39 protein-coding genes are annotated in these 40,612 nt (G+C 67.0%); 18 read left to right on the top strand and 21 right to left on the bottom strand.

Going from position 1 to position 40,612, the window contains the following annotated elements; genetic code table 11:
* Window positions 1–413: 413 nt before the first annotated feature.
* Window positions 414–1,985, bottom strand: coding sequence for a methyl-accepting chemotaxis protein (locus ACYP5B_RS09945; RefSeq protein WP_459569464.1), 1,572 nt, complete (start codon window positions 1,983–1,985; stop codon window positions 414–416).
* A 283-nt stretch (window positions 1,986–2,268) separates the two neighbouring features.
* Here ACYP5B_RS09945 and ACYP5B_RS09950 point away from each other — a divergent pair, with 283 nt between their 5' ends.
* The 10 genes from ACYP5B_RS09950 to ACYP5B_RS09995 all read left to right on the top strand — a co-directional run bounded on the left by ACYP5B_RS09950 (window position 2,269) and on the right by ACYP5B_RS09995 (window position 14,300).
* Window positions 2,269–3,231, top strand: a complete 963-nt coding sequence (locus ACYP5B_RS09950) for an aldo/keto reductase (protein WP_459569466.1) — start codon at window positions 2,269–2,271, stop codon at window positions 3,229–3,231.
* A gap of 27 nt (window positions 3,232–3,258) precedes the next feature.
* On the top strand, window positions 3,259–4,020 hold the full coding sequence (locus ACYP5B_RS09955; RefSeq protein ID WP_459569467.1) for a haloacid dehalogenase type II: 762 nt from the start codon (window positions 3,259–3,261) through the stop codon (window positions 4,018–4,020).
* Between the two features lie 240 nt (window positions 4,021–4,260).
* Window positions 4,261–6,285 carry a sigma-54-dependent Fis family transcriptional regulator gene (locus tag ACYP5B_RS09960; protein WP_459569468.1) on the top strand — a complete coding sequence of 675 codons (2,025 nt, stop codon included), beginning with the start codon at window positions 4,261–4,263 and terminating at the stop codon, window positions 6,283–6,285.
* Between the two features lie 260 nt (window positions 6,286–6,545).
* Window positions 6,546–7,664, top strand: a complete 1,119-nt coding sequence (locus tag ACYP5B_RS09965; RefSeq protein ID WP_459569469.1) for an ATP-NAD kinase family protein — start codon at window positions 6,546–6,548, stop codon at window positions 7,662–7,664.
* Between the two features lie 11 nt (window positions 7,665–7,675).
* On the top strand, window positions 7,676–8,680 hold the full coding sequence (locus ACYP5B_RS09970; RefSeq protein ID WP_400093781.1) for a thiamine pyrophosphate-dependent dehydrogenase E1 component subunit alpha: 1,005 nt from the start codon (window positions 7,676–7,678) through the stop codon (window positions 8,678–8,680).
* Window positions 8,681–8,759: 79 nt separating this feature from the next.
* The gene (locus ACYP5B_RS09975) at window positions 8,760–9,776 is read left to right on the top strand and encodes an alpha-ketoacid dehydrogenase subunit beta (RefSeq protein WP_459569470.1); all 1,017 of its coding nucleotides are present in this window, start codon (window positions 8,760–8,762) and stop codon (window positions 9,774–9,776) included.
* A complete protein-coding gene (locus ACYP5B_RS09980; protein ID WP_459569471.1) occupies window positions 9,776–10,888 on the top strand; it encodes an acetoin dehydrogenase dihydrolipoyllysine-residue acetyltransferase subunit in 1,113 nt (370 codons plus the stop codon). The genes ACYP5B_RS09975 and ACYP5B_RS09980 overlap by 1 nt, the downstream gene beginning before the upstream one ends.
* 156 nt (window positions 10,889–11,044) lie before the next feature.
* A complete protein-coding gene (locus ACYP5B_RS09985) occupies window positions 11,045–11,821 on the top strand; it encodes an SDR family NAD(P)-dependent oxidoreductase (RefSeq protein WP_459569472.1) in 777 nt (258 codons plus the stop codon).
* A 65-nt stretch (window positions 11,822–11,886) separates the two neighbouring features.
* Window positions 11,887–12,642 (top strand): lipoyl protein ligase domain-containing protein, encoded by a 756-nt coding sequence (locus ACYP5B_RS09990; protein WP_459569473.1) that lies wholly within the window; start codon window positions 11,887–11,889, stop codon window positions 12,640–12,642.
* A gap of 500 nt (window positions 12,643–13,142) precedes the next feature.
* On the top strand, window positions 13,143–14,300 hold the full coding sequence (locus ACYP5B_RS09995) for a CaiB/BaiF CoA transferase family protein (RefSeq protein WP_459569474.1): 1,158 nt from the start codon (window positions 13,143–13,145) through the stop codon (window positions 14,298–14,300).
* 107 nt (window positions 14,301–14,407) lie between these two features.
* Here the strand turns inward: ACYP5B_RS09995 and ACYP5B_RS10000 are convergent, their stop codons facing one another.
* From ACYP5B_RS10000 to ACYP5B_RS10060, 13 genes are all read right to left on the bottom strand, one after another.
* Window positions 14,408–15,244, bottom strand: coding sequence for a shikimate dehydrogenase family protein (locus tag ACYP5B_RS10000; RefSeq protein WP_459569475.1), 837 nt, complete (start codon window positions 15,242–15,244; stop codon window positions 14,408–14,410).
* Window positions 15,245–15,315: 71 nt separating this feature from the next.
* Entirely contained in the window at window positions 15,316–16,764 is a 1,449-nt protein-coding gene (gene gabD, locus ACYP5B_RS10005; RefSeq protein WP_318235693.1) for an NADP-dependent succinate-semialdehyde dehydrogenase, read from the bottom strand.
* Between the two features lie 113 nt (window positions 16,765–16,877).
* A complete protein-coding gene (locus ACYP5B_RS10010; RefSeq protein ID WP_459569476.1) occupies window positions 16,878–17,618 on the bottom strand; it encodes an SDR family NAD(P)-dependent oxidoreductase in 741 nt (246 codons plus the stop codon).
* Between the two features lie 17 nt (window positions 17,619–17,635).
* A complete protein-coding gene (gene lpdA, locus ACYP5B_RS10015; protein ID WP_459569477.1) occupies window positions 17,636–19,036 on the bottom strand; it encodes a dihydrolipoyl dehydrogenase in 1,401 nt (466 codons plus the stop codon).
* A 10-nt stretch (window positions 19,037–19,046) separates the two neighbouring features.
* Window positions 19,047–20,285: a pyruvate dehydrogenase complex dihydrolipoamide acetyltransferase gene (locus ACYP5B_RS10020; protein WP_459569478.1), complete on the bottom strand. Its 1,239-nt coding sequence runs from the start codon at window positions 20,283–20,285 to the stop codon at window positions 19,047–19,049.
* A gap of 1 nt (window position 20,286) precedes the next feature.
* A complete protein-coding gene (locus ACYP5B_RS10025) occupies window positions 20,287–20,772 on the bottom strand; it encodes a VOC family protein (RefSeq protein WP_400093795.1) in 486 nt (161 codons plus the stop codon).
* 48 nt (window positions 20,773–20,820) lie between these two features.
* Window positions 20,821–23,010, bottom strand: a complete 2,190-nt coding sequence (locus ACYP5B_RS10030) for an alpha-ketoacid dehydrogenase subunit alpha/beta (RefSeq protein WP_459569479.1) — start codon at window positions 23,008–23,010, stop codon at window positions 20,821–20,823.
* A 47-nt stretch (window positions 23,011–23,057) separates the two neighbouring features.
* The gene (locus ACYP5B_RS10035; RefSeq protein WP_459569480.1) at window positions 23,058–23,882 is read right to left on the bottom strand and encodes an SDR family NAD(P)-dependent oxidoreductase; all 825 of its coding nucleotides are present in this window, start codon (window positions 23,880–23,882) and stop codon (window positions 23,058–23,060) included.
* Window positions 23,879–24,598, bottom strand: coding sequence for an ABC transporter ATP-binding protein (locus tag ACYP5B_RS10040; protein ID WP_400093823.1), 720 nt, complete (start codon window positions 24,596–24,598; stop codon window positions 23,879–23,881). Before ACYP5B_RS10040 ends, ACYP5B_RS10035 begins: the two co-directional genes overlap by 4 nt.
* Before the next feature lie 11 nt (window positions 24,599–24,609).
* Window positions 24,610–25,368: an ABC transporter ATP-binding protein gene (locus ACYP5B_RS10045; RefSeq protein ID WP_400093799.1), complete on the bottom strand. Its 759-nt coding sequence runs from the start codon at window positions 25,366–25,368 to the stop codon at window positions 24,610–24,612.
* Window positions 25,365–26,663: a branched-chain amino acid ABC transporter permease gene (locus tag ACYP5B_RS10050; RefSeq protein WP_459569481.1), complete on the bottom strand. Its 1,299-nt coding sequence runs from the start codon at window positions 26,661–26,663 to the stop codon at window positions 25,365–25,367. The genes ACYP5B_RS10045 and ACYP5B_RS10050 overlap by 4 nt, the downstream gene beginning before the upstream one ends.
* A gap of 2 nt (window positions 26,664–26,665) precedes the next feature.
* Entirely contained in the window at window positions 26,666–27,607 is a 942-nt protein-coding gene (locus ACYP5B_RS10055) for a branched-chain amino acid ABC transporter permease (RefSeq protein WP_459569482.1), read from the bottom strand.
* Between the two features lie 127 nt (window positions 27,608–27,734).
* Window positions 27,735–28,982 (bottom strand): branched-chain amino acid ABC transporter substrate-binding protein, encoded by a 1,248-nt coding sequence (locus ACYP5B_RS10060; protein WP_459569483.1) that lies wholly within the window; start codon window positions 28,980–28,982, stop codon window positions 27,735–27,737.
* Between the two features lie 426 nt (window positions 28,983–29,408).
* On the opposite strand from ACYP5B_RS10060, the gene ACYP5B_RS10065 reads away from it, so the two are divergent.
* The gene (locus ACYP5B_RS10065) at window positions 29,409–30,113 is read left to right on the top strand and encodes a FadR/GntR family transcriptional regulator (RefSeq protein WP_318235716.1); all 705 of its coding nucleotides are present in this window, start codon (window positions 29,409–29,411) and stop codon (window positions 30,111–30,113) included.
* Window positions 30,114–30,185: 72 nt separating this feature from the next.
* On the opposite strand, the gene ACYP5B_RS10070 is transcribed toward ACYP5B_RS10065, so the two are convergent.
* On the bottom strand, window positions 30,186–30,761 hold the full coding sequence (locus tag ACYP5B_RS10070; protein ID WP_459569484.1) for a hypothetical protein: 576 nt from the start codon (window positions 30,759–30,761) through the stop codon (window positions 30,186–30,188).
* 114 nt (window positions 30,762–30,875) lie between these two features.
* On the bottom strand, window positions 30,876–31,772 hold the full coding sequence (locus tag ACYP5B_RS10075) for a LysR family transcriptional regulator (RefSeq protein ID WP_459569485.1): 897 nt from the start codon (window positions 31,770–31,772) through the stop codon (window positions 30,876–30,878).
* A gap of 117 nt (window positions 31,773–31,889) precedes the next feature.
* Here ACYP5B_RS10075 and ACYP5B_RS10080 point away from each other — a divergent pair, with 117 nt between their 5' ends.
* The 6 genes from ACYP5B_RS10080 (at window position 31,890) to ACYP5B_RS10105 (ending at window position 35,982) form a co-directional block, all read left to right on the top strand.
* Window positions 31,890–33,011 carry a muconate/chloromuconate family cycloisomerase gene (locus tag ACYP5B_RS10080; RefSeq protein WP_318235706.1) on the top strand — a complete coding sequence of 374 codons (1,122 nt, stop codon included), beginning with the start codon at window positions 31,890–31,892 and terminating at the stop codon, window positions 33,009–33,011.
* Between the two features lie 48 nt (window positions 33,012–33,059).
* Window positions 33,060–33,338 (top strand): muconolactone Delta-isomerase, encoded by a 279-nt coding sequence (gene catC, locus ACYP5B_RS10085; protein WP_318235707.1) that lies wholly within the window; start codon window positions 33,060–33,062, stop codon window positions 33,336–33,338.
* Between the two features lie 105 nt (window positions 33,339–33,443).
* The gene (locus ACYP5B_RS10090; protein ID WP_318235708.1) at window positions 33,444–34,427 is read left to right on the top strand and encodes a tripartite tricarboxylate transporter substrate binding protein; all 984 of its coding nucleotides are present in this window, start codon (window positions 33,444–33,446) and stop codon (window positions 34,425–34,427) included.
* A 7-nt stretch (window positions 34,428–34,434) separates the two neighbouring features.
* Entirely contained in the window at window positions 34,435–35,235 is an 801-nt protein-coding gene (pcaD, locus tag ACYP5B_RS10095; protein ID WP_459569486.1) for a 3-oxoadipate enol-lactonase, read from the top strand.
* 107 nt (window positions 35,236–35,342) lie between these two features.
* Window positions 35,343–35,579, top strand: coding sequence for a FitA-like ribbon-helix-helix domain-containing protein (locus ACYP5B_RS10100; RefSeq protein ID WP_459569487.1), 237 nt, complete (start codon window positions 35,343–35,345; stop codon window positions 35,577–35,579).
* Window positions 35,566–35,982 carry a PIN domain-containing protein gene (locus ACYP5B_RS10105; RefSeq protein ID WP_459569488.1) on the top strand — a complete coding sequence of 139 codons (417 nt, stop codon included), beginning with the start codon at window positions 35,566–35,568 and terminating at the stop codon, window positions 35,980–35,982. The genes ACYP5B_RS10100 and ACYP5B_RS10105 overlap by 14 nt, the downstream gene beginning before the upstream one ends.
* Before the next feature lie 45 nt (window positions 35,983–36,027).
* Here ACYP5B_RS10105 and ACYP5B_RS10110 read toward each other — a convergent pair whose 3' ends face one another.
* The 4 genes from ACYP5B_RS10110 to ACYP5B_RS10125 all read right to left on the bottom strand — a co-directional run bounded on the left by ACYP5B_RS10110 (window position 36,028) and on the right by ACYP5B_RS10125 (window position 39,289).
* Complete coding sequence (locus ACYP5B_RS10110; RefSeq protein ID WP_459569489.1) at window positions 36,028–36,867, bottom strand: DUF3047 domain-containing protein; 840 nt, start codon at window positions 36,865–36,867, stop codon at window positions 36,028–36,030.
* A gap of 78 nt (window positions 36,868–36,945) precedes the next feature.
* Window positions 36,946–37,521, bottom strand: a complete 576-nt coding sequence (locus ACYP5B_RS10115; RefSeq protein ID WP_459569490.1) for a hypothetical protein — start codon at window positions 37,519–37,521, stop codon at window positions 36,946–36,948.
* A 70-nt stretch (window positions 37,522–37,591) separates the two neighbouring features.
* The gene (locus ACYP5B_RS10120) at window positions 37,592–38,497 is read right to left on the bottom strand and encodes an SDR family oxidoreductase (RefSeq protein ID WP_459569491.1); all 906 of its coding nucleotides are present in this window, start codon (window positions 38,495–38,497) and stop codon (window positions 37,592–37,594) included.
* Between the two features lie 48 nt (window positions 38,498–38,545).
* On the bottom strand, window positions 38,546–39,289 hold the full coding sequence (locus ACYP5B_RS10125; RefSeq protein WP_459569492.1) for an SDR family oxidoreductase: 744 nt from the start codon (window positions 39,287–39,289) through the stop codon (window positions 38,546–38,548).
* Between the two features lie 157 nt (window positions 39,290–39,446).
* Here ACYP5B_RS10125 and ACYP5B_RS10130 point away from each other — a divergent pair, with 157 nt between their 5' ends.
* Window positions 39,447–40,370, top strand: a complete 924-nt coding sequence (locus ACYP5B_RS10130) for a LysR family transcriptional regulator (protein WP_400093816.1) — start codon at window positions 39,447–39,449, stop codon at window positions 40,368–40,370.
* Between the two features lie 14 nt (window positions 40,371–40,384).
* Here ACYP5B_RS10130 and ACYP5B_RS10135 read toward each other — a convergent pair whose 3' ends face one another.
* Window positions 40,385–40,567 (bottom strand): hypothetical protein, encoded by a 183-nt coding sequence (locus tag ACYP5B_RS10135; RefSeq protein WP_400093817.1) that lies wholly within the window; start codon window positions 40,565–40,567, stop codon window positions 40,385–40,387.
* Window positions 40,568–40,612: the final 45 nt, after the last annotated feature.

Consider the following 40,612-nt stretch of genomic DNA (forward strand, 5'->3'; position numbering starts at 1 on the left):
TTCGCGCTTGGGCGATTTCCGCCTGGGCGGCGGAAATCACGGCTACCACAATTGGTTGATCTTGCCGCCGGTTTGCTCCCCTCTCCCACTTGTGGGAGAGGGGCCGGGGGAGAGGGCGGGCGCTTGTTATGCCGTCGTGCTGGAATGCACCGGGCTTCGCTTCAAGTTGCTCCTAGCCACCCCCTCTCCACTCAGGGAGTGACAGCCGTCGTCATGGCGCGCGGCTTTGGCCCGTTCGGCGGCTACGGCGAATGCATCAAGTCTGTCAGCTTGCTGACAAAGCCGGATCTGCGTTGTCGTGCTCCCCTCTCCCGCGTGCGGGAGAGGGGCTGGGGGAGTGACTGCCGTCGTCATGGCCAACGGCTTTGGCCCATCCCTGTCAGCTTCGTTCGGCGCTTGGAAGTCGCTCTACCTTAAGCAGCCAGCCGGAACGACGCCACCGAACGCATCATCGATTGCGCCTGCTCGGCCAGTGCTTCGGCCGCGGCGGCGGCCTGTTCCACCAGCGCCGCGTTCTGCTGGGTCACCGTGTCCATCTGGTTGACCGCCTGGCCAACCTGCTCGATGCCGGCGCTCTGTTCGTTCGATGCCGCGCTGATTTCGCCCATGATGTCGGTCACGCGCTTGACCGCGCCAACAATGTCCTGCATGGTCTGGCCGGCCTTGGCGACCAGCGCGGAGCCGTTGTCCACCTGGGCCACCGAGTTGTTGATCAGGCCCTTGATCTCCTTGGCGGCGGTGGCCGAGCGCTGGGCCAGGCTGCGCACCTCGCCCGCCACCACGGCAAAGCCGCGGCCTTGTTCGCCGGCGCGCGCTGCTTCCACGGCGGCATTCAGCGCCAGGATATTGGTCTGGAAGGCGATGCCTTCGATCACGCCGATGATGTCGACGATCTGGCGCGAGGCGCCGTTGATCTCGCCCATGGTGGTCACCACCTGGTTGACCACCTGCCCGCCGCGATGCGCGATATCGGAGGCGTTGACCGCCAGGGAGCTGGCCTGGCGCGCATTGTCCGCGTTCTGGCGCACGATGCCCGTCAGCTCTTCCATGCTCGATGCGGTCTGCTCCAGCGCCGAGGCCTGTTCCTCGGTGCGCTGCGACAGGTCGGAATTGCCCGCGGAAATCTGCTGCGTGGCCGAGGCGATCGAATCCGCCGCGCCGCGGATCTCGCCGAGCGTGCCGGACAGGCGCTGCTGCATGCGCTGCATGGCCGCCAGCAGGCTGTGCTCGTCTCCAGCGCGGATGCGTACCGGCACCGTGAAGTCGCCGTCGGCGATGCGAGTGACCACCTCGGTGGCGTAGGCCGGCTCGCCGCCCAGGCTCTTGCGCACGGTGCGCATGATGGCCAGCATGAACGCCGATACCAGCGCGCCGATCAGCAAGGTGCTGATGGCCGCGGAGATCAGGTTGTCGCGGAAGCTGCTTTCGATGTCCTTGAGGAACACGCCGGTGGCCACGTGCCAGTCCCAGGCCGGCAAGTAGCGCACGTAAGTCAGCTTGAGCGCGGGCGTTTCGGTGCCCGGGATGCGGCCGCGATAGGTGGTGAAGCTGTCGTCGGGGCTGGCGCCGGCGCGCGCGCCCGCCTTGCCGGCATCGACGATGCTCTGGTACACCAGCTTGCCGTCGGGGTCCTTGAAGTCGCCCACGACCTTGCCTTCCATCTGCGGCAGCCCCGGGTTGAGCACCACTTGCGGCTTGGAGTTGAGCAGGAACAGGTAGCCCTTGTCGCCGAAGCGCATCTCGCGCAGCGCATCCTTGGCTGCGACCTGCGCGTCCTCAGTGCTCATGGTGCCCTTGGCGGCGCGGTCCACATAGAGCTTGACGATGCCTTCGGCGGTCGCCACCAGCGACTGCAGGCTCGCGCGGCGCTCGGCCATCATGGTGGCACGGGTGTCCACGGCGCTCCAGGTGCCCAGCGCGAGCAGGGCCAGCCACATTGCCACCAGCGCGGCCCAGAGTTTGGCGTTCAACGAAATTCGATTCATGATCATGCTTACCGGGAACGGGCAGCCGTTCGCGCCGGCGGCGCGGCATCGGCCTGACCTTGGTGTTGACAGACAGGCACAGGCGAGACGATTCCGCTCGCTGCGCATAGCCTGGCCACAGCCGGTTAACGACCCACCACCGTTGGGACTTGAATGAGTGGGGATGAAGTGACCTAAGGTAAACCCAACCCTGGATCGGCAAGGTTTCCGATCTCTGCCTACAATGTGCTTTAAGCCGCGCCTGGATGACGGGCGGCTCGACGCAACCCGCGGAGCAAAACGCATGACCTCAAGCATCACCACGCGCAAACTGGGCAGGTCCGGGCTGGAAGTCTCGCCCGTGGCATTTGGCGGCAACGTGTTCGGCTGGAGTGCCGACGAGTCTACCTCTTTCACGCTGCTCGATGCCTTTGTCGGCGCCGGGCTCAACTTCATCGATACGGCCGACGTGTACTCGCGCTGGGTGCCGGGCAACCAGGGCGGCGAGTCCGAGGCCATCCTCGGCAAGTGGTTCAAGCGCAGCGGCAAGCGTGCCGAGGTGGTGCTGGCCACCAAGGTGGGCATGGACATGGGCGAGGGTCGCAAGGGCTTGTCGCGCGCCTATATCGAACGCGCCGTCGACGCGTCGCTGCAGCGCCTGCAGACCGACTACATCGACCTCTACCAGTCGCATACCGACGACCAGGACACCCCCCTGGAAGAAACGCTGGACACCTACGCCCGCCTGATCAAGGCCGGCAAGGTGCGCGCCATCGGCGCCTCCAACTACAGCGCGGCGCGCCTGGCCGAGGCGCTGGAAACCAGCCGCCGCCACAACCTGCCGCGCTATGAAAGCCTGCAGCCGCACTACAACCTCTATACCCGCAGCGAGTATGAGGCCGAGCTGGAGCCGCTGGTGCTGCGCGAAGGCCTGGGCGTGTTCAACTACTATGCGCTGGCCAGCGGTTTCCTGAGCGGCAAGTACCGCTGCGAGGCCGACCTGGACAAGAGCGGCGCGCGCGGCCAGAGCGTCAAGGCCTATCTCGATGCGCGCGGCCTGCGCATCCTGGCGGCGCTGGACGAGGTCGCGGCGCGCACCGCCACCAACCCGACGCAGGTAGCGCTGGCCTGGCAGATCGCGCGCCCCAGCATTACCGCGCCGATTGCCAGCGCCACCTCGCTGGCGCAGCTGGACGACCTGATCGCCGCTACGCGCCTGCAGCTGAGCGGCGACGAAATCGCGCTGCTGGATCAAGCCAGCGCCTGAGCGCGCTTACCCTGGAGGAATCAAGGGATGCATGAGAAGAGAATGAGCCACGGCAACAGCGCGGGCGGCAACACGCCGGACCTGGGCGCGGTCAAGGCGCTGGTGTTCGATGTCTTCGGCACCGTGGTGGACTGGCGCACGAGCGTGATCGCGGACCTGGCCGCATTCGGGCAGGAGAAGGGCATCGAGGCCGACTGGACCGCCTTCGCCGACGCCTGGCGCGCCGGCTACGTGCCCGGCATGGAGCGCGTGCGCAAGGGCGAGCGGCCGTGGGCCAATATCGACGTGCTGCATCGCGAGCGGCTCGATGCGCTGCTCGACCAGTTCGGCATCGAAGAGCTCAGCGAAGCGGAGAAAGACTACCTCAACCGCGCCTGGCACCGCCTTTCCGGCTGGCCGGATGCCGTGCCGGGTCTCACGCGGCTAAAGCAGCGCTACATCATTTCCACCTTCTCCAACGGCAGCGTGCAGTGCCTGGTCGACACGGCCAAGCATGCCGGCCTGCCGTGGGACGCGGTGTTCAGCGCGGACATCGTGCGCCACTTCAAGCCGGAGGCGGAGATCTACCGGGGCGTGATTGCCTTCTTCGACCTGGAGCCGCAGGAGGTGATGCTGGTGGCAGCGCACAATAATGACCTGCGGCATGGCCGCTCGCATGGGATGCGCACCGCCTATGTCAACCGGCCTACGGAGTATGGCCCGAACCAGTCCAAGGATCTGGCGGCCGAATCGGACTGGGATGTGGTGGTGAGCAGCTTGACGGAACTGGCGCAGCGGCTGGGCGTTTGAGCGCCTGCGTGCGCCAACTAGCGCACATCGGCCTGGGAAACCCTGCCTTTGCGGCCTTGCGCTGCACATGGCGCGCGCCCGGCCAGTGCGATCGGGTTTGCCCAAGCCACTCCCTGTCGGATACATTAGGACTCCCGGCCGCCCACACCGCAACCCTGCGGCGCAACAGAGGCCACGCCAGAGCCGGGAGTTGGTGCGCGCCGGCACGGCAGCGCGCCTGGAGACGACAAGGAGACCACGATGGACCTGCGGCAACGCGAGCACATCGACACGGTAGTCCAGCTCACCACCCGCGCCAGCGCGCCGATGGTGCGTGCGCCGGAAACCATCATCCAGAATTCGTGGCGGCGCTGCGTGCATCAGTACGGGCTGGATCCGGCGCGCATGCAAGAGGCGCGCATCCTGCCGCAGACCCGGCTGCGCGAGCACCAGCAGCGCATCGACGATTTCGCGCGGATCGCGCGCCACGGGCTGCAGACGCTCTATAGCCAGGTGGCCGGCATGGGCTATGTCGTGCTGCTGACCGACGCGCAGGGCGTGACGGTGGATTACCTGGGCGACGCCAACGCCGATGCCCGCCTGCGCCACGCCGGGCTGTACCTGGGCGCGCAGTGGAGCGAGTCCGGCGCCGGCACCTGCGCGGTCGGCACCGCGCTGGCCACCGGCCAGGCGTTGACCGTGCACCAGGCGGATCATTTCGACGCCACCCATATCCCGCTGACCTGCACCGCCGCGCCGCTGTTCGATTCGCACGGCAGCCTCTGCGCCATCCTCGACATTTCCGCGCTGACCTCGCCGCAAGCCAAGGACAGCCAGGGCCTGGCACTGCAGATGGTACGCATCTACGCCAGCCGGATCGAGAACGCCAGCTTTGTGCGCAGTCACCGCGAAGACTGGATCCTCAAGCTCAATGCGGCCCCGGAGTTTGTCGACGTCAACCCGGAATACCTGCTCGCGCTTGACGCGTCGGGCCGCATCGTTGGCCATAACCGCCGCGCGCAGCAGATGCTGGAGGCCGAGCTGGGCGTGGCCCCGGGCGGCGCGCCGCTGCTTGGCATGCCGTTCGAGTCGCTGTTCGAGGCGCGGCTGGACGAGCTGGGCCGCTTCATGCATTCGCGCCCCAGCGAGCAGCGCGCGCTGGCGCTGGCCCGCACCGGCGCGCGGCTTTACCTGAGCGTGATGCCGCCGGCTCTGCGCTGGCAGCGCGCGCGTGGCATCACCGAGCGGGCCACGCCGCTGCAGGCGCCGCTGGCCGCGCTGTGCGGTGGCGATGCCGCACTGCAGCAGCAATTGCTGCGGGCCGCCAAGCTGGTCGATTCGCCCATCAACCTGCTGATCAACGGGGAGACCGGCAGCGGCAAGGAGTACCTGGCCAAGGCCCTGCACCAGGCCAGCTCGCGCCGCGACGGCCCCTTCGTGGCGGTGAATTGCGCGGCGATTCCCGAATCCCTGATCGAGAGCGAGCTGTTCGGCCACCTGCCCAACAGCTTCTCGGGCGCCGGCTCGCGGCCCAAGCGCGGGCTGATCCAGGAGGCGGACGGCGGCACGTTGTTCCTCGACGAGATCGGCGACATGCCGCGCGAGCTGCAGTCGCGCCTGCTGCGCGTGCTGGCCGAGGGCGAGGTGCTTGCCATCGGCGCGGCGCGCCCGGTGCCGGTCAACCTGCGCGTGATATCCGCCACGCACCATCCGCTGGACCAATTGGTGAGCAGCGGGCGCTTCCGCGAGGACTTGTACTACCGGCTCAACGGCGCGCGGTTGATGCTGCCGCCGCTGCGCGAGCGCACGGACCGGGACTGGCTGATCGGCAAGATGCTGGACGCTGGCGGCAAGCCAGCTACCGTGACCCTGTCGCCCGCGGCGCGCGCGCGGCTGCATGCGCATCGCTGGCCCGGCAACCTGCGGGAGCTGCGCAATGCGCTGGAGTACGCGCGGGCGGTCTGTGACGACGGCCACATCGAGGTGGAGGATCTCCCGGAAGGCATTGGCGAGGGGATGCCCCAACAGGGTTTGCTTCCCGTTTCCGCCAGCGTCCCGCCGGGCAGCGCGGCCGTCGAAGCCGCCTGCGCGCCGGCGTTGCCGGCCTCGGGCTTCGACCCGCATCAGTTGCCGCCGGAAGGCATGCTGCTGATGCAATACCTGCGCGCGGCCGGCTGGAACCTGAGCGCGGTGGCGCGCCAGATCGGCGTGAGCCGGATGACGCTGTACCGCCGCATGGCGCGCTACGGCATCGCGTCGCCCAACCAGCGCGACGCGGCGCACTAGCAAGCCAGCGAACATGGCGGCGCGGCTCGCCCGCGCCGCCTTCTCCACCCGGTTCAAGATCCCCGCTACACCTGTTCACCCCCTGTACACCTGATGCTGTGACACCTGTCACGCTGCGGCCTGCGCACAGCCTGCAATGTCCCGGCGCGCCCCGCGTTTTCTTGGGGTAATCCCGAGTTTTTCCCGCTTCCGACGTGCCTATGCGGGTTGGCACGCCCATTGCGATATGCCTGTCATAACCAGAAAGACAGGAGACAGGCATGGGTGAGCAAGCGCTGGCCGACCGGCCGCTGGTCGGCATCATCGCCAACCCGATTTCCGCGCGCGATATCCGCCGCGTGATCGCCAACGCCAACACGCTGCAACTGGCCGATCGCGTCAATATCGTGCTGCGCCTGCTGGCCGCGCTGGCTGCCTGCGGCGTCGGCCGCGTGCTGATGATGCCGGACCGGGAGGGCATGCGCGTGCTGCTGGCGCGCCACCTGTCGCGCCGCCAGGGGCCGGATGCCGCGCTGCCGGAAGTGGAGTACCTCGACATGCCGGTCACCGCGCGCGTCGACGACACCTTCCTGGCTGCACGCATGCTGCGCGAGGCGGGCGTCGCCGCCATCATCGTGCTGGGCGGCGACGGCACCCACCGCGCGGTGGTGCGCGAATGCGGCAACGTGCCGATTGCCGGCATCTCCACCGGCACCAACAACGCCTATCCCGAAATGCGCGAGCCCACCATCACCGGGCTGGCCACGGGCCTGTTCGCCAGCGGCCGCATTCCCGCCACGCAGGCGCTGGCCGGCAACAAGCGGCTCGACATCACGATTGCCGGCGAAGGCGAGGTGCGCCACGACATCGCGCTGGTCGACGCCGTGATCTCGCACGAGCATTTCATCGGCGCGCGCGCCTTGTGGAAGACCGAGACGCTGGGCGCCGTCTATGTGTCCTTTGCCGACCCGCAGGCAATTGGCCTGTCCGCCATCGGCGGCTTGCTGGAGCCAGTGGGCAGGCATGAATCCGGCGGCCTGGCGATCGAGCTGGCCGCGCCCGGCGAAGGCCGCTTCGAGCTGCGCGCGCCGATTGCGCCCGGCCTGCTGCGCGCGGTGCCCATCGCGGGCTGGGAGCGCCTGACCGACGGCGTTGCGCACCGCGTGCGCCAGCGCGCCGGCATCGTTGCGCTGGACGGCGAGCGCGAGCTGGTGTTCGGCCCGCACGAAGAAGTCACCGTGACGCTGCGCGAACACGCCTTCCTTAGCATCGACGTGGCGGCCTGCATGCGCTATGCCGCCGCCGCCGGGCTGATGCGCAGCGGGCGTGCGCCGCCGCAGCAACAGCATCCCCCACCCCAGCCACTCACCGAGCTTTTTACCGCCACCACAAAACCTTGAAGGAGACAGACATGACAGCCAACGCATCCGGTACCACCGGGAACACGCTGCCCCTCGACAAACAGGAACTGCTCGCCGTCTATCGCAGGATGCGCACCATCCGCGATTTCGAAGAGCGCTTGCACGTGGATTTCGGGCGCGGCGACATCCCGGGCTTCGTCCACCTCTACGCCGGCGAGGAAGCCGCCGGGGTCGGCATCCTGCACCACCTGGGCGACGGCGACCGCATCGCCAGCACGCACCGCGGCCACGGCCACTGCATTGCCAAGGGCGTCGACCCGGTGGCGATGATGAAGGAGATCTACGGGCGCAAGGGCGGTTCCTGCAATGGCAAGGGCGGCTCGATGCATATTGCCGACCTGTCCAAGGGCATGATGGGTGCCAACGGCATCCTGGGCGCAGGCGCGCCGCTGATCTGCGGTGCCGCGCTGGCCGCCAAGTTCCGCGGCAAGGGCGAGATCGGCATTACATTCGCCGGTGACGGCGCCTCCAACCAGGGCACGTTCCTGGAGAGCCTGAACCTGGCCGCGGTATGGAACCTGCCGGTGATCTTCGTGATCGAGAACAACGGCTATGCGGAATCCACCGCGCGCGACTACGGCACGGCCGTGGACAGCTATGTGGACCGCGCCGCCGGTTTCGGCATTCCCGGCGTGACGGTGGACGGCACCGATTTCTTCGCGGTGCACGAGGCGGCAGGCGAAGTCATCAAGCGGGCCCGTGAAGGCGGCGGCCCGGCACTGCTGGAATGCAAGATGGTCCGCTTCTACGGCCACTTCGAAGGCGACGCGCAAACCTATCGCGCCTCCGGCGAACTCGACGACATCCGCGCCAACAAGGACTGCCTGAAGAAGTTCACCGCCACCGTGACCCAGGCCGGCGTGATCGCGCTGGACGAACTCAAGGCCATCGACGAGCAGGTTGCCGCACTGATCGAGGACGCGGTGCAACAGGCCAAGGCAGCGCCGTTCCCCTCGCCCGCCGACCTGCTGACCGATGTGTACGTCAGCTACTGAGCACAGCCAGCCAGGCATCCCGAATTCCACGGCATAACGAAGACCAAGCACCAATAGAGCACGATCAGGAGACCACACCATGTCCCGCAAATTAAGCATGAAGCTGGCGATCAACGAAGCGATCGACCAGGAAATGACCCGTGACCCGAGCGTGATCATGCTCGGTGAAGACATCGTCGGCGGCGCCGGCGCGGACGGCGAGAAAGACGCCTGGGGCGGCGTGCTCGGCGTGACCAAGGGCTTGTACGCCAAGCACGGCGACCGCCTGCTGGACACGCCGCTGTCCGAATCCGCCTATGTGGGCGCGGCCATCGGCGCGGCAGCTTGCGGCATGCGCCCGATAGCCGAGCTGATGTTCATCGACTTCATGGGCGTGTGCTTCGACCAGATCTTCAACCAGGCGGCCAAGTTCCGCTACATGTTCGGCGGCAAGGCCGAGACGCCGGTGGTGATCCGCGCCATGGTGGGCGCGGGCTTTCGCGCAGCCGCCCAGCACAGCCAGATGCTGACGCCGTTGTTCACGCATATCCCCGGCCTCAAGGTGGTGTGCCCCAGCACGCCATACGACACCAAGGGCCTGCTGATCCAGGCGATCCGCGACAACGATCCGGTGATTTTCTGCGAGCACAAGAATCTCTATGGCTTCGAAGGCGAGGTGCCGGAGAACTCTTATGCAATCCCCTTCGGCGAAGCCAATATCGTGCGCGACGGCAAGGACGTCTCCATCGTCACCTACGGCCTGATGGTGCACCGTGCGCTGGAGGCGGCAGCCACGCTGGCCAAGGAAGGCATCGAAGCGGAGATCGTGGACCTGCGCACGCTCTCGCCGCTGGATATCGACACCGTGCTGGAGTCGGTGGAAAACACTGGCCGCCTGGTGGTGGTGGATGAAGCCAGCCCGCGCTGCAATATCGCCACCGACATCTCCGCGCAGGTGGCGCAGCGCGCGTTCGGCTCGCTCAAGGCTGGCATCGAGATGGTCTGCCCGCCGCACACGCCGGTGCCGTTCTCGCCCGCGTTGGAAGACCTGTACATCCCCAGCGCGGCGCACATCGCCGAAGCCGCGCGCAAGACCGTCAAAGGAGGGAAACACTGATGGCCGAGATCACTCCTATCGTCATGCCCAAATGGGGCCTGTCGATGAAAGAAGGCACGATCAACGACTGGCTGGTCGAGGAGGGCGCGCAGATCACGGTAGGCATGCCGATCCTTGATGTGGAGACCGACAAGATCGCCAATGCGGTGGAAGCGCCGGACGCCGGCACCCTGCGCCGCAAGGTAGCTGCCGTGGGCGACATCCTGCCGGTCAAGGCGCTGCTCGGCGTACTAGCGCCGCCCGAGGTCAGCGACGCGGACATCGACGCCTTTGTCGCCGCCTATGAAACGCCCGCCGCCGATGAAGGCGATGAGGACGCCGCTACCTCGGCTTACCAGTTCATCGAGGTCGACGGCATCCGCGTGCGCTACGCAAAGCGCGGCGAGGGCGCGGACACGGTGCTGTTCATCCACGGCTTCGGCGGTGACCTGGACAACTGGCTGTTCAACCTCGACGCTCTGGCCGACGCGCACACCGTCATTGCGCTGGACCTGCCGGCGCACGGGCACTCCACGCCCAGGCTGCCGGGCACCACGCTTGCATCGCTTGCCGGATTCGTCGCGCATTTCATGGACGCGCTCGACATCGGCCAGGCCCACCTGGTGGGCCATTCGATGGGCGGCGGCGTAGCCGCGCAACTGGCGGTGGACGCGCCGCAACGCGTGCGCTCGGTGGCGCTCGTATCGCCGGCCGGCCTTGGCGAGGAGGTCAACAGCCAATACACCGAAGGCTTCGTCAACGCGCAATCCCGCCGCGAACTCAAGCCGGTGGTGGAACTGCTGTTCGCCGATGCCGGGCTGGTCAGCCGCCAGATGCTGGACGACCTGCTCAAGTACAAGCGGCTCGATGGCGTAACCGAAGCGCTCGGCGCGCTGGGCGCGAGCCTGTTCGGCGGCGGCAGGCAAACCGAACTGCCGGGGCGCAAGCTCGCCGACACCGGCAAGCCAGTGCTGGTGATATGGGGCGCACAGGACCAGATCATCCCCGCGTCGCACGCAGGCAACGCACCCGCTGGCGCCACGGTGAAGGTGTTCGACGATGCGGGCCATATGAGCCAGATGGAGAAGGCCAACGAAGTCAATGCTCTGCTCAAGCGGCATGTAAGTGGCTGATGAACCCGAGTCCGTCGGTTTGCTACCCTCTCCCGCAAGCGGGAGAGGGGCGGGGACCAGCGCGCAGCGAGGCGTACGTTGCTGTCGTACGCGGGACCGATACGAAGTCTGGTGGACCTTAAATAATCAATCAAGAACACTCAACGGAGACCCAACATGACCGAACCCCTGAAGGGACAAGTCGCCGTAGTCACCGGCGGCGCCCGCGGCATCGGCCGCGGCATCGCCCTGACACTTGCCAAAGCCGGCGCCGACATCCTGATCGCCGACCTGCTCGAAGACGCCATGCGCGAAACCGCGGAAGAAGTGCGCGCGCTCGGCCGTCGGGTGAGCACCCTCAAGGTCGACGTGACAAAGGCCGAGATGCACCGCGCCATGGTGAAGCAAGCACTCGACCAGCTAGGCGGCCTGGACGTCCTGGTCAATTGCGCAGGCGTCATTAGCATCCATCCGGTCGACGACCTCAGCGAGCGCGACTGGGATTTCGTCATGGACGTCAACGCCAAGGGCACCTTCCTTGGCTGCCAGGCGGCGCTGGAACACATGAAAGCCCAGCGCAAGGGCCGCATCATCAACGTCGCCTCCATCGCCGGCAAGGAAGGCTTCCCCAACCTCGCCCACTACAGTGCCTCCAAGTTCGCAGTGGTCGGCTTCACCAATGCACTAGCCAAGGAAGTCGCGCGTGACGGCATCACCGTCAACGCGATCTGCCCCGGCATCGTGCGCACCTATATGTGGGATCGCCTCTCCGACGAATGGAAGGCGCAAGGCGAGTCGGTGGAGGATTCCTGGGCCCGCCACCAGCTCACGCTGATCCCGCAGGGGCGGGCGCAGACCCCGGAAGACATGGGACGGATGGCATTGTTCTTCGCGACCATGGACAATGTGACCGGGCAGTCGGTCAACGTCGACGGTGGCTTCACCTTCCATTGACCGGCACCGGGCCGCGGCGCGGCCCGGAATACGCGCATCCCGCCCCGGCGCTTACCGGCCATGCCATGCCATTTGAAGCCCTCTCTCCCGATCCCACCGACCCGGACCCTCTGCACGCCGAGCACGCGTTGCTGGAGCAGGCATCCGCTGGCCGCTGGCTGGCGCACCTGTGGCAGGCGCCGCTCTCGCTGGTGGTGCCGCGCAGCTACCTGCGCCATGCGCAACTGGAGGCCGCGCACGCCGACTTTGCCGCGCGCGGCTGCCCGGTCTGGCTGCGCCTGTCCGGCGGCGGGCTGGTGCCGCAGGGCCCGGGCATCCTCAACCTGAGCCTGGCCTACCCCGTGCGCGGCGGTGCCGGCACCTATGCAGAGGCGGTCTACCTGCACCTGTGCGAGGTGCTGGCTGGCGCATTGGAGACGCTAGGGCTGCAGACGCACTGGCAGGCCGTGGACGGCTCGTTCTGCGATGGCCGTTTCAACCTGGCCTGGGGCCCGCTGGAACACGCCCGCAAGATTGCCGGCACGGCGCAGTACTGGCGCCGCGTGGCGGGTGCCGAGGACCCCAGCCTGCATGTGGTCCTGGCCCACGCCGTGTTGCTGGTCAGCGCCGATCCGCAGGAGATCAACCGCCGCGCCAACGATTTCGAGGATGCTATCGGCAGCGCTCGCCGGTACCGTGCCGACAAGGTAGTCAGCGTGGCTCAGGCGCTGGCGCAAAGCGGGCAGCCGGTGCCGGCGGGCCTGGCCAACCTGACCGCGCAAGCACTTCGTGGGGCGCTGGATGCAACCCCGCCTCGATTCGCGGCACCGCCCCAGCCTTAAGAACCCGTTTCAATTACTCGGCAATCTCCACCAGCGAACTGATGTACCCGACACCGCCAACGCCGTCTTCCTCAACTTCGACGTAGTAAGCCAGCTTGTGGTTGTCCCTTAGCGCCACGCTAGCCGCGTGAGCATTACGAAATCGTGAATACTGAAATGTCTTCCCATCGCCGCAATGCCGGGAGCTTTCTCCGCTTGCGGCACCTTCGGCTGCTCGAACTGGTGGCCAGTGGCGGCTTGCCGGCATTGCAAGGTTTTCAAGCGGCAATGGAGGCGGCGAAAACGGAGGGTCGAAGCGCGTAGCAGGGGTGGCCGCTCGCACAGTGCCGCCACCGAAGGATCGGCTCTCGGCGCAAGCCAGTGCCTGGTATCGATCGGCCGTAAGACAGTGCGGGCGGATTCGTCGGTATTGACGATTCCACGCCTGGGCGAGCGTGGCAAACTGTCTGGCGAGACGCTTCGGGGACACCCCGGACCGAACAAGCAACCGGAGACAAGACATGGCGGGACCGTTGGCGGGACTGAAAGTGGTGGAAATGGTTGGGATCGGCCCGGCGCCGTTCTGCGCGATGATGCTGGCCGACCAAGGTGCCGAGGTGATCCGCATCGACCGGCCCCGCCCGGCCCAGCCCGGCGAAGCGCCGGCCACCGGCGCGGGCAAGGCACGCTGCGACGTGACGGCGCGCGGCAGGCGCTCCCTGGCCATCGACCTGCGCAAGCCCGGCGCGGCCGAGGTCGTGCTGGACCTGATCGCCAGGGCCGACGTGCTGATCGAAGGCTTTCGCCCCGGTGTGATGGAACGCCTGGGGCTGGGCCCGGACGTATGCCTGGCGCGCAACCCGGCGCTGGTATATGGCCGCATGACCGGCTGGGGCCAGCACGGGCCGCTGGCCCAGGCTGCCGGCCACGACATCAACTACATTGCCATCGGCGGCGCGCTGCACGCCATCGGCCGGCCGGGGCAGCCACCCGTGGTGCCGCTCAACTACGTCGGCGACTTTGGCGGCGGCGGCATGCTGCTGGCGTTTGGCGTGATGTGCGCGGTCAACGAGGCGCGCAACTCGGGCAAGGGGCAGGTGGTGGACGCGGCCATGACTGACGGCACTGCTTTGCTGTCGGCCATGATGTACGGCTTCAAGGCCGCCGGGCGCTGGACCAACCAGCGCGGCGACAACCTGCTGGATGGGGCGGCGCATTTTTACGACACCTATGCTTGCGCCGATGGCAAGTACGTGGCGGTGGGCGCCATCGAGCCGCAGTTCTACGCGCTGCTGCGCGAGCGCTGCGGCCTGGACGATCCGCTCTTCGACAAGCAGCTCGACAAGCGCCACTGGCCCGAGCTCAAGGCCCGCATGACCACGCTGTTCCTCACCCGTACGCGCGCCGAGTGGTGCGAGCTGCTGGAAGGCAGCGATGCCTGCTTCGCCCCGATCCTGGACTGGGACGAGGCGCCGCAGCATCCGCACAACCGCGCGCGCGAAACCTTCCTGGAAATCGACGGCGTCATGCAGCCGGCCCCGGCGCCGCGCTTCAGCCGCACGCCGGCCGCCGTGCCCCAGGCGCCGGCCGAACCCGGCGCGCACAGCGAAGCGGTGCTGCGCGACTGGGGTATCGGCGTCGAGGCGATCGACACGTTGCGAAGCTGCGGAGCGATCTGAGCCCGCGCTGCAGCGCAGATTGCCGACAAAGTTGGAAACGAGCAGGTGGCCTCCCCTCTCCCGCGCAAGTGGGAGAGGGGAGCAAGCCGCACCTGCCTCTGCCGTGTTTAGGCCTCCGGCCCAAGAATCCGCTCCACAAACTCCGGCGCCAGCGGCACCCCGAGGAAGCGCGAGATCTCCACGATCTGTCCGTACAGCATCCATTGTCCGTGGTGCACCGTGCAGCCCTGCTCGCGCGCGGCTTTCAGCAGGGGTGTATCGCCATCCCGCACCACGGCCTCGCAGACCAGGGTGCTTGCATTTAGCTGTTGCGCGGGTAGCGGCATGGCATCCGTATCGCGCAGGCCGAGTGCCGTGGCGTTGACCACCACGTCGAAGCCGGCGGGGTGGTTATCGCCGGCGCGGATCGAGAGGGACGGCAGCGCTTTCTTCAGGCTCGCGGCCAGTTCTGCCGCCTTGTCGGCGGAGCGGTTGTAGATGACCAGCTCGGCCGGGTTCTCGCGGGCGATGGCGTAGGCCATCGATTTGCCGGCACCGCCGGCGCCGAGCTGCAGCACTCGCTTGCCGGCAAGGCTGTGGCCGCGCTCGCGCAGGCCGGCGACGAAGCCGTCGCCATCGAAATTGCCGCCGGTCCAGTGGCCTTTCTCGCGGTCGAAGCGCATGGCGTTGACGGAGCCGACCAGGCGGGCGGTTTCAGTCAGTTCGCCGCAGGCGGCGACCACGGCTTCCTTGTGCGGGATGGTGACGACCAGGCCTTGCAGGTTTTGCGAGGCGGGCGCGCCGGCGAGGAATGCCTGGAGCTGCGCCGAATCCACATGGAAGGGCACGCAGGCGGCGTTCAGGCCTTGCCTGGCTACCGAGGCGTTGAAGAGTTGCGGTGTGCGTACGTGCGCGATGGGGGCGGCGATGATGCCGACAAGCTGGGTATTGCCGTCGATCTGCATTGCGGATTCTGGGTAAAGTAAGAAAGGGCGGCGGGACGGATGCGTTCCGTCCCGCCAGTCATGGCGATGGCTCAGATGCCGGCCATGCAGGTGTACTTGATGACCAGGTAGTCCTCGATGCCGTAGTGCGAACCTTCGCGGCCCACGCCCGATTGCTTGACGCCGCCGAAGGGTGCGACTTCGTTGGAGATCAGCCCGGTGTTGACGCCCACCATGCCGTACTCCAGCCGCTCGGAGACGCGCCAAACGCGGCCGAGATCGCGCGCATAGAAGTAGCTCGCCAGGCCGAATTCGGTGTCGTTGGCCATGGCCACCACTTCGTCTTCGGTCTCGAAGCGGAACAGCGGCGCTAGCGGGCCGAAGGTTTCTTCGCGCGCAACCAGCATATTGGGCTTCACGTCGGCCAGCACGGTAGGCTCGAAGAACGATTGGCCGAGCGCATGGCGCTTGCCGCCTTGCAGCACGCGGGCGCCCTTGGAGATGGCATCGGTGATGTGTTCCTCGACCTTGAGCACCGCCTTGTCATCGATCAGCGGTCCGATGCGCACGCCGTCTTCCATGCCGTCGCCTACCTTCAGTGCGCGCACCGCTGCCACCAGCTTCTCGGCGAAGGCGTCATAGACCTTGCTGTGTACATAAAGGCGGTTGGCGCAGACGCAGGTCTGGCCGGCGTTGCGGTACTTCGACACGATCGCGCCTTCCACCGCGGCATCCAGGTCGGCATCGTCGAACACGATAAAGGGCGCGTTGCCGCCGAGTTCCATCGATACCTTCTTGATGGTGGATGCCGTTTGCGCCATCAGCGTGCGGCCGACCTCCGTGGAGCCGGTGAAGGTGAGCTTGCGCACCAGGGGGTTGGTGCTGAGCTCGCCGCCGATGGCGGCGGCCGAGCCGGTCACCACCGACAGCACGCCAGCCGGGATGCCGGCGCGCTCCGCCAGCACCACCATCGCTAGCGCGGTCAGTGGGGTTTGCGAGGCGGGCTTGACCACCATGGTGCAGCCGGCCGCCAGCGCCGGGCCGGCCTTGCGCGTGATCATGGCCGCCGGGAAATTCCACGGCGTGATGGCCGCGCACACGCCCACCGGTTCCTTGGTGACGACGATGCGCTGGTTGCTCACCGGCGCGGGAATGGTCTCGCCGTACACGCGCTTGCCTTCCTCGGCGAACCACTCGATGAAGGAGGCCGCGTAGCCGATCTCGCCGCGCGCTTCGGCAAAGGGCTTGCCTTGCTCGGCGGTCATGATGCGGGCCAGGTCGTCCTGGTTGGCCAGCAGCAGTTCGAACCACTTGCGCAGCAGCGCGGAGCGTTCCTTGGCGGTACGCGCGCGCCAGGCGGGCAGGGCGCGGTTGGCGGCCTCGATGGCCTGGCGGGTCTCGTCGGCGCCAAGCAGGGGTACCTGGCCGACGCGCTCGCCGGTGGCGGGATTGGTCACTTCGATATGGCGTTCTGCATCGATCCAGCGGCCATCGACAAAGCACTGCTGGCGCAGCAGGGAGGGGTCTTGGAGTTGCAACATGATCTGGTTCCGGTTCCGTAGCGATGTTGGGGGGAGTCGGCGCAGCGCCGTTGACGGCAGGTTAGCAGGATCCGGCGATCTCGTTTGGCCGCCGCGCCGTGCGTTCCAGCCGTTCAGCCTGCGATATACAGCCCGCCGTTGACGTGCAGCACCTCGCCGGTGACAAAGCTGGCCGCGTCGCTGCACAAAAAGCCGATGGCGGTGGCGATCTCGCGCGGATGGCCGAGCCGCTTGAGCGGCGTCTGCTCGACGGAGTCTGCGCCGCGCTTCTGGATCAGGTCGGTGGTCATGGGGGTCTCGATCACGCCCGGCGATACTGCATTGACGCGGGTGCGCGGCCCGAGTTCCCGCGCCAGGCTGCGGGTGAGGCTGAGCAGGCCGCCCTTGGAGGCCGAATAGTGCGCATTGTAGTAAGCGCCCCGGTGCGCGGCCACCGATGTGAGGTTGACAATGGCGCTCCCCTCACGCAGCGCGGGGATGGCGCGGCGCACAAGATAGAACACGCCGTCCAGATTGATGGACAGTGTCTGCCGCCATTGTGCGTCGCTCATCTCAGCCACCGGCTGGGCCTGGTACAAGCCCGCCGACGGCACCAGGAAATCGATGCCGCCGAAGCGGTCCTGCGCGAGCGCCACGGCGCGGGCGCAATCGTCGGGGTTGGCGGCGTCCATGCGCAGCGTGGCGATGCGCTCGCCGCTCGGGTCCAGCTCGCGGGCAAAGCCGGAGAGGCCGGCTTCGTCGAGATCGGTCAGGACCAGGTTGGCGCCGTGCGCCAGGAACAGCTTGGCCGTTTCGCGCCCGATGCCGCCATTGGCGCCCGTCAGCAGCAGCGTGCGTTGATCGAAGTTGTACATGTTCTCTCCGGGAGTGTTCAGATATGCAGCGCGCGCCCGTAGGCCGCGAGCACCGCTTCGTGCATGGCCTCGGACATGGTCGGGTGGGGCAGGATGGCGGACATCAAATCGGCTTCGGTAGTCTCCAGCGTCTGCGCGATGGCGTAGCCTTGGATCATCTCGGTGACTTCGTCGCCCACCATATGGGCGCCGAGCAGTTCGCCGCTGCCTTCGTCGAACACCACCTTCACCAGGCCGGCAGTGCTGCCCATGGCAATGGCCTTGCCGTTGCCGACGAAAGGAAACTTGCCGACCTTGACCTGAAGGCCGCGCTCCCTGGCCTGTGCCTCGGTGAGCCCCACGCTCGCCACTTGCGGATGGCTGTAGGTGCAGGCCGGAATACGTGTGGCATCGAGCGCATGCGGTTGCAGCCCGGCGATCCGCTCCACGCAGATCACGCCTTCGTGGCTGGCTTTGTGCGCCAGCCAAGGCGGGCCCGCCACGTCGCCGATCGCATACACGCCGGGCTCATCGGTGCGGCCAAAGCCATCGGTCACGATATGCGTCTTCTCGACCTTGACCGCGGTCTTCTCCAGGCCGAGGTCTTCCACGTTGCCGACAATGCCCGCCGCCACCAGCACGACGTCGACGTCGACCTTCGCGCCACCGGACCTGCCGCCTTGCAGTGCGACGGACCAGCGCGACCCGTTGCGCTCGGCGCCCTGGATGCCGGTGCCCGCATGCAGCACGATGCCATCCCGGGTCAGGCTGCTCGCCACCTGCGCGGAGATGTCGGCATCCTCCACCGGCAGGATGCGCTCCGCCATCTCGATCACCGTCACCTCGACGCCCACCGCGTGATAGAAGCTGGCGAACTCGATGCCGATGGCGCCGGCGCCAACGATCAGCATGCGCTTTGGCACCCGTGGCGGCGCCAGCGCGTCGCGGTAAGTCCAGACCGTCTTGCCGTCCGCCGGCAGCGCGGGCAACTGGCGGGCGCGCGCGCCGGTGGCAAGCAGGATGTGGGCCGACGACACGGTGCTCGTCTTGCCATCCGGTGCGGTGACTTCCAGCTTGCCCCTGCCGGCGAGCCTGCCGTGGCCGTTGAGCACGGTCACGCCGTTCTTCTTCATCAGGTGCGCGACGCCCTTGTTAAGCTGCGCGGCCACCGAGCGGGAGCGCGCCACCATGGCCGGCAGGTCGGCGGTGGGCGCCGCGGCGCGCACGCCAAAGGCAGCTGCATCCTTGACCAGCCGCAGCACATCGGCGGAGCGCAACAGCGCCTTGGTGGGAATGCAGCCCCAGTTCAGGCAGATGCCGCCCAGGTGCTCTTTCTCGACCAGCGCGGTCTTCATGCCGAGCTGCGAGGCGCGGATGGCGGCCACGTAGCCGCCCGGGCCGCCGCCGACGACGATCAGGTCAAATGAGGAGTTCGCCACGTCACGGTCCTTAGATCAGCATCGACAAGGGGTTTTCAAGCAGGCGCTTGAACGCGGCCAGCCATTGCGCGGCCAGCGCGCCGTCGATGGCGCGGTGGTCCACCGACAGCGTGCAGCGCATGACCTGACCGGCTTTCAGCTCGCCGTCTTCCACTACCGGCACGGCTTGCGTGGCGCCCACGGCAAGGATGGCGGCCTGGGGCGGATTGATGATGGCGGAGAACTCGGACACGCCGAACATGCCCAGGTTGCTCACGCTGAAGCTGCCGCCCTGGTACTCCTCGGGGCGCAGTTGCGAAGCGCGCGCACGCGTGGCAAGGTCGGCGATTTCGGCGCTGATGCACGACAGTGGCTTCTGGTCGGCCCCGCGCACGATGGGCGTAATCAGGCCGGCATCGGTGGAGACGGCTACCGCGATATCGGCCTGGTGGTATTGGCGCATCCCCGTTTCCGTCCAGCCGACATTGGCCGCTGGCACTTCGCGCAGGGCCACGGCCACGGCGCGCACGATGAAATCGTTGACGGAGATCTTGCGCGGCGCATTGGCGTTGATTTCCGCGCGCAGGGCCAGCAGCCGCTCCATGCGGCAATCCGCCGTGAGATAGAAATGCGGGATGGTGGACTTGCTCTCGCTCAGGCGGCGCGCGATGGTGCGGCGCATATTGCTGTGTGGGACTTCGGTGAACGCCTCGGCGGCCTGCGCTTGCGGTGTGGATGGGCGTGCCACGGCAGGCGTGCTGGCAGCGGCCGGAGTAGCGACCGTGGCCGCTAGCTCGATATCGCGCTTGACGATGCGGCCATTGGGGCCGCTGCCGCGCAATGCCGCCAGGGCCAGCCCGCGCTGCGCCGCGAGGCGGCGCGCCAGCGGGCTGGCGAAGATGCGCGCGGCTTGCGGCGTGGCGGCCTTGGGAGCCACCACGGCTTCGCCAGCGGATGCCGCCTCAGCGTGCGGTGTCTGCACGCTGCCACCGGCCGCGGCGATCAGCGCATCGATATCCACGCTGGTTTCGCCATTGACCAGCAGCACGCCGATGGGCGCGCCCACATCCACGTCCTGGCCCGCCGCAACCAAGCGGCGGCCGAGCACGCCGGCCGTGTCGGCATTGAGTTCGACCACGGCCTTGTCGGTCTCGATCTCGGCGATGCAGTCGCCCACCGCAATCGTATCGCCTTCGTTCTTGGTCCACGCTTGCAGCGTGGCCTGGGTGGCATTGGCGGCCACCTCGGGCATGCGTAGCAGGGTGGCCATGTCAGGCGGTCCTCGGTTGCAGGTCGGGGCGATAGGCTGCGATATCCGTGTACTGCACGATCTCGAGCACATTGCCTTCGGGATCGAGGCAGAACGCCAGGTAGGTGCCCGGGCGCACTTCGATGCGTTCCGGGCCGGTCAGGAATTCGACGTCGGCGGCGAGCAGCTTGTCGACCGCGGCCTGGATGTCGTCCACGATAAAGGTCAGGTAGGTGGCGTTGGCCTTGTCGAGAATGTACTCGGGCACGGGCGCTGCAGCCGGCGCTTGCACCGGGGCCAGCAGCTTGATGCGCTCGCCGTAGGGGGTCTGCAGGCGCACGGCGGTGTAGCCGCCCGCGTGCATCGCCGCCTGCACGGCGTTTGCGGCGGGCACGGCCACTTCGCTGACAAAGGCGAAGCCCAGCACCTGCTCGTAGAAGCGGCGCATGCGCGGCAGGTCGCGCACGGCGATGCCGACCTCCAGGGGAACAATCATGTTCAGGGTCATTGGTTTTCCTTGGATTCGTTCAATTGGCTTGTCGGGTAAGCACCGGGCTTACGCCGCGCCCTTGTCGCGCATCACCTGGCGCAGGCCTTGCGCCACTTCCTCGGTGCGGGCGGCAGCGGCGCGCTCCAGCACCTTGGAGATGCTCGGCGCGGCTTCCGCGCCGGTCACGCGCTGTACGGGCTGGTCCAGCCAGTCGAAGCAGCGGCGCTGGATCTCGTCGGCCAGCCAGCCGCCATAAGAGGTGCCGCGCGCGCCTTGCTCCACGATCAGCACATTGTTGGTCTTCTTCACGCTGTCCTCGATGGTGTCCCAGTCGAGGCTGGCGCGGTCCAGCCAGCGCAGGTCGATCACCTCGGCGTCGATACCTGTCTGCTCCACCGCTTCGAGCGAATGGCCGACCATCGACAGGTACGTAATGACAGTGACATCGCTGCCGTTGCGGCGCACCGCTGCCTTGCCGACCGGCAGGTGATAGTCGAAGTCATCCACGGGACCCACGCCCGAGGCGTTGTACAGGTCCACGTGCTCGATCACCAGCACCGGGTCCTTGCAGGCCAGCGCGGTATTCATCAGGCCCACGTAGTCGAACGGTGTGGAGGGCGCCACGATGCGCCAGCCCGGGTTGGTGGCGAAGATGCCGGCCGGGTCCATCGAGTGCTGCGAGCCGTAGCCCGTGCCCATGGCCACCTTGGTGCGCAGCACCAGCGGCACATCGCTCTCGCCGCCGAACATATGGCGCGCCTTGCCGATCTGGTTGAAGACCTGGTCGGCCGCTACCCACATGAAGTCGGGATACATGAACTCCACCACCGGCTTGTAGCGGCCATCCAGCGCCAGCCCGCCGCCCAGGCCCACGAACGCGTTCTCGCTGATCGGCGTGCCCAGCACGCGGTCGGGGAAGCTGTCGCGCAGGCCGCGCGTGGCGCCGTTTGTGCCGCCCTTGAGGCGGTGCACGTCCTCGCCCATCACCACGACGGAAGGGTCCGCCTCCATGCGGCGGTGCATGACGTCCGCCACCACGTCGATGAACTTGCGCTTATCCAGCTTGCCGGAGAAGCCGGCCTCGTCCTCGCAGCGCAGGCCTTGCAGCTCGCTCAGGTCGCCGCGGATGCCCACGTCGCGGAAGTCCGGGCTCGGCCACAGTTCAGGGCGGATGCGGCGCTTGCCGGCCTTGCCGGAAGGATCGGCCTCGGTCAGCGCGGCCATGGCGTCGCGCATGCCTTGCTTGATGCGCTCGCGCAGCGCGGCGATCTCCTCGGCGCTGATCAGGCCGCGCTCCTGCATGCGGCGTGCCATCAGTTCTAGCGGATCGCGCGCGCGCCATTGCTGCTCTTCTTCCTTGGTGCGGTAGCCGAAGGCGCTGCCGGGGAAGGGGCCGTTCTGGTGGAAGAAGCGATACAGGTCCGCTTCGATCACGGTCGGCCCCTTGCCGGCGCGCATATGCGCCAGCGCTTCCTGCGTGGCCAGGTACACCGCCAGCGGGTCCATACCATCGACCTTCCAGCTGGGGATGTTGAAGCCCATGCCGCGCGCGGACAGGCGCGGCTCGGCGGTGGACTCTTCCACCGTGGTGGACACGGCGTAGCGGTTGTTCTCGATAAAGAAGCACAGCGGCAGCTTCCACGCGGCGGCCAGGTTCATGGTCTCCAGCACCGAGCCGATATTGACCGCGCCGTCGCCGAAGTAAGTGATGGCGACCGCATCCGTGCCGGCATGCCGGTGCGACCACGCTGCGCCCGCAGCCATCGGCACGCCGCCGCCCACGATGGCGTTGGTGCCCAGCGCGCCGGCCTCGGCCCACTGCAAGTGCATGGAGCCGCCACGGCCTTTGCAATAGCCCTGCGCCAGCCCGAGGATTTCCGCGAGGGTGCGTTGCAGCAGGGTCTGCACATCCGCCGACAGCGGCGCGCGCGGATCGATGCCGTTGGGCGCGAGGTAGCCCAGCGCCTTGGAGATGAATTGATGGTGTCCGCGGTGCGAGCCATTGATCTGGTCGGCGCCGGTGAGTGGCACGATGGAGCCGGCCGCGCCGCCTTCCTGGCCAATGCTGGAATGCGCCGGGCCGTGGACCAGGCCTTCGGCGGCGAGTTCGAGCACGGCTTCCTCGAAGCCGCGGATCAGGTGCAGGTGGCTCAGCAGGGTGCCGAGCAGAGCCGGGTCCGCCTTGGCCCAGTCTTCATCGGTGGTGCGCAGTTCCACCCATTCGGCGGCGGGGCGCAGGGCGCTACGTTCAGACATTTGAGAATCCTTGATGACCGGTCGATGGTGTTTTGGGTACTGCGTGCTCAGAATCCGTCGGCGGTCCAGCCGCCATCGGAGACCAGCGCGTGGCCGGTGATGAACGCGGCCGAATCCGAAGCCAGGAAGAGGGCGACTTCCGCCATCTCGTCCGGCGCGCCGAAGCGGCGCAGCGGCGTGCGCGCGAGCAGCGCCTCGCCGTCGATGGCTTTGCTGGCCAGCAGCGTTTCCATCAGCGCGGTGCTGGTGTAGCCCGGGCAGACGGCGTTGACGCGGATGTTGTACTCGGCCCATTCCGCCGCCAGGGACTTGGTCAGCGAGACCACGCCCGCCTTGGCGGCGCAGTAGGCGAGGCGCCGGGCCGACGAGGCCAGGCCCCACATCGATGCGGTGCTCAGGATGGAGCCGCCGCCACGGCGCACCATGCGGCGCGCCGCCGCCTGCGTGCAGAAGAACACGCCGGAGAGGTCGATGTCGATGGCGCGGCGCCAGTCGTCGGGCGTCAGTTCCAGCGCGGGCTTGTTCATCGAGATGCCGGCGTTGTTGAGCAGGATGTCGATGCGGCCAAAGCGGGCCTCGGTGGCGGCGCAGGCTTGCTCCACGGCATCGGGATCGGTGACCGACGCCTTCACGATTTCGACTTCCACTTCCGGGTAGGCGGCTTCCAGCTCCGCCTTGGTGTCGGCGAGGCCCGCCGCATCCAGGTCCAGCAGCATCAGGCGGGCGCCATGCCGGGCAAAGCCATGCGCCATTGCGCGGCCGATGCCACTGGCGCCGCCGGTGTTGAGCACGACCTTGCCGGACAGGCCGGGGTAGCTGGCGCGCGCAAACGGTTGCGCGTTCGGGTATCCAATAGGCAAAGAGGTGCTCATACGGCTAACCAGTCCTTCAGAAGTTGGGTATTGGAAGTGAGTTGCTCGGGCGTGCCTTCAAAGACGATGCGGCCGTGGCCCATCACGCAGACGCGGCTCGATACCTTCAGCGCGATGGCGAGCTTCTGCTCCACCAGCACCACCGAGACGCCCCGGCGATGAATGTCCTGGATGGCCTCGCCGACCACCGCCACGATCTTGGGCGCGAGGCCTTCGGTGGGTTCGTCGATCAGGATCACCAGCGGGTTGCCCAGCAGCGAGCGGCACATCGTCAGCATCTGCTGCTCGCCGCCGGAGAGGCTGCCGGCCTTGGTGTTGCGGCGCTCCTTCAGGCGCGGGAAGTAGTCGAACATCTGCTCGAACGTCCATTGCGGCGCGCCTTCGGTAGCGCGCTGCTCGCCCATGCGCAGGTTTTCGTCCACCGTCAGGTTGGCGAAGACCTCGCGCTCTTCCGGCACGTAAGCGATGCCCTTGCGGCAGATCGCATACGATTGCGCGCCCGCCAGATCGCGCCCGCGCAGCCTGATATGGCCGGCGCTTGGCGGGACCAGGCCCATGATGGCCTTGAGCGTGGTGGAGCGGCCCGAGCCGTTGCGGCCCAGCAGGCTCACCACTTCGGCTTTGCCCACTTGGAAATCCACGCCATGCAGGATGTGGCTCTTGCCGTAGTGTGCATGCAGCCCTTGCACGCTCAGCAGTGGGTCGGCAATTTGCATGGACTGTGTGCTCATACGCTGACCTCCTCGCCCAGATAGGCTTCCTTGACGCGTGCGTTGTTGCGGATCTCGTCGGGCGTGCCGGTGGCGACGATTTCGCCGTAGACCAGCACGCTGATGCGGTCGCTGAGCGAGAACACCACGTCCATGTCGTGCTCCACGATCATCAGCGTGCGGCCCTGCGCGATCTCGCGGATCAGGCCCGCCGTGTAGTCGGTTTCTTCCTGCGACATGCCGGCCATGGGCTCGTCGAGCATGATGACCTTCGGGTCCGAGGCGAGCGTCATGGCGATTTCCAGCGAGCGCTGCTCCGAGTACGACAGCTCGCCGGCAATGGTTTGCGCGCGCTCGGCCAGCCGCACCTGCTCGAGCAGGTGCTGGGTTTCGTCGCGCACCACGCGCACCTTGTGGGCGAATTTCCACAGCGTGTATTGCAGGCCGTGGCGCCGCATCACGGCGAGGCGCAGGTTTTCGAAGACGGTGAGGCCCGCGAAGATATTGGTGATCTGGAATGAGCGCGCCAGGCCGCGATGGTTGATTCTCTGCGGCGACAGGCCCTGGATCGGCTCGCCGTTCAGCACGATCTCGCCTTTGGTCAGCGGCAGGCGCCCGGAGATCAGGTGGAACAGCGTGGACTTGCCGGCGCCGTTGGGGCCGATCAGCGCGTGCCGTTCGCCGGCCACGAGATCGAGGTCAACGCCGCGGATGATGTCGACGTCGCCGAAGGATTTGCGCAGTCCGCGCAGGGAGAGAATCGCTTGCGTGCTCATGCCGGGTTCCTCCGGACGTTGGTGGTGACGGCAGCGTTGGTGGCTTCTGCCGCCGGTGCCGCATCCTTCAGGCGCAGCCAGCGGCCATTGGCCAGGCGCGCCGCCGAGATCCCGGCCACCAGCAGTGCGGCGGGCACCAGCCAGGTCAGCGGCGAGATGGGATCCCAGTCGCGGCCGAACAGCGGTATCGGGGGCCAGCCGCCGCCGTTCAAGGCCGCCATGGAGCGGTAATCTTGCGAGAAGACGCGTTGCAGCATCTCCACCGTGAATACCGTGCCGCCCGCCAGCAGCAGCGTGCCGATGACGAATGCCAGCGCGATAGGCAGCAACGGACGCAGGCCATAGGTCTTGCTGTGCGTGGCGAAGGACTTGACCAGCCCGGCCAGGCCCGTCGGCATGAACATCATCACCAGCACGAAGACGATGCCCTGGTACAGCAGCCACGAACGCGTCAGGTCGGACACGGCATAGCCGAAGAAGGTCATCACCGCCGCGCCCAGGGCGGGACCGAGGAAGGTCTTCACGCCGCCGATATAGCTGTTGAGCACCACCGCCGCGGAGGCCGAGGACTCGAACACCACATAGTTGGCCGCTTCCATGTTGAGCGCCTGCAGCGCGCCCGCGATGCCGGCGAACATGGCCGAGACGGCGAACACCAGCACGCCGAGGCGGTGCGTGTCATAGCCGAGAAAACGCAGGCGGTTGGCGTTCTCGCGCAGGCCCAGGGTCAGGCGGCCCACCGGCGTCAGCGTGAACAGATACAGCAGGGCGAGCGACAACAGCACCCAGAACAAGGTCAGGTAGTACACCTGGTTGCTGTCGCCGAAGCTCAGGCCCCACGCCGGCATGCGCATGGTGGACAAGCCCGCCTCGCCGCCAAACCAACCCTTGAGGTGCGGCGCCAGCGAGTGCAGCAGTTCGGCCAGCGCCAGCGTGATCATGGCGAAGTAGACGCCGGTGCGCTTGGTGGCGAACCAGCCGGCGGCAAGGCCGGCGACGAGGCCCAGGGCGCCGCCGGCCAGCGGCAGCAGCGGCGTGGGCAGCAGGCCGTTGCCGCCGAAGGCGTTCATCGCGTGCACGGTGGCAAAGCTGCCGATGCCGAAGTACGCCGCATGGCCGAACGACAGCATGCCGCCCTGGCCGCTGAGCAGGTTGAACGAGGCCGCGAACAGCACCGCGATCAGCATCTGGATCGATGCATTGACCAGCGATTGCGACAGCACCAGCGGCAATGCCAGCAGCGCGCCTACGCCGAGCAGCAGCAAGGTCTTTTGCGTGTTGGAGAGGTTAGTCATGGTTACTCCTTCTCGCCCATCAAGCCTGAGGGGCGGACCAGCAAGATCAACAGCATCAGCGCGAACGGGATCGTCCCGGCCAGGCTGGACAGCTTCAGGGTCAGCAGCCCGCCCACTTCCTCGGCCCAGGCGCCCGCGCCGAACACGGCCAGCAAGTCTGCAAGGCTGCGGTCGATGCCGACCGAGAACGAGGTAATCAGGCCGATCAGCAGCGAGGCAAGCATGGCGCCCTCCAGCGAGCCCAGGCCGCCCACCACCACCACCACGAAGACCATCACGCCAAGCTCGAGCGCCATGTTCGGGTTGGTGGTGTAGAACGCGCCTGCCACCGCGCCGGCCAGACCCGCCAGCGCCGCGCCGATGCCGAACACGCCCATGAAGACCAGCGGCACGTTGTGGCCCAGCGCCTCGGCCATGCGCGGCTTGTAGATGGCCGAGCGCACCACGATGCCGACCCGGGTGCGCGTGAGCAGCAGGTAGATCACGGCGAACATGGCAACCGCGACGCCGCCCATGAACACGCGATAGAAGGGATACGAGGACACGCCCAGGTGGAAGGCCGCGAAGTCCAGCGACGCCGGGATGCGGTAGTCCACCGGGAAATTGCCGAAGAACAGCTTGATCAGCTCGGCGATGATGAAAGACAGGCCAAAGGTCAGCAGCAGCTCGTGCGCGTGGCCGTGACGATGGACGCGGCGCAGGAAGAAGCGCTCCACCGCCACGCCGACCAGCCCGACCAGGATCGGCGAGACCACGATGGCCGGCCAGAAGCCGATGGTGCCTTGCAACGTGTAGGCAAAGTAGGCGCCCAGCATGTAGAACGACGCGTGGGCAAAGTTGAGCACGCCCATCATGCCGAAGATGAGGGTCAGGCCAGCGGAGACCATGAACAACAGCAGGCCGTAGATGGCGCCGTTAAGCAGTGAGACGATGAGGTATTCCATGAAGGCTTCCTTGGAACGAGCCTGTGCGGCGATATGGCGCGCGGCCCGCCGGGGCGTGGCCGCGCTTGCCAGGTTCGCGCTGGCGTGGCGAGGACCTGGCTGGTATTGCTACGGCAATGGCAGGGGATCAGCCGGGGCGCTGCATGCTGCAACTGGCCTGGGCCGGGGTGGCGGCCTCGGCGGCGGAGAAGGTCTTGACCGGCTTGAAGCCCATGTCGGTGCCGTCGACCTTGAACCTGGCATCCTTGGCGACGACGGACACCACCATCGGCAGCAGTACCTGGTGATCGGCGGCGCGCATGCTCATCTCGCCCAGCGGCGACTTGACCTTGGCGTTTTCGAGCGCCTTGGCCAGTGCGCTGGTGTTGAGCTTGCCGCCTTCCGGCTTCACGGTCTTCAGCGCCTCGCCCAGCATCGCGACGGCGAATACCGTCTGCGGCTCGATGTAGGCGGGCATATGGCCCTGCCTGGCCTTGAAGTCGTTGGCGAGGCGCTCACTTTCCGCGCCGCCCGCCTCGGCATTGAAGGGGTGGGCGACATAGTGGCCGAGCGCCACGTCCGCGGCGTTGCCGATATTTCCCGGCTGGTCCAGGAACACGGTGGCGAAACGGGTCTTCAGGCCGGCCGCCTTGCTGGCCTTCATCAACAGCAGCAGGTCGTTGGACCAGTTGCCGGTGATCACGCTGTCCGCCTTGGCCGCGGCGATCTTGGCCACGTAGGGCGAGAAGTCCTGCACCTTGTTCACGTCATGCAGCGTCTTTTCCACCACCGTGTAGCCGCCGGTGCCGGCGTAGTCGCCAATCGCCTTTTCCATGTCGACGCCCCAGGAGTAGTTCTGGTTGATCGAGTACGCGCGGGTGCCCAGCGCATGGAGCGGCTTCATCGCGCCGACCAGTGCCTTGACGCGGATCTGCGCATTGGTGGCGAACTTGAAATGGTAGAAGTGGCACTTCTCGCCGGTCAGCTCCATGGCTTCGCCGCCGACGTTCATGAAGAGGATTTCCTTGCCTGGGTTGCGCAGGTTGAATTTGCGCACGTCCTCGGTGATCTGGCCGGACACGGCGGACGACGAGCCCTGCATGACGATCTGGGCGCCATCGGCAACGGCCGCCTTCAGCTTGTCTGCCGCGCCTGCCGGGCCGCCCTGGTTGTCGTACTCGACCAGCTGGAGCGGCTGGCCGTTCCAGCCGCCGGTGGCGTTGATCTTGTCGATTGCATAGCGCGCCGCCGCGCGGAACATCAGGCCGGTGGATGCCTGCGGGCCAGACAGCGTCTCGACCAGCGCAATCTTTACCGGCGCCGCCGATGCCGTGCCGGCCAGCACGGAGAGTGCCGCGGCTGCGAACAAGGGACGGGTAATGCGGCTACCGCTCATGGGTGTCTCCTGGCTGTTGTTTGGATTCATCTGGCGGGCGCCGAACTGGCCCGTCATAGTGGTCTGACCTGTGGTTAAAGTGGTCTGACAGGTTTACTATAGGGAGACGGACAGCGGTCGTCAACGGCGACTTGCGCGCCATGAGGGTTTCTACTGAGAGCCCGATCGGACGTGTATCCGCGTATCGGAATGAGGGGCTTATACCCTTGTGGGGATTGGCTTACGGACGAATAACGGGAGCCGGCCCCGTCTCGTGCTGGTACATTCCACACGTTTCATGCGCGCTCAGACGTGCTACATTGACCTGTAAGACCACTTTTCAGATCGAGCGCCAGCCGGAGGCTGTCTGGCGCCAGGGAGCCAGTATTGAACAAGACAGTGCCCGGTGCCGCGGCGCCGCCGCCCACGCCGCGCCCGGAGGGAACCATGTTCCATCCCGAGCCCAAACACCTGCCGGACGAGATCGCCAGGCGCCTGATCCAGTCGATCCAGACGGGCGAGTTCGCGGTCGGCGACCGCCTGCCCAGCGAGCGCCTGTTGTGCGAGCAGTTCTCGGTCAGCCGCGCGGTCGTGCGCGAGGCCCTGTCGCAGCTCAAGTCGGAGGGATTGGTTGCGCCCAAGGCGGGCAGCGGCGTGTTCGTGACCGAGCGCAGCCAGCGCCAGGCGTTTCGCATGCAGGATGTGGCCATCGACGAGAAAGACTCGCTGGCCATGGTGATGGAGTTGCTGGTAACGATCGAAGTGGCAGCCACCAGGTTCGCGGCCATGCGCCGCACGCCGGATGACCTCAAGCGGATCCGGCGCGCATTGATCGGCATGGAGTACGAGATCGCCAACGACAGGCTGGGCGATGAAGAGGACTTCGCCTTTCACCAGGCCATTGTCGAGGCCACCCACAATCCGCACTTCCAGGCGTTGAGCGAACACCTGGAGCACGGCGCGCGGCGCGTGATCCGGCAGGCGAGGAGCAATACCAAGAGTCATCACGCGGACATGGTCGAGGCCGTGCAGGACGAGCACAAGACCATCTACGACGCGATCGCGGCGGGCGATCCCGAGCGCGCGGCGCAGGCAGCGGAAACCCATCTGCGCAACGCCGCCAAGCGGCTGAACATGTACCTGAAGGGGTGACCGGCTGCTGCCGATGGGCAGCCCGCTCTCTTGCCCCGTCCCGGCTTACCTGACTAACCTGACTTACCGGAGTTACTCCAGCCCGGCCAGGCCCGGCTGGAAGCACTGGCTCAACCGCTCGCCGTTGCCGAGCACAACGGTCACTTCCACCCCCAAAGCCATAGCCTGGCAGGCCGCGCGGCTGTTGCCGGAGAGCGACACGCTGGCGCCCCGCGGGCAAACGCACACGGCACGCCCCTGGCCCTCGGTATCGACCGTGACCGCGCCGTAGCCGGCCCGCATCGACAGGCCGCAAGCCTGGCGCCAGGTCCATGCGGAAGGGGGAAGGGACGCGGTGATGTCGGTGCCGTCGGCCCGTAGCACCGCGGCGGTGGCGGTAACCCGGGTCGCACCGGGTGTCAGCGGCGCGTCGGCGTAGGTCAGTTGCAGGCGGAAGGCGCAGTCCGGCGCCTGGCTGGCTAGGGCGTTGCGCGACACGGACGGGTGGCGCAAGGTGAGTGCTACCTCACCTTGCGCCCCGCTCCAGACCTTGCGCAGCGTGTCGGCGCACGCTTCAAGCACCGCGATGAGCAGGCCGCCCGGTCGTTGCCTGGCTGGTCTGCCGCCGCGGCCAGGCGCGGCATGGCCCGATAGTGACCCTGAGTGCATCGGTGGCACGATTTCCCCGTATCCATTTGTCAGTCCACTCTACAAACCGAGGGGAGATCGCGCATCACCCAATCATGGGATGCCGGGGGTTTTTCTCAAGTCTGGCGCGGGAATTCACGTGGGCGGGGATGTGCCTGCCAGTTCACCGACGCGCCTGACCACCTCGGCCAGCAGCGCCGAGCTGTCGTCGCTGCGATAGCTCATCATCACCGGCGAGGTAAAGCCGGGTGCGTCAATCGGCATGTAGGCCACGTCGTCCCGGTGCAGGCGCTGCACCGATGCCGGCACCAGGCAGATGCCAAGTCCGGCAGCCACGAGGCCGATGGCGGTCTGCAGCTCATTGGCTTCCTGCGCCACGCGCAGCTGCAGGCCCTGGGTGCGAAACAGCGCCAGCACATGGTCGGCATAGCTGGGGCGGGGCCGCGCCGGATAGAGCACGAAGGGGTGGGCGGCCAGTTGCGCCGGCGTCATGGGCGGGCCCTTCAGCGCCGCGTGGCCACTGGGCACAGCGGCCACCAGCGTCTCGGCCATGACCACCGTGCGGGTGATGGCCGGGTCGTCCAGCACGATGCGGCCGAAGCCGATATCGATGCGGCCGGCCTTCAGCGCTTCCATCTGCTGCACGGTGGTGAGCTCCGACAAGCCCACCTCCAGCGCCGCGTCGGAGCCGCGCACCTGGCGGATCAGCTCGGGCAGGAAGCCGTAGAGCACCGACGGCACGAAGCCAATGCCAAACCAGCGCTTTTCATTGCGGCCGATGCGCCGCGTGCCTTCCACGATCTCGTCGATGCGCTGGTTCAGCTGCAGCGATTGCTCCAGCAGGAAGCGGCCGGCCTCGGTCAGCCGCACCGTGCGCGAGGAACGGTCCAGCAGCACGGTGCCAAGCTCGTCCTCCAGCTGGCGGACCTGGCGCGACAGCGGCGGCTGGGCGATATGCAGGCGCTCTGCCGCGCGGGTGAAGTTGAGTTCTGCCGCGACCGCCTGGAAATAGCGTAGGTGACGAAGCTCCATGACGTCGGTCCTTTCATACTTCAAAGGTATTGATCGGGACATACTCGGTCTTGGACACCCTGGATGTCAAGCCACATACTCCCTCTCAACGTATTCCATACTTGGCAGACACCCAGCATGAAAGCAACCGTCACCTCCGTCGAAGCCATCCTGGTCGACCTGCCCACCATCCGGGCACACCAGCTTGCCATGACCACCATGCAGCGCCAGACCCTGGTGATCGTGCGGCTGCGTTGCAGCGACGGCATCGAGGGGATTGGCGAAGCTACCACCATCGGCGGCCTGAGCTACGGCGACGAAAGCCCCGAGGGCATCAAGCTGACCATCGATACCTACCTGGCGCCCGCGCTGGCCGGCCTCGACGCGTGCAATATCCACGCCGCCATGCAGCGTCTGGCTTCGGTGGCGCGCGGCAACCGCTTTGCCAAGTCAGCGCTGGAGTCCGCGCTGCTCGATGCGCAGGGCAAGCGCCTGGGCCTGCCGCTGTCCGAACTGCTGGGCGGCGCGGTGCGGCCGAACCTGGCCTGCCTGTGGACGCTCGCCAGCGGCGACACCGGCCGCGATATCGAAGAGGCCGAATCCCTGCTCGCCGCGCGCCGCCACAATACCTTCAAGCTCAAGATCGGCCGGCGCAGCGTGCGCGACGACGTGGCCCATGTCTCCGCCATCAAGCGCGCGCTGGGCGACCGTGCCCGCGTGACGGTGGACGTCAACCAGGCCTGGAACGAAGCCGATGCCGCCACCGGCATTGCCATGCTGGAAGCCGCCGGCATCGACCTCATCGAGCAGCCGGTGCCGCGCGAGCAGCGTGGTGCGCTGGCCCGGCTGGCGGCGCGTTTCGTCGTGCCGGTGATGGCCGACGAGTCCGTGTGCGGTCCCGAGGACGCGATGGAGCTGGCGCGTATCGCCGGGGCGGACGTGTTCGCGCTGAAGATCTCCAAGTCGGGCGGCATCTTCGAGATGCTGCGCACCGCGGCGGTAGGCGACGCTGCCGGCATCGCGCTGTACGGCGGCACCATGCTGGAAGGCAGCGTGGGCACCATTGCCGCTGCCCACGGCTTTGCCACGCTGCCGCGGCTGGCCTGGGGCACCGAGCTGTTCGGCCCGCTGCTTCTCAAGGATGATGTGGTCACGGCGCGCCCCGAGTACCGTGACTTTGCCTTGCACCTGCCGGTTGGCCCGGGGCTTGGCCTGACGCTGGACGAAGACAAGCTGGCCCACTACCGCCGCGCCGCCTGAGGCGCGCCCGGGCCGGCCTGGACCCAAGATTAACCCGAGGAATCAAGCATGTTGTTTCTGGTGAGAATGGACGTAAAGATGCCCGCGGACATGCCGGCCGCGCAGGCCGACGAGATCAAGGCGCGCGAGAAGGCGTACTCGCAGGACCTGCAGCGCCAGGGCAAGTGGCCGCACCTGTGGCGCGTGGTGGGCGAATACGCCAACTACAGCGTGTTCGATGTGGAGTCCAACGACGAACTGCACACCATGCTCTCCAGCTTGCCGCTGTTCCCGTACATGGAGATCCATGTCACGCCGCTGGCCAGGCACCCGTCGTCGATCAAATAAGCCGGCCGACCCGCCGATGGCCTGAATACCTGAATACCGCCGCGGCCCCCGATGGCCGCGTTCCAACTCCAACACCAACTCCGAATCCAACTGGAGGAGACTTTGATGCGCTTGCCATTCCTGCGCGCGTGGGCCGCCTGCGCCTGTGCGCTGGCCACCCTGGCCGTGCTGCCGTCCGCCCACGCCGACACCTATCCCGATCACCCGATCCGCTGGGTCGTGCCGTTCCCTGCGGGCGGCGCGATGGACAATATCGCCCGCACGCTGGGCGAGGAAATGTCGCGCAGCCTGGGCCAGTCCATCGTGGTGGAAAACCGCCCCGGCGCCGGCGGCAATATCGGCGCCGAGATGGTGGCGCGTTCGCCCGCGGATGGCTACACGCTGATCATCGTAGCCAACGGCATGGCGGTGAACCCCGCGCTGTACGGCCGGCTCAGCTACGACCCGGTGAAGGATTTCGCGCCGGTCTCGCTGCTGGCGGTGGTGCCTAACGTGCTGGTCACCAGCAAGGCCAAGAAGCTGCCCGCCACGGTGCCCGACCTGATCGCCGCGGCGCGCGCCACGCCGGACAAGTACACCTATGCCTCTGCCGGCAACGGCACCTCGATCCACCTGGCCGGCGAGCTGTTCACCTCGCTCACCGGGGTCAAGATGCTGCACGTGCCCTACAAGGGCAGCGGCCCGGCCATGACGGACCTGCTGGGCGGCCAGGTCGACTATATGTTCGACAGCATCACCTCGGCCAAGCCGCATATCGATTCCGGCAAGCTCACGCCCATCGCGGTGACCACCGCCAAGCGTTCCTCGACGCTGCCGAATGTGCCGACCCTGGCCGAAGCCGGCGTCAAGGGCTATGACCTGTCGCCTTGGTTCGCCGCGTTCGTGCCCGCCAAGACGCCGCCCGCCGTGGTCGCGCGCCTGAACCAGGCCATGGTGGACGCGCTGGCCAAGCCGTCGGTGCGCACCCGCCTGGCCGCCATCGGCGCCGAGCCGATCGGCAGCACGCCCGCGCAACTGGGCAAGCACCTCGCTGCTGAAACCGACAAATGGGGCAAGCTGATCCGCGAACGCGGCATCCGCGCTGACTGAGTACGCCATGGCCACCGCATTCCACCAAGGCATCGCGCTGCACTACGAGATCGCCGGGGCGCCGGACGCGCCCGTGCTGGTCCTGTCCAACTCGCTGGGCACCGACCTGCAGATGTGGGCGCCGCAGATGGATAGCCTGCTGTCGCGCTTTCGCGTGCTGCGCTACGACACCCGCGGCCACGGCGGCTCGGGCCTGCCGGCCCCGCTATCGGCTTCGGTTTCGGCGCAATTCGGGTTTGCCGAACTCGGGCAGGACGTGCTGGCCATCATGGATCACGCCGGCATCCAGCGCGCGCACTTTTGCGGGCTGTCGATGGGCGGCATGACCGGCATGTGGCTGGCGGCCAGCCACCCCGAGCGGTTCGATCGCTTCGTGCTGGCCAATACCGCCGCCCTGATCGGCCCGGCCAGCGCCTGGGACACGCGCATCCAGACGGTACGCAGCCAGGGCATGGCCGCCATCGTCGATGCCGTGCTGGCGCGCTGGTTCAGCGCCGCCTGGCTGGCCGGCGACGCGGCGCGCATCGCGCCGGTGCGCCAGATGCTGCTGGACGCATCGCCCGAAGGTTACACGGCCAACTGCGCTGCCGTGCGCGACGCCGACCTGCGCGCGCTGCTGCCGCGCATCTCCTGCCCGGTGCTGGTGATTGCCGGCACGCACGACCTGGCCACCACGCCGGCGCAAGGCCGCGAAGTGGCGCAAGCGATTGCCGGTGCGCGCTACGTGGAGCTGGATGGGGCCCACTTGTCGAACTGGGAGCAGCCGGAGGGGTTTGCGCAAGCGGTTTGCGGGTTTTTGGCAGGCTGAGGCGGATTGTTCACCCGTCCGTCAGAGGCGCCATTGCGATGCTATCCATGATTGCATCGCAATGATATCAATGCTATCGTTTTTTGATGGCATTGTACGAGGTGATCATGGCAAATCTGCTGGTTCGAGGGATTGATGAAGCGTTAGTACAGAGGCTGCGTGAGCAGGCCGCTGCACACGGTCGTAGCGCTGAGGCCGAGCACCGTGAAATTCTTGCGCGGGCGTTGCGCACGACCAAGCGCAAGAGCTTTGCCGAAGTGTTGGCAAGCATGCCAAATGTCGGCGAGGACAGCGATTTCGAGCGCATCGATCAGCCGGGCGGGGCCGCGCATGTATTTGATTGACACCAATGTCATCAGTGAGATGAGGAAGCGCGAGCGTGCCGACAAGGGTGTTCGAGCATTCTTTCGCCAAGCGGCAAAGCAGGAGAGTGAGCTGTACTTGTCAGTCGTCACAGTCGGCGAACTTCGGCGTGGCGTTGAGCTGATCCAGCATCGGGGAGATCATGCGCAAGGCGCGCTCCTTGCCACGTGGCTCGACACGGTGCTGCGCGAGTTCGGGGCACATATCCTCGCGGTAGATGCGGAAATCGGTCAGCTATGGGGGCGCCTTCGTGTCCCCCACGCAGAGCATGCTTTGGACAAACTGATCGCGGCGACGGCGCTGATTCACGACCTCACCGTGGTGACGCGCAACGTTAGCGATTTTGCTGATACCGGGGTGCGTGTTCTGAACCCATTTGAATGACTGGCAAGCGACGATTGCAATCCGCGTTTGCTGTGGCACGCGACACTACTTCACCGCCCCGAACCGGATATCTCCATACCAGGCGCGCGCGTTCCCGCGCGTGTTGTCGGTATCGGTGAGCAGGCCGTAGGCGGTCAGCTTGCCGGGCTTTTCCTTGAAGGCATGCTCGAAGTCCTGCTCCACGTTGCGGCTCAACGTGAGCCACTTGCCGGTGGCGTCGGGCCCGCCTGACACCACGATCATCTTGACCCGAGAGGTGTGAGGGTTGTCGATGACCGTGCCGACCGGCGCGGTATTGGACCAGATGTACATCAGCGTGGCATAGGGCAGCTCCTCGCCCGCCAGCGCCTTGGCCAGCTTAATGGCGGTGCGCTCGCCCAGCGATAGCTTGTCCGTATCCCCATCGAACATGAACACCAGGCGCGCCGGCGCGTCTTCCTTGGCGGCGACGCTGTTGTCGGCTTCGTCGATCGGGTGTTCCACCTTCCAGCGCCAGCTGACCTGCGGGGTCGCCTCCAGGTTCAGGTTGTTGCCCTTGTGCATCAGCGCGGAGGCGGAGGCGGGCGCGTCGGCTTCCAGCACCGTGGCGTGGTCGTCCATCACCAGGCTGTAGTGGGTCAACGTCTTGCCATGCGCCACCGGCAGGTTCTTCCATCCGGCCGGCAACGGGCCGCCGGGCGTGCCGGCGGAGAAGGCGGCGCCGGGGGCGGCGGCTGCCGGCGCCGATGCTGCCGATGCCTGCGCCGCGGCCGGTGCAGCGTGCGCCAGCAACAGGCCGCAGGCCAGCAGGCCGGCCAGCGTGTGCGCGCGAGGTGCCATCTTGCGGGTGGTATGCGTCAAAGCCAGATGGAAGGTCATGATCGATTGCCCGATGGTCGCCGTCATTGTTTTTATTGTTTCCATTGTAGGCAGCGGCCCGGGCCTTTGTGCGCGCGGCGTGTTGCCGTTCGCGGCAGCGCCAGCCTAGGGCACGGCCTGCGGGCCTGGCGCGCCGGGGCTGCTGGCCGCGCCGGGCGGCACGTTGCCGAAGATCTCGGCGTAGTAGCGGTAGCCCGCGTCCAGATGCTTGCCGAAGGCAAAGCCCTGGGCCAGCATCGCGTCGAATTCGGCGCGGGCGATCTGCATCACGTAGCTATGCCCGGTCGCCACCAGGCGGCAGGTACCGCTGGCCTGGCGCGCGCTGAACCACTTGCCCGGATCGGCATGGCCGGCGGGGTAGGCCAGGCCGTCGTGTTCGAGTTGCCAGCCGCCGTCGAGCAGCACCCAGGCATCGGCGGCGGCGGCGCCTGCGCATTGGGTGATGACGGTGCCCGGCTCCACCTCCCATTCGCGCGAATGATCGATGGTCCAGCGTAGCTGCGCGGTGCTCAGGCTGGTGAAGAACGGGGTCTTCTTCAGCAGGTAAAGATAGGTCTTAGAGGCTTTCATGGGTTTGCCCTGGCTGATCGCGGCGTCGCCTTGCCGCGGCGGTTGCGCTTCGCAAGCGGGGAGCAAGGCCGGCAGCATCGCGGCGCACGCAAGTTGGATCCATCGTTTCATCGTCGTTCCTGACGGTGAGCAAGGGCCGCGCTGGGCCCATGCCTGGTGCTTGGTGATTGGTGCTTGGTGATTAGCGTGTGACCTTGGCCTGCAGCAGGTCTGCCATGCCGATGCGCTTGGCAAACTCGATCCGCACGCGCTCCGAGACTTCCAGCACCTCGCGCGCGCCGTCGCCCACAAAATCGATCACCGAACGCATCGGGCGGGTGCCGGCGGCCAGGCCCACGATCCGCACGATCTCATCGGCCACGGCCCTCGGGTCGGCGTGGTCCGGTGTCAGCGCGCTCAGGCGTTCGCCGATCTGGTCCATCACCCCGTCATAGCGGCGATAGGCGGCGGCCGTTGCCGAATCGGCCGGCTTGCCGGCGCTCGGGAAGTGCGCGGTGCCGCGGGTGAACGCGCCCGGCACCACGATCGAGGTCTCGATGCCAAAGCGTGCGATCTCGTAGGCCAGCGTGACCGCCAGCGAATCCATGGCCGCCTTGGCCGCGCCGTACGGCCCCATGAACGGGGGGAAGCCGCCCTTGGTGGTAGTGCTGCTGACCCACAGCATCAGCCCGGCTTCCTGCTTGCGCAGACAGGGCAGGGCAGCGCGGTTCACGCGCTGGGCGCCGAACAGGTTGGTGTCGAACACGCGCATCATCTCCTCGGGCGTGAAGGCCTCGGCGGGCCCGACCACCAGGTGCCCCGCGTTCTGCATCACTACGTCGATGCGGCCTTGTTCGCGGACGATGGCTGCCGCGGCGGCGTCGGCCGATTCCTGCGACAGCACATCGAGCTCGAGCGGATGCAACTGGATGTGCCTGGACTTGGCAAGCGCGCGGAGTTCGTCCGCGCGGTCGCGATTGCGGCCTTGCACATCGCGCATCGTCGCGTAGACGATGTGGCCTGCTTCAGCCAGCGCCTGCGCGCTCAGTTTGCCGATGCCCGTGCCGGCGCCGGTGACGAGAATGACTTGTTGATTGGCGTTCTGCATGATGGTCCCCTTGCGTCGTGTTGGATGGCACTCCGTGGTGAATCGGGATCAGGCCACGCCGCCGTTGGCGCGCAGGATCTGGCCGTTGACCCAGCCGGCGTCGGGGCCGGCGAGGAAGGCCACGACGGAGGCAATGTCTTCCGGCTGGCCCAGGCGTTGCAGCGGGGGCATCTTGGCGAAGGCCTGGATCTGCTCTTCGGTCTTGCCGTCGAGGAACAGCGAGGTAGCAATCGGGCCGGGGGCCACCGCATTGACCGTGATGTTGCGGCCGCGCAGTTCCTTGGCGAACACGTGCGTGAAGGCTTCCACCGCTGCCTTGGTGGCGTTGTAGACGGCGTAGCCGGGCATGTTCAGCGCCAGCGTGGTGCTGGAGAAGTTGACGATGCGCCCGCCGTCGGCAAGCCGCGCGGCGGCTTCGCGCAGGGTGTTGAAGGTGCCGCGCACATTGATGTCGAAGGTCTGGTCGTAGAGCGCGTCGCTGGTGTCGGCCAGCGGCACCGTCTTGAGCACGCCGGCGTTGTTGACCAGCACGTCGACCTTGCCCAGTTGCTGCTCGGTGGTCTCGAACAGGCGGCGCACGTCGTCGGCCTTGGACACATCGGCCTGCACCGCGATGGCCGATGCGCCGGCCGCCTTCAGTTCGGCCACGAGGGCCTCGGCCTGGGCCGCGCCGGCCGCATAGTTGATGGCGACGGCGAATCCGTCCTGTGCCAGGCGCCTGGCGACAGCGGCGCCGATGCCGCGGGACGCGCCGGTGACGATGGCGACCTGGGTGTGGTTGGCATTGCTCATGATCCGTTTCCTTTCAGGTGGTGGGTTGGTGAAACGGATAATGGACCATTCCTATGCAAAGATAATTGGTGTAATTTTGATATCATTGCTCCGTTTAATTTAACAATAGGGCGCCCCTGGGTCTTTCATTGCCCACTCCCGCCCCGTTCAGCTACGCATGGACCGATTCCAGGAAATGCAGGCTTTCGTGCGCATCGCCGAGCGCCAGAGCTTTACCCAGGCCTCCGAGGATCTCCAGATCCCGCGCGCCACCATCACCAACCTGATCAAGCGCATGGAACAGCGCCTCGGCGCCCGGCTGCTGGAGCGCACCACCCGCACGGTGCGGCTGACGCACGACGGCGAAGCGCACTATCGGCGCTGCGTGCGGCTGATAGCCGACCTGGAAGAAGCTGAGGGATCATTCAGGGATACCGCGCCCAAGGGCCTGCTGCGCGTGAACCTGCAGGGGACGCTGGCCCGGCATTTCGTGGTGCCGGTGCTGCCGGATTTCCTGGCGCTCTATCCCGAGCTGGAAATCCATATCGGCGAGGACGACCGGCTGGTCGACCTGGTGCGGGAGGGGGTGGATTGCGTGCTGCGCGCGGGCAACCTGCAGGATTCGTCGATGGTGGGGCGCCGGGTTGCGCTGCTGGAGCAGGTGACCGTGGCCAGCCCGGCCTACCTGGCCCGATATGGCGAGCCGGCGGACCTTGAGGCGTTGTCGGCGCATCGCGCGGTCAACTACATCTCGAGCGGCACCGGCAAGGCGGTGCCGCTGGAATTTACGGTAGCCGGCCGCGTGACGACCGTGCAGCTGGCGGCGGCGATTTCGGTCACCGGCGCCGATCTCTACACCGGCGCCTCGGTGGCCGGGCTGGGACTGGTCCAGGTGCCGCGCTATCGTGTGGCGGGGGAGCTGCGGGAGGGCCGCTTGCAGGTCGTGCTGGCGGACCTGCCGCCGCCGCCGATGCCGGTGTCCGTGCTGTATTCGCAGAACCGCCAGCTATCATCGCGGGTGCGGGTGTTCGCGCAGTGGCTGCGCGAAGTGTTCGAGGCCGGCGCCGACGGGAACCAGGGCTTGATTCCCCTCGGCGCCTGAAGCGCGCCGGCTGGTTACTTCCGCACGTTGGACGGCAGCACCGAGTTCCGGCTGGACTGCTTGGCGGATTGGCCCGATTGCGCCGACTGTCCCTTGCCGCTACCCGACGTCTTCTGCGACGCGGCGCCGGCTGCCCCGACGCTGGCGCAAAGCAGGATGGCGAGCAGTGCCGCCGGTGCATTCTTTCGCATGCTCATGGTTGACTCCCGTTGCGTGGCTGGTCCGCCTCCGGGCGGACCAGC

The sequence above is a fragment of the Cupriavidus sp. 8B genome (assembly GCF_054589115.1).

Excerpts from the sequence above, each read along its gene's own strand:
- ACYP5B_RS09980 (WP_459569471.1), top strand. The coding sequence starts at position 9,776 with ATGGCCGAGATCACTCCTATCGTCATGCCCAAATGGGGCCTGTCGATG.
- ACYP5B_RS10125 (WP_459569492.1), bottom strand. The coding sequence starts at position 39,289 with ATGAGCAATGCCAACCACACCCAGGTCGCCATCGTCACCGGCGCGTCC.
- ACYP5B_RS09955 (WP_459569467.1), top strand. The coding sequence starts at position 3,259 with ATGCATGAGAAGAGAATGAGCCACGGCAACAGCGCGGGCGGCAACACG.
- ACYP5B_RS10050 (WP_459569481.1), bottom strand. The coding sequence starts at position 26,663 with ATGACTAACCTCTCCAACACGCAAAAGACCTTGCTGCTGCTCGGCGTA.
- ACYP5B_RS10075 (WP_459569485.1), bottom strand. The coding sequence starts at position 31,772 with ATGGAGCTTCGTCACCTACGCTATTTCCAGGCGGTCGCGGCAGAACTC.
- ACYP5B_RS10060 (WP_459569483.1), bottom strand. The coding sequence starts at position 28,982 with ATGAGCGGTAGCCGCATTACCCGTCCCTTGTTCGCAGCCGCGGCACTC.
- ACYP5B_RS09950 (WP_459569466.1), top strand. The coding sequence starts at position 2,269 with ATGACCTCAAGCATCACCACGCGCAAACTGGGCAGGTCCGGGCTGGAA.
- ACYP5B_RS10065 (WP_318235716.1), top strand. The coding sequence starts at position 29,409 with ATGTTCCATCCCGAGCCCAAACACCTGCCGGACGAGATCGCCAGGCGC.
- ACYP5B_RS10025 (WP_400093795.1), bottom strand. The coding sequence starts at position 20,772 with ATGACCCTGAACATGATTGTTCCCCTGGAGGTCGGCATCGCCGTGCGC.
- ACYP5B_RS10020 (WP_459569478.1), bottom strand. The coding sequence starts at position 20,285 with ATGGCCACCCTGCTACGCATGCCCGAGGTGGCCGCCAATGCCACCCAG.
- ACYP5B_RS10045 (WP_400093799.1), bottom strand. The coding sequence starts at position 25,368 with ATGAGCACGCAAGCGATTCTCTCCCTGCGCGGACTGCGCAAATCCTTC.
- ACYP5B_RS10090 (WP_318235708.1), top strand. The coding sequence starts at position 33,444 with ATGCGCTTGCCATTCCTGCGCGCGTGGGCCGCCTGCGCCTGTGCGCTG.
- ACYP5B_RS10000 (WP_459569475.1), bottom strand. The coding sequence starts at position 15,244 with ATGCAGATCGACGGCAATACCCAGCTTGTCGGCATCATCGCCGCCCCC.
- ACYP5B_RS09990 (WP_459569473.1), top strand. The coding sequence starts at position 11,887 with ATGCCATTTGAAGCCCTCTCTCCCGATCCCACCGACCCGGACCCTCTG.
- ACYP5B_RS10055 (WP_459569482.1), bottom strand. The coding sequence starts at position 27,607 with ATGGAATACCTCATCGTCTCACTGCTTAACGGCGCCATCTACGGCCTG.
- ACYP5B_RS10120 (WP_459569491.1), bottom strand. The coding sequence starts at position 38,497 with ATGCAGAACGCCAATCAACAAGTCATTCTCGTCACCGGCGCCGGCACG.
- gabD (WP_318235693.1), bottom strand. The coding sequence starts at position 16,764 with ATGTTGCAACTCCAAGACCCCTCCCTGCTGCGCCAGCAGTGCTTTGTC.
- ACYP5B_RS10110 (WP_459569489.1), bottom strand. The coding sequence starts at position 36,867 with ATGACGGCGACCATCGGGCAATCGATCATGACCTTCCATCTGGCTTTG.
- ACYP5B_RS09965 (WP_459569469.1), top strand. The coding sequence starts at position 6,546 with ATGGGTGAGCAAGCGCTGGCCGACCGGCCGCTGGTCGGCATCATCGCC.
- ACYP5B_RS09970 (WP_400093781.1), top strand. The coding sequence starts at position 7,676 with ATGACAGCCAACGCATCCGGTACCACCGGGAACACGCTGCCCCTCGAC.
- ACYP5B_RS10135 (WP_400093817.1), bottom strand. The coding sequence starts at position 40,567 with ATGAGCATGCGAAAGAATGCACCGGCGGCACTGCTCGCCATCCTGCTT.
- ACYP5B_RS09945 (WP_459569464.1), bottom strand. The coding sequence starts at position 1,985 with ATGAATCGAATTTCGTTGAACGCCAAACTCTGGGCCGCGCTGGTGGCA.
- catC (WP_318235707.1), top strand. The coding sequence starts at position 33,060 with ATGTTGTTTCTGGTGAGAATGGACGTAAAGATGCCCGCGGACATGCCG.
- ACYP5B_RS10030 (WP_459569479.1), bottom strand. The coding sequence starts at position 23,010 with ATGTCTGAACGTAGCGCCCTGCGCCCCGCCGCCGAATGGGTGGAACTG.
- ACYP5B_RS10115 (WP_459569490.1), bottom strand. The coding sequence starts at position 37,521 with ATGAAACGATGGATCCAACTTGCGTGCGCCGCGATGCTGCCGGCCTTG.
- ACYP5B_RS09975 (WP_459569470.1), top strand. The coding sequence starts at position 8,760 with ATGTCCCGCAAATTAAGCATGAAGCTGGCGATCAACGAAGCGATCGAC.
- ACYP5B_RS10080 (WP_318235706.1), top strand. The coding sequence starts at position 31,890 with ATGAAAGCAACCGTCACCTCCGTCGAAGCCATCCTGGTCGACCTGCCC.
- ACYP5B_RS10100 (WP_459569487.1), top strand. The coding sequence starts at position 35,343 with ATGGCAAATCTGCTGGTTCGAGGGATTGATGAAGCGTTAGTACAGAGG.
- ACYP5B_RS09995 (WP_459569474.1), top strand. The coding sequence starts at position 13,143 with ATGGCGGGACCGTTGGCGGGACTGAAAGTGGTGGAAATGGTTGGGATC.
- ACYP5B_RS09985 (WP_459569472.1), top strand. The coding sequence starts at position 11,045 with ATGACCGAACCCCTGAAGGGACAAGTCGCCGTAGTCACCGGCGGCGCC.
- ACYP5B_RS10040 (WP_400093823.1), bottom strand. The coding sequence starts at position 24,598 with ATGCAAATTGCCGACCCACTGCTGAGCGTGCAAGGGCTGCATGCACAC.
- ACYP5B_RS10035 (WP_459569480.1), bottom strand. The coding sequence starts at position 23,882 with ATGAGCACCTCTTTGCCTATTGGATACCCGAACGCGCAACCGTTTGCG.
- ACYP5B_RS09960 (WP_459569468.1), top strand. The coding sequence starts at position 4,261 with ATGGACCTGCGGCAACGCGAGCACATCGACACGGTAGTCCAGCTCACC.
- ACYP5B_RS10130 (WP_400093816.1), top strand. The coding sequence starts at position 39,447 with ATGGACCGATTCCAGGAAATGCAGGCTTTCGTGCGCATCGCCGAGCGC.
- ACYP5B_RS10070 (WP_459569484.1), bottom strand. The coding sequence starts at position 30,761 with ATGCACTCAGGGTCACTATCGGGCCATGCCGCGCCTGGCCGCGGCGGC.
- ACYP5B_RS10010 (WP_459569476.1), bottom strand. The coding sequence starts at position 17,618 with ATGTACAACTTCGATCAACGCACGCTGCTGCTGACGGGCGCCAATGGC.
- pcaD (WP_459569486.1), top strand. The coding sequence starts at position 34,435 with ATGGCCACCGCATTCCACCAAGGCATCGCGCTGCACTACGAGATCGCC.
- ACYP5B_RS10105 (WP_459569488.1), top strand. The coding sequence starts at position 35,566 with ATGTATTTGATTGACACCAATGTCATCAGTGAGATGAGGAAGCGCGAG.